Here is a 56,435-nt window from a genome sequence, read left to right as displayed (position 1 = left end):
GCATCACCTACGAGGAGCACTACCGGCGGGCGGCGACGCTGGCGCGCAGGCTCGTCGAGGACTACGGCGTCGCCAAGGGCGACCGGGTCGCGATCGCCATGCGCAACTACCCCGAGTGGGTCGTCTCCTTCTCCGCCGTGCTGGCGGCGGGGGCGATAGCCGTACCGCTGAATGCCTGGTGGAGCGCGCAGGAGCTCGCCTACGGGGTCTCCGACTCCGGCGCCAAGGTGCTGATCGCCGACGGCGAGCGGGCCGAACGGCTGGCGGACACGGGCGTGGCGATGATCGTCACCAGGGGCACGGGCCCAGGCCGGTCGTGGGACGACGTCATGGGCGAGGTCAGGGCGGATGTGACGCTGCCGAAGGTGGACCTGTCACCGGAGGATCCCGCGACGATCTTCTACACCTCGGGCACGACCGGCTTGCCCAAGGGCGCGCTCGGCAGCCACCGCAACCTCGGCCAGGCGCCGATGACGGTCGCCTACTCGCTGCTCAGAGCGGTCGTCATGGCGGGCAAGGACCCCGCGGGCGCCTCCGGCGAGCGGCGGGTGACGCTGCTGACAGTGCCGCTGTTCCACGTGACGGGCTGCTTCGCGGTCCTCATGGGCACCATGTTCACCGGCGGCGGGCTCGTCCTCATGTACAAGTGGGACCCCGGGCTCGCGCTCCAGCTCATCGAACGCGAGCAGATCACCGGCATGACCGGCGTGCCCACCAACGCCTGGCAGCTGCTGTCGCACCCCGATGTGGGCAAGTACGACCTGTCCTCGCTCAGCGGCATCTCCTACGGCGGCGCCCCCGCCCCGCCCAAGCTCATGGAGCGCATCAACGCCGAACTGCCCGGGCGCGCGCCCAGCAACGGGTACGGCATGACGGAGACCACCGCGCTGGCGATCAACAACTCGGGCGCCGACTACGCCCGCAAGCCGGACAGCATCGGGCTGCCCTCGGCCGTCGTCGACGTGCGCGTCTGCGACCCGGCCGGCACCTCCCTGCCCGCCGGTGAGGTCGGCGAGCTGTGCCTGCGCGGGCCCAACGTCATCCTCGGGTACTGGAACAAGCCGTCGGCCACGGCCGAGACGTTCGTCGACGGGTGGCTGCACACCGGCGACCTGGCGCGGGTGGACGACGAGGGGTTCGTGTACATCGTCGACAGGGCGAAGGACATGGTGATCCGCGGGGGCGAGAACGTGTACTGCGCCGAGGTGGAGGCGGCGCTGTTCGAGCACCCGTCGGTGGACGACGTGGCGGTGATCGGAGTGCCGCACGACGAGCTGGGCGAGGAGGTCGGGGCGGTGATCCGGCTGTCGGGGGCCGCCACGGCCGAGGAGCTGACGGTTTTCCTGAAGGAGCGGATCGCCGGGTTCAAGGTGCCGGCGCACTACTGGTTCAGGGAGGCGGAGCTGCCGCGCAACCCCGGCGGGAAGATCCTCAAGACCCGGCTGCGTCAGGAGGTGCTGGCCCTCTGAGGGCTTGCTGCCCTTCGGCATTACCTCACGCGTAATCGCGCGAGTGATGTCCCGGGTGACACGGTTGCTCCATCGGAAACGACACGATCTCCGAAGGAGCAACCGATGACCACCCTCACCGCCACCGCCAACCGGACCACCTTCCTGCGCCTGGCCCTGGCCGCGGACGCTGTGATCACCGGCGGCAACGGGCTGATCTACCTGACCGCCGCCAGCCCGGTCGGCGACCTGCTCGGCCCCGACGCCGGGCTCCTGCGCGGGATCGGCGTCTTCCTCCTCGTGTACGGCGCGGCCGTCGGTCTCCTGGCCAGCCGGCCGAACATCAACAGGGCCGCCACCCAGGTCGTGATCGGCCTGAACATCGCCTGGACCCTCGGCAGCGTCGCCGCCGTCGTCACCGGCCTCGTGGAGTTCACCACCATCGGCGCGATCTGGGCGATCGCCCAGGCCCTCGTCGTCGGCGCCTTCGCCGAACTGCAGATCATGGGCCTGCGCAAGGCCGCCCGCTGACCGCACTCTCGAAAGGACGAACCATCATGACGATCGTTGAGCGCTACCTGGCCGCGTGGAACGAGACCGACGCCGAGGCCCGTGCCAAGGCCGTCGCCGAACTCTGGACCGAGGACGCCACCTACACCGACCCGCTGGCCGACGTGGCGGGCCACGAGGGCATCGCCGCGGTGATCGCCGGAGCCCAGGAGATGTTCCCCGGCCTGGTCTTCACCCCCGGCGAGCTGCACGACGCCCACCACGACCTGGTCCGCTTCACCTGGCACCTCGGCCCCGCGGGCGGTGAGGCGCTGGTCGTCGGGTTCGACGTGGTGAGGCTGGCCGAGGACGGCAGGATCCGCCAGGTGCTCGGCTTCCTGGACAATGTGCCCGGCTGAAAGCGCTTCATCGAAGGCCCCCGGACCTCCCGGGGGCCTTCGGCATGTTCGGGGGAAAACCGTTTGCGCTGGCCAGCGGCCCAAAACAGAATGAATTCTCGTGTCCGACCGACTCAAGCGCCTGCTCGCCCACTTCACGATCGACCTGGGCCCGCTGCGCGATTCCCGCGACTACCGGCTGCTGATGGCCTCAGGCGTCATCACCATGTTCGGCACGTTCATCACGATGGTCGCGGTGCCGTACCAGATGAAGGAGCTGACCGGCTCCTACGTCGCGGTCGGTCTGGTGAGCTTGGCAGAGTTCGTCCCGATGGTGATCTGCGGGCTGTGGGGCGGCGCGATCGCCGACGCGATCGACCGGCGCAAGGTCATCCTGCTGGGCGAGGTCGGGCTGATGGTCACCTCGGCGCTGCTGACGCTCAACGCGATGCTGCCCTCGCCGCAGGTCTGGGTGCTGTACGTGGTCGGCGCGCTGTCCGCCGGCCTGGCCAGCCTGCAGCGGCCGAGCCTGGAGGCGCTGATCCCGCAGGTCGTCAGGCACGATCAGCTCGGGTCGGCGGCGGTGCTGGCCAGCCTGCGCTGGAACGTCGGAGCGATCACCGCGCCCGCTCTTGGCGGTCTGCTGGTGACCACGTTCAGCGTGGCCACCGCCTACGCGCTCGACACGGTCAGCTTCGTGCTCTCGCTGCTGCTGCTGTGGCGGATCAGGGCCGTGCCGCCGAAGGAGGACGCCGCTCCCGCATCCTTGCGGTCGCTGGTCGAGGGCGTCCGCTACGCCGTCAGCAGGCGCGACCTGGTGGGCACCTACCTGGTCGACATCGCCGCGATGGTGTTCGCCATGTCGACGGCGCTGTTCCCGTTCATCGTCGACCACTACGGCGCGCCGCAGGCGCTCGGCCTGCTGTATTCGGCCGGCGCCGTCGGCTCGCTCGTCGCCTCGCTCACGGGGGCCTGGGCGGCGCGCGTGCAACGGCAGGGTCTCGGGGTGATCCTGGCAGCCGCGCTGTGGGGGGTGGCGATCGCGCTCGCGGCGGTGATCCCCAACATTTGGGCGATCTTCTTCTGTCTCGCGATGGCGGGCGCCGCCGACATGGTCAGCGGCATCTTCCGGATGACCATGTGGAACCAGACCATTCCTGAGGAACTACGCGGTCGGCTGGCGGGCATCGAGCTGCTCTCCTACGCCAGCGGCCCGATGCTCGGCAACGCGCGGGCCGGGCTGATGGCGCAGATGGGCGGTGCCAGGTTCTCGCTGGGTGTGGGCGGGCTGCTGTGCGTGGGCTCGGTGGCGCTGCTGGCGTGGCTACTGCCGTCCTTCCGCACCTACGACGCCAGGACCAGCGAACACGCGCTGGCGGAGAAGGCCCGCAGGGAGGCCGCCCCAGCGTGAGCCGATGCCGGGTTCACGGGGCATCCCCACGGGAGGCGCCCACACCACGCCGAGCCCGAACCGCGGAGGCGTATCGCTAGGCGGGTCTGCCCTCGACCTTGCCGAACGCGCGCAACGCCTCCACGTCGGAGTGGATCGCGGTGATGTAGTCGGCCACCCACTGGGCGGCGCCGTCGAAACCGCTCTCCGCGACGATCCGCTCGGCCACCGCTGGCGCGTCGAACGGGGTGCGGCGCAGCGTGACCGCGCCGCTTTCCGCGTCGAGCAGCGCCCAGTGGGCGCCCGCCGTGCCGTACGGCATGCCGATCGAGCCCGGGTTGACCACCAGTCTGCGGTCGACGAGCCTGACGAACGGCATGTGCGTGTTGCCCACCACGACCGTGTCGGCGCCGACGCCGTCGAGCACCTCGGACCACCGCTCGATGGTGCTGTCGACCAGGATCATCTCGTCGTCGCGCCGCGGCGTGGCATGCACGAACAGCGTGGTGCCGAGCGCGCCGAGCTCCAGCTCCCCGCGAGAGCGGCAGGCCCGCCAGCAGCTTCACCTGGTCATCGCGCAGCCGCTCGCCCGCCCACTGCGAGATCGGGTACGCGCTCGGCTTGCCGTGGGCGACCTCCACCAGCTCGCGGTCGGCGTTGCCGTTCACCCACAGCGCCCGCTTCCCCAGCGAGACCAGCAGGTCGAGCGTCTCGACCGGCTGCGGACCCGCCGCCATGTCACCGGTGAGCACGAGCAGGTCGGCCGCAGCCACATCGGGCTCGGCCAGCACGGCCTCCAGTGCGGGAAGGACGCCATGGATGTCGGAGAGTACGGCGACACGCATGCCCTTCACGCTGCTGGATCGACCGCGCGCCACTCAAGGGCTTTCACCGGCGGCGGAACGATCGACCGCATGCCCCTCCCCGCTCCGCCACCGCGGACGGTCAGCCGTTTTCGCGCCAGCCCTCCCGCTCCTCCACCAGCGCGTCGACCTGGGGCAGCTGCGCCTCGTCGAGCCCTTCGACCACGACGAGCCACTGCGCGTCCTCAGCGTCGTCCTCGCCCGCGAGCGTCTCTTTGACAACGGCGGGCACGCCGAGCCTGGGAAACCATTCGGCCAGCGTCTCGGCCACCTCTTCGGCGTCGTCGCGCTCGGCGAACACCAGCAACTGCCTCATGGACGCAAAGCCTAGAGCCCGGCCCTGCTTCCCCGTTCGCCAGGCGGGTACGGCGTAGATTGCTTACCGTAGACATATGACGGCCGAAGCGGTGATCCCGGTGACGAAGCCTCCCTCGCTGCCCGACTGGGTCTTTCCCCCGCCCGAGGGGTTCGTCGCGGAGGATCTCGATCACATTCCGGATTTGCCTGCGCACACCGAGTTGATTGACGGAAGCTTGGTGTTCGTGAGCCCGCAGCGCGACTTCCACACGTCGATCATGTACGTCCTCCAGAAGGGTCTGCTCGACAGCGTCCCCACAGGACACAGGGTGCGCAGGGAGATGGGCGTCAAACTCGGCCCCCGTCAGCGACCGGAGCCTGACATGCTGGTGCTCAGGCCTGAGACGCGGATCGAGCGAGACACCACCTTCTTCGAGGCCGAGGATGTCCTGCTGGTCGTCGAAGTCGAGTCACCCGACTCAGAGGAGCGCGACCGTAAGCGCAAGCCACTGCTCTACGCGGAAGCCGGCATCAAGCATTTCTGGCGCGTAGAAAACGATGCGAATCGAACCGTTGTCTACGTCTACCAGCTCGACCCCGCCACCTCCGTCTATGCGCTCACCGGCATCCACCACGACAGGTTGAAGCTCACCGTGCCGTTCGACCTCGACATCGACCTCACCGAGATCGACCAGCTCTGAAGTCCGGGCGACACGAAAAGGGGCCCCGAAAGGCCCCCTTTCGCATGTTCTCCTACACCCCGCGCAGCTGCGCGCCGACGCGGTCGGCGGCCATCGCGACGGCGGCGTCGCGGGCGGCGGTGGTCTCCTCCACCGTCAGCGTGCGGTCGGCCGCGCGGAAGCGCAGCGTGTAGGCCAGCGACTTGTTGCCCTCGCCCACCTGCGCCCCGGTGTAGACGTCGAACAGCCGCACCGACTCCAGCAGCTCGCCCGCGCCCTCGCGCAGCGCCGCCTCCACGTCCGCGACAGGAGTCCAGTCGGGGACGATCAGCGCGACGTCCTGCGTGGCGATCGGGTAGGAGGAGACAGGAGGAGTATCGACCGGGCCGGGCATGGCCGCCTCCAGGCGGGACAGCTCCAGCTCCATGGCGCAGGTGCGCGGCGGCAGGCCGTACGCCTCGATCGCCCTGGGGTGGAGCTCACCCGCATGGCCGACGAGCACGTCGCCCACGTAGAGGGCGGCGCACCTGCCGGGGTGCCACGGCTCGTGCTGGTCGGCGACCACGGCCAGCTCCACGCGCGCCTCGCCCGCCACCAGCCTGGCGGCCTGGACTGCGTCGGCCCACGTGGCCTGGCGGCCCTGGCCCCACCAGCCGGAGCGCTCGAACTCGCCCGCCAGCACGACGGCGACCCGCTGCGGCTGCCTGGGCAGCGCCGCCTCGATCGACTGGAGCTCCTCGGGCGAGGGCCGGTGGTCGACGCCGAGCACGGGCGCCTTGGCGGCCACGCCTTGGCCCGGCCGGTAGACCAGGCCAGTCTCGAACAGCGCCACGTCGCCGAAGCCGCGGCCCACGTTGCGCACCAGCGTCTTGAGCAGGCCGGGCAGCAGCGTGGTGCGCAGCAGCGGCTCGTCCTCCGACAGCGGGTTGGCCAGCCGTACGGCATTGCGGCGGTCGTCGCCGTCAGGCAGCTGCAGGTGGTCGAGGTCGCGCTCGCCGACGAACGGGTAGGCGAGCACCTCGACATAGCCGGCGGCGGCCAGCGCCCGGCCGACCCGCCGGTGCAGGCGCTGCGCCTCGGTCAGGCCCGCGCCCGCGGGCGCCTTGGGCAGGATCGACGGCAGGTTGGCGTAGCCCTCGAGCCGGATGACCTCTTCGGCCAGGTCATTGGGGTCGGTGATGTCGGGACGCCACGACGGCGGCGTCACCGTGATCATGTCGTCGCCGGTGACCGCCAGCAGCCCGTCGGTGTCGCCGCCCGAGACCACGCCGGTGGCGTCGACGCCGCCGCGCTGCGGCGCCGGGTCGGAGCCCGGCACGACCGTGCAGCCCACCTGCTCCAGGCGGGTGACGACGGTCTCGCGGGAGTACGGCACGCCGGCCACGGCACCGGGGTGGGAGGTCGGGATCGCGATCCGCACGGGCGAGACCTCGGTCTGGGCGTGTGTGACGCCGGGAACCGCGGTGGCCCCGCCGAGCGAGGTCAGCAGCTGCACCGCCCGCCACGAGGCGACCAGCGGCAGCTCGCGGTCGACGCCCCGCTCGAACCGCTTGGACGCCTCGGACACCAGGTTGTGCCTGCGGGACATGCGGGCGATGCCGGTGGCCGAGAAGTGGGCCGCCTCGATCACGATGTCGGTCGAGTCGTCGGAGATCTCGGTGTGCAGGCCGCCCATGGTGCCGGCCATCGAGATCGCGCCCGAGCCGTCGGTGATCAGGATGTCGTCGTGGTCGAGCTTGCGGACGACGTGGTCGAGCGCCTCCAGCGTCTCGCCCTGGGCCGCCCGCCGTACGACGATCTCGCCGGTCAGCTTCGAGCGGTCGAAGGCGTGCAGCGGCTGGCCGAGCTCCAGCATCACGTAGTTGGTGACGTCGACGGCCAGCGACACCGGCCGCATGCCGGCCCTGGTGAGCCTGGTCCGCATCCACAGCGGGCTGGGCGCCGACGGGTCGAAGTCGCGCACCTCGCGCAGCACGAACCTGTCACACGTGGACGGGTCGCCGATCGAGGCCGGGTAGGACGGCTCGGTGTCGGCGGGCAGCTCGACGGCCGCCGGGTCGCGGAAGGCGACGCCGAAGGCGGTGGCCGCCTCGCGCGCCACGCCCCTGATCGACAGGGAGTAGCCGATGTCGGGGGTGATCTCCAGCTCCAGCACGTCATCGCGCAGGCCGAGCAGCTCCACCACGTCGGTGCCGATCGGGGTGTCCTTGGGCAGGACCATGATGCCGTGGTGGTCGTCGCCCAGGCCCAGCTCACGCTCGGAGCAGATCATGCCCTCGGACAGGCGGCCGTAGGTCTTGCGCGCGCCGACCTCGAAGCCGCCGGGCAGCACGCCGCCCGGCAGCACGACGGGCACTCGGTCGCCCGCCTCGAAGTTGGCGGCGCCGCAGACGATCTGGCGCGGCTCGGCCTCGCCGACCTCGACCAGGCAGTGGCGGATCGGCTTCTTGAAACCGGTCAGCTCCTCGACCGTGAGCACCTCGCCGACCACCACGTTCTTCACGTCGTGGCCGTGGGCGGCGATGCTCTCGAGCTTGAGGCCGGCGGCGGTGAGCTTGTCCGCCACCTCGTGCGCGGTGACGGCGGGGAGGTCGACGTGCTCCCGCAGCCAGGAAAGCGGGACCTTCATCAGATCTCCATTCCGAACGGGAGGGTGAAGCGGACATCGCCCTCGACCATGTCACGCATGTCTTCGGCGTTGTGGCGGAACATCAGCGTCCGCTCGATGCCCATGCCGAAGGCGAAGCCGGAGTATTTGCGCGGATCGACGCCGCAGGCGACGAGCACGCGCGGGTTGACCATGCCGCAGCCGCCCCACTCGATCCAGCCCTCCGACTTGCAGGTGCGGCACGGCGGGTTGCCGGGGACGGCCGAGGCGCCCCTGCAGACGAAGCACTTCAGGTCCATCTCGGCCGAAGGCTCGGTGAAGGGGAAGTAGTTGGGCCGGAACCTGGTCGAGATGCCCTCGCCGAACATGACCTCGGCGAACCTGTCGAGGGTGCCCTTCAGGTGGGCCATCGTCAGGCCCTCGTCGATCGCCAGGCCCTCGACCTGGTGGAAGACGGGGGTGTGGGTGGCGTCGAGCTCGTCGGTGCGGAACACCTTGCCAGGCGAGACGACGTAGACCGGCACACCCCGCTGCAGCAGCGCCCTGATCTGCACCGGCGAGGTCTGGGTGCGCATCACCTTGCCCGAGTCGGTGGACTCCACGAAGAACGTGTCGTGGTCGGAGCGGGCGGGGTGGTCGGTCGCGATGTTGAGGGCGTCGAAGTTGAACCACTCGCCTTCGAGCTCGGGACCCTCGGCCACCTCGTAGCCCATCGCGACGAAGGTGTCGGCGATGCGCTCCTGCATGGTGGTCAGCGGGTGGCGGGCGCCCAGGGGCGCCCGGTCCCACGGCAGCGTGACGTCGACGGTCTCCTCGACGAGGACGCGGGCGTCGCGCTCGGCCTCCAGCTCGGCCTGGCGCGCCGCGAGCGCCTCGTTGATCGCCTTGCGGGCGCCGCCGATGCGCTTGCCGGCCTCGGCGCGGGCAGCGGGCGGCAGGGCGCCGATCTCGCGGTTGGCCAGCGCGATCGGCGAGCGGTCTCCGGCGTGCGCGAGGCGCACCTGCTTGAGTGCGTCGAGGTCGCCCGCGTCCTTGATCGCGGCGACGGCCTCGGCCTCCATGCGCGCCAGCTCGTCGGCGTGCAGCGGGGTGACCTCGACGGGGTCGTAGTCAGACAAGAGAGAGCTCCGTATCCAGGGCTTGAGCGGACCCGAGTCTAGTCGGATCGGCAGGAAGGGTCGTGCGGGGCGAGGCGTGCCTGTGGAAAACCGGTAGGACATGCGCCGCACCTGTGGAAAAGCCCGTCGGGTCCTTGCTCGCCGTACGTCAGGCGAAGTCGGGGGCCCCGGCGGGCATGGTAAATCGGAACTCGGCCCCGCCCTCGGGCGCGCGCTGCACGGTGATCGTGCCGCCGTGGGCCTCGACCAGGCCCTTCACGATGAACAGGCCCAGGCCCGTGCCACCGCGCCTGCGGCTGTTGCCCCGCCAGAACTGCCTGAACACGCGCGGAGCCAGCTCGGGCGCGATGCCCTCACCCTGGTCACGCACGGACACGGCGACTCCCCAGCCAACGGATTCGATGTCGATCGAGACGGTGCCCCTGCCGTGGCGCACCGCGTTCTCCACCAGGTTACCGAGAATCTGGTCGATCTTGTCGCCGTCGAGCCACATCTCCGGCAGCTCGCCCGCCACCGAGAGCCTGAAGCGGTCCTCGGGCTCGCCCGCCGCGATCCGGCCTGCGATGATCTTGCGGGTGCGGGCGGGCACGTCGACGACCGCCCGGTGGATCTCCAGGCGCCCCGACTCGATCCGCGAGACGTCGAGCAGCTCGGTGATCAGCCTGGTGACCCTGTCGGCGTCGTTGTTGACCGTCTCCAGCATCACGAGCTTCTGCTCTTCGGTGAAACGCGACCACTTGGCCAGCAGCGTCGCGGTGAACCCCTTGACGCTGGTCAGCGGCGAGCGCAGCTCGTGGGCGACCGTGGAGACCAGGTCGGCTCGGCTGCGCTCCAGCCTGGCCCTGGCGCCGCCGTCCCGCAGCGTGATCGTGACGCGCGTGACCTCGCCGCCGCGCTCGGGCTCGCGCACCAGCCTGGCCGCCACGTGCAGCTCCTGGCCTCCGGGCAGGTGCAGCGGCCGCTCGGGCACCCTGGTCCTGGTGCGCAGCCCGCCTTCGGGATCGAGGCACTTCCACCACTCGCGGCCGTCGTGGTCGCGGAACGGGAACACCTCGCTGATGTCACCGCCGAGCGCGCGCTCAGGGCTGACGCCGGTGAGCCGGGCCGCGGCCCTGTTGACGGCGAGGACCACGCCGAAGCGGTCGGTCACGATGAGACCGTCGGGAAGGTCGTCGATCGGCACCGTGCACGCCGGATCGGCCGCCCGCCAACCGGTATCTTCGCCCCGCACGAACCCCGCCTCCTCGACCTACATGGCCGACAATAGCGGGTTTCCCACACCCGAGGGCACCCGCGACCCCCTGCGCCGCGCGCCTTTCCGCACCCACGCCCAGCGATCATGGCGCGGCTCACCACCGCCACTCTCACCGCCAACAGCGAGGGTCTCCGCCGCTGCTCCTGTGCCCATCCTGTACGGCTGCCGCCGGGCCGAGCCCACCCGATGCGCGGATGCCCGCCCGTCCAGGGAGACGGCAGGCGAGCTCACCGGCGCGCCGCCGTTACGCGGCACGGTCACGCGCGTCGGGGGTCAACCCCATGAGTCGGCCCTCGGACCAGGTCAGCCGTTTCGCTGGGCTCTGGCCGAGGCGTACAGGCACACCGCGGCCGCTGTCGCCAGGTTGAGGCTCTCGGCCTGGCCGTAGATCGGCACCCGCACCACGTCGTCGGTGAGCGCCAGGATCTCCTCCGGCAGCCCCCACGCCTCGTTGCCGAACACCCAGGCCGTCGGGCCCGACAGGTCGACGTCGTCCAGTGTGTGCTTGCCCGCCCCGTCGGCCGCCAGCACCCGCAGCCCGTTGTCCTTCAACCGCCGCACGGCCTGCGCGACCGGCGAGCCGATCACCACGGGCAGGTGGAACAGGCTGCCCGCGCTCGCCCTGACGCACTTGCCGTTGTAGGGGTCGACCGAGGCGTCGGTGAAGACCACGGAGTCGGCGCCCGCCGCGTCGGCCGTACGCATGACGGTTCCCGCGTTCCCCGGATCGCGCACGTGCGCGAGCATCGCCACCAGCCGACTGCTCTCGGTGACGGCCTCCTCCAGCGGGGTGTGCACGAACCTGCAGATCGCCACCAGGCCCTGCGGCGTGACCGTCTGGGCCAGCTCGGCCATCACCTCACCGCTGGCCCGCTGGACCGGGATGCCCTTGAGCGTGGCCTCGCTGATGAGATCGCCGTGGCGGAGTTCGGCCTCGACGGTGGTGAACAGGTCGACGACGACGTCGTCCAGCTTGAGCGCCTCGCGCACCGCCTGGGGCCCTTCGGCGAGGAACTTGCGGTCCTGCTCCCTGAAGGCGCGCTTGGTCAGCCGGCGCGCGGCCTTCACCCGCGGCGACTTCACGTTGGTCAGCTCGGATCCCGCCATGCTCCAGTCCCCCACTCGTCGAACGCTCATGCCCCGCACGAGCCATTGTCCAGCCCTCGCAGCCCGTTCCCGACCGCATGAGGCGCGCTGAGGGAACTTCTGCCGACGATCATCCGGCAGTCAGCCCCTCGCAGGGGGTGACACGGTCTCTCCAGGCAAGCGTCACCTCACCGACCGGTGACATGAGCCTTCCGGAAGAACCCCCATGCACCCGGCGAGCCGGTGGCGCCGGACTCCCCCGCTCGCCGCAGTCTCCCCGCCAACCAGACAACCGCTAGCCGATCAGACGAGAGCCGTGGCCGGGCAAACAAAACGGGCCCACCGACGGGGCGGTGGGCCCGTGAAAAGACCGTGTGGAACGATCAGCCAGCAGCCGGAGCGTTCACGTTCGCCGGCAGGGCCTTCTTGGCCGCCTCTACCAGCGTCGCGAAGGTCTGGCTGTCGTTGACCGCCAGGTCGGCGAGGATCTTGCGGTCGACCTCGATGTTGGCCAGACGCAGACCCTGGATCAGACGGTTGTAGGTGATGCCGTTCTGACGGGCCGCCGCGTTGATCCGCTGGATCCACAGGCGACGGAAGGCGCCCTTGCGGTCCTTGCGGTCACGGTAGGCGTAGGTCATCGAGTGGAGCATCTGCTCCTTGGCCTTGCGGTACAGCCTCGACCGCTGGCCACGGTAACCACTCGCCCGCTCGAGGACGACCCTGCGCTTCTTCTTGGCGTTGAGCGCCCGCTTCACGCGTGCCATGTTCTATCTCCCCGGGGACTTGCGCTACTTAGCGAGCAGCTTCTTGATCTTCTTGGAGTCGGCGTCGGAAACGACGACATCACTCTTGAGACGGCGCGTCAGCGTGGACGACTTCCACTCGTTGTAGTGCGCGCGGCTGGCGCGGCGGCGCTTCAGCTTGCCGGTACCGGTAAGCCGGAACCGCTTCTTCGCACCGCTGTGCGTCTTCATCTTCGGCATCTCGCCGTCTCTCCTCAATTCGTCCGTGCCGACATCCCGGGCCGGCGCGGACCGGCCCGGTTGCGGCTTGTTCCTCTGGCGCTGGCTGGGTTGCCTGTAAGGCTAACCCGAACTGCGGGTCACTCTTCCGGTGCGGAAGGCTCCTCGTCGCCACGCTGTGCCTTGGCCGCTGCCTTTTCGGCCTTGGCCTCGGCCTTCTTCTTGTGCGGACCGATCACCATGATCATGTTACGGCCGTCCTGCTTCGGCTGGGACTCGACGAAGCCGAGCTCCGTGACGTCCTCCGCCAGCCGCTGCAGGAGCCGGAAACCCAGCTCGGGACGCGACTGCTCACGCCCGCGGAACATGATCGTGACTTTGACCTTGTCTCCCGCCTTGAGGAACCGCACCACGTGACCCTTCTTGGTCTCGTAGTCGTGCGGGTCGATCTTCGGCCGGAGCTTGATCTCCTTGATGATCGTGTGCGCCTGATTCTTGCGCGCCTCGCGCGCCTTCATCGCGGACTCGTACTTGAACTTGCCGTAGTCCATGAGCTTGCACACGGGCGGACGAGCCGTGGCCGCGACCTCGACCAGATCGAGGTCGGCCTCCTGGGCGAGCTTCAGCGCGTCGTGAATCGAGACGATGCCGACCTGCTCACCGTTGGGGCCGACGAGGCGAACCTCGGGCACACGGATGCGCTCGTTGATGCGGGGCTCAGTGCTGATGGGGCCTCCTAGGTATGCGATCCCTACGCGCTCGATCATGCCGGGCATCCGCGCGTCCGTAAACGCGAAAACGCCCCGCACGTCGCGCATGCGGGGCCACTGAGCTTGGCGGCTCAAATGGCCGTAAGCTCCCCGGAGTAAGTCCGGCGTGATCCTTTACCTGGACGCCTCCTGGCGACTCAGGTGGGAGGGAGACCTCCGCTTGCGCGTCCAGCAGGCATGCCGGACCGATCAGGGAGCTACGTTACCACAACCACGAGAGTTCTTCTAATCATCCCGCTGGAGGGTGGCACGCCGCAGAATTTCGGCCTCGCCCGCCGCGCGCATGGCTTCGACCGGCACGTCCGAACGCCCGGTCATCAGCTCCACCTGCCGCACCGCCTGGTGGAGCAGCATCGGGAACCCGCCGACCACCGTCCCGCCCGCCGCCTCGGCCGCGGCGGCCAGGCGCGTCGGCCACGGCGCGTAGACCACGTCGAACAGCGCGGGCACCCGCGCCACCTGCCCGGCGAAGGCGTCGGCCGCGCCACCCGGCAGCGTGGAGATCACCAGGTCGACGTCGAGCAGCGCGTCGAGCTTGTCGAACGTCTCGACGGCCAGCGCCACCCCAAGCCGCTCGGCCACCCCGGCCGTCTCCCCCGCCCTCGCGGGGTCGCGCACGACGAGCGTGGCCGCGTTGACGCCGAGCCCGCGAAGCGCGGCCAGCGCGGAGGCGGCCGTGGCGCCTCCGCCGAGCACCAGCGCAGAACGCGGCGCGGCGATGCCCGCCTCCGCGAGCGCCTGCTCGATCCCGTAGACGTCGGTGTTGTGGCCGTGTCTGGCGTTGCCGTCGAACACCACCGTGTTCGCGCCGCCGACCGCGACGGCCAGGTCGGAGACGGTGTCGAGCAGGGGGAGCACGGCGCGCTTGAGCGGCATCGTCAGCGACAGCCCCGACCAGTCGGCGGCCTCGAGCATGGCGGGCAGGCCGGCCTCGTCGCACTCACGCACCTCGTAGGTCCACCCGGTCAACCCCATGGCCGCGTAGGCCGCCCTGTGCAGGAAAGGCGAGAGCGAGTGCGTGATCGGCGAGCCCAGCACCGCCGCCCGTCCGGTGGTCCGCACACCTGCTCCTTCCGTGTCCCTGGGGTCCAGGAGACCATCTTCCCGTACGGCAGGCCCACCCGAGCGCCACCCCCGGCACGGGGCCGGGCCCCGTCCAGGGATACGCGTCACCGAGCGCACGTGGCCGGCCGCCCCAACGGAAGGCCCCGGCGAGCGCGGTGACGCCGCCCAGAAGGTCACCCGCCGCCGTTGCGCTCGAACTCCTGCTTCAGCTTCCAGAACTCGGCCTCGCTGGCGGTGAACTTCGTGACCCTGTTCTTGGGGTCGGTCGTCACGAAGAATCGGTAGCCGTCGTCGCTGGGGTTGAGCGCCGCCTCGATCGCGTGCTCGCCCGGGTTGCTGATCGGCCCCGGCGGCAGCCCGTGGTGCATGTACGTGTTGTACGGCGACTTGGTCTCCAGCTCGGCGTGCGTGGCGGCGATGCCGTACTTCTTGAGCGCGTACATGACGGTGCTGTCCATCTGCAGCTTCATCGGCGGCTTGAGGGAGAGCCTGTTGTAGATCACCTCGGCGATCTTCGGCATGTCCTCGTGCTTGCCCGCCTCCGCCTGCACGATGCTGGCGACCGTCATGATCTCGGCAGGGCTGTGGCCGAGCTGCTTGGCCGCCGCCTCCAGGTTCGTGGCGCCCGCCGCCTGCGTGTAGCGGTCGACCATCTGGGTGAGCATCTGGGTGGGGGTGGCGTTCGGCTCGAACTCGTAGGTCGCGGGGAAGGCGTAGCCCTCCAGCCCCTTGGCGTAGGACGGCAGGCCGATGGCCTCCTTGTCCTTGGCCGCCTCGACGAACTCCTTGCGCGGCTTCTTGGTCTGCTTGGCCAGGATGTCGAAGACCTCGGTGAGCCGCTTGCCTTCCTTGATCAGGATGGTGTTCTGCAGCTTCTTGCCCGACACGAGAGCCTCGACGGCGGCGGCGGCCGGCATGCCCTTCTTGAGGGTGAACTGGCCGGGCCGCAGCGCCGAGCTCTTGCCCGCGGCGTCGATGGCGTTGGTGAAGGCGCGCTCGCTGGCCACCACGCCCTGCGCCTGCAGGGTCTTGGCGACGTCGGCGGCGGTCTGGCCGTCCTTGACCTGGATCACCACTTCGGTGGTGCCTGGCCCCTTGAAGTCGTCGGGCACCAGCGCGTCGCTGAGCCACAGGTAGCCGTAGTAGCCGCCACCGCCGATGATGCCCACCAGGACGATCACGGCCAGCAGCGGGGCGAGGAAGCCGCCGCGGTTGCGGCGCCTGCGCCTGCGTCGGCCACGACCGTTCTTGCCGGAACCGCGAGAGCGGCCCCTGGCTCGACCTTCGTCGTCCTCGGCGCCTAGCAAAAAGTCCATATCGAGATCGTTCATAGATGCGGTGGCCAATCTCCCGGTACGGACGGCCTGGCGTCAAGGGGGTACGCCAAACCGGTGGGGGTTACCGAGCCGAACGAGGGGATCCGCCGGCCTTTAGCCGGTGACCAGCGGTTATCACTATGGGTAGCCATGCTAGGGGATGCGGCAAGCGCGAACGCCCCCACCCCGGCCCTGGGCCTCGGCGGGACTAAGAAGGTCCCGATCAGCATCAATGTGTCCCGAGGTAGTCGTTCAACTCTTCCCGGTATCTCACGAACTCACTCTCTTTGTCGGTGAATTTCGTGATTCTATGCTCCGGGTTGGTCGTGACAAACCAGTGCCAGCGCCCCTTGGCCGGGTTGACCGCCGCCAGGAGCGCCTTCTCCCCCGGATTGGCGATCGGCCCCGGGGGCAGCCCCTTGTGCCGGTAGGTGTTGTACCGGGAGCGCACCTTGGTGTCGTCGTGCGTCACCTTCAGCGTCCGCCTGTTCAGCGCGTACGTGACGGTGGCGTCGAGCTGGAGCGGGATGCCGCTCCGCAGCCTGTTGTAGATCACTCTAGCGATCTTCGGATAGTCGCCGTCCCTGCCGCCCTCGGCCTGGACGAGGCTGGCCACGGTGACGGCCTCCAGCGGCGAGAGCTTGACCCGCGCGGCGCGCGACTCCATCTCGATACTCGCCGCGGCCTGCTTGAACCGGGTGATCATCTGGCGCAGCAGGTCGGTCGCCGTCATGCCCGGCTCCACCTCGTAGGTCGCCGGATACAGGAAGCCTTCGAGGCCACGGGCGTAGCCCGGCAGGCCGAGGGTCGGCACCCTGGCGGTCTGGAAGTCCTTGAGCGGGATGCCCGACTGCCTGGCCACGTGCGCCAGCGCCTCCGCCAGCCGCATGCCGTCCGGCAGCGTGACCCGCTTGACCACCCGCGAGCCTGGAGCCAGCAGCAGGTCGAGCGCCGCGGCCGCGGCCATCCCCTTGCGCAGCAGGTAGGACCCCGGATGGAGGTTGGCCGCTTTGGAACGTTCCTCCGCGATGTTAGCGAACGACCTGGCGCTGGCGACCACGCCCGCGTCGGCCAGCAGCGCGCCGATGTCGCCGGCGCTGGCTCCCGGGTCGATCCGGACGGTGACCGTGCCCGCGCCCGACCCGTCGAAGTCGTCGGGCATGAGGTACGGCTTCAGCACCACGAATGCGGCGGCGCCGAGGGCCAGCATCGAGGCGGCGGCACCGCCCGCCAGCAACCCGGCCCTGCGCAGGGCGTCCCTGCCACGGGCGGCCCGCTCGTCGTCGGCCGCCCCGAGCGGGATCACTGCGCCAGCGGCGGGCATGTCGGGCCCGTCACCGCCGCCCTGGTCCTCGTCCTCGGTGGGCCTGGCGAACGGGATCACCTCGGCCAGCGAGTCGCCGTCGTCGCCGCCGGGCTCTTGCGCCGAAGGCAGTTCGGCGGCCGGCAGCGGAGCGGTGTCGTCAAGGGAGTAGCCTCGCGGTGGGCGGGGCCCCTCGTCCTGCGGCCCGCTCACCGGGCAGCCCCGCCGTCCGCCCCGGTGGGGGGCGGATCGACGGGTCTGCCCGGTGGCCGCTGAGTGGCCCGTTCGGCGTCGAGGGCGTCCTGCAGCAGCACGACGGCCGCCGCCTGGTCCACGACGGAGCGCTGCTTCTTGGCCTTGACCCCGCTGGCGCGCAGCCCCTGCTGGGCGGCGACCGTGGTGAGCCGCTCGTCGAACAGCCGCACCGGCACCGGCGCCAGCCGTACGGCGAGGTCGGCGGCGAAGGAGCGGACCAGGGCGGCGGCCTGGCCCTCACGGCCCGACAGCGACGTGGGCAGCCCCACGATCACCTCGATGGCCTCGTGCTCGGCGGCCAGGGCCGCGATGCGGTCGAGGTCTCCCGCGCCGCGCCGGACGGTCTCCACCGGAGTGGCCAGCGTCCCCGAGGGGTCGCTGCGAGCCACTCCGATGCGTACCGACCCGACATCGACGCCGAGTCGCGCGCCGAACCTCATGTCAGGCGAGCTGCCCCGCGATGGTCTCAGCGACCACGCGCAACGCCTCGTCGATCGCCTCAGGACGGGTGCCCCCGCCCTGAGCGACATCGTCCTTGCCGCCACCGCCACCCCCAAGCGCCTTGGCGGCGACGCCGACCAGTCTCCCGGCCTTGAGCCCCCGCTCGCGCCCCGCCTCGTTGACCGCGGCAACCACCACAGGCCGGTCAGAGGGGACCCCGGCGAGCACGACGACCGCCGGACGGTCGCCAGGGAACCTGCCGCGCACGTCAAGCGCGAGCTTACGCAGATCATCGGGGCCAGTGCCATCAGGCGCGCGGTGCGTCACGACGGAGACTCCGTGCAGGTCATGGGCCTGCGCGGCCAGCTCGCCGGCGATCTGGAGCACCTGGGCCGAGCGCAGCTTCTCCAGGTCCTTCTCCGCGGTGCGCAGCCGGGAGACGATGCCCTCGATGCGCTCGGGCAGCTCCTCCCTGCGGACCTTGAGCTGCTCGGTCACCTGGGCGACCAGCAGTGACTCACGGGCCAGGAAGCGGAAGGCGTCGATGCCGACCAGCGCCTCGACGCGGCGCACGCCCGCGCCGACCGACTGCTCGCCCAGCACCTTGACCAGGCCTAGTTGGCCGGAGGAGTGGACGTGGGTGCCGCCGCACAGCTCGCGGGAGTAGTCGCCGATCTCCACGACGCGGACCTCGTCGCCGTACTTCTCGCCGAACATGGCCAGCGCGCCCATCGCCCTGGCCTCGGCCTGGGAGGTGTAGAAGGCGTTGACCTTGAGGTCGTTGATGAGGACCGCGTTGACCTCGTCCTCGACGTCGCGCAGCACGCTGGGCGGGACCGCGCCGGAGGAGGTGAAGTCGAAGCGGAAGCGGCCGGGAGAGTTCTCCGAGCCCGCCTGGGCCGCCGTCTCCCCGAGAGCGTTCTTGAAGCCGCGGTGCACCAGGTGGGTGGCGCTGTGGCTGCGCGAGATCGCCTTGCGCCGCTCGACGTCGACCTCGGCCTGCACCTCGTCGCCCACGCGCAGCTCGCCCGAGCGGATCGTGCCCCTGTGCACGACCAGGCCCTTGATCGGCGACTGCACGTCGAGCACGTCGACCTGCGCGCCCGAGGTGCGCAGCACGCCCTGGTCGGCGAGCTGGCCGCCGCCCTCGGCGTAGAACGGGGTACGGCCCAGCACGACCTCGACGTTCGTGCCGGCGCCGGCCACGGGCACCGAGGCGCCGTCGACGAGGATGCCGACCACGCTGGACTCGGCGGTGGTCAGGTCGTAGCCGAGGAACTCGACCTTGCCCGCGTTCTCGAGCAGTTGGCCGAAGACGGAGATGTCGGCGTTGCCGGTCTTCTTGGCCGCCGCGTCGGCCTTGGCGCGCTCGCGCTGCTCCTTCATCAGGCGGCGGAAGCCATCCTCGTCGACCTTGAGCCCCTGCTCGGAGGCCATCTCCAGGGTGAGGTCGATGGGGAAGCCGTAGGTGTCGTGGAGCTGGAATGCCTGGTCGCCGGACAGAGTGGTGCCCGACTTGCGCTTGGTCTCCTCGACCGCGACGTCGAAGATCGCCGTGCCGGTGCGCAGCGTGCCGAGGAAGGAGGCCTCCTCGGCGTCGATGACGGCGTGGATCTGCGGCGCGTCGACCTTGAGCTCGGGGTAGGTCTCGCCCATCGCGTTGATGGTGACCTCGGTGAGCTCGTGCATGTAGCGCTCGTCGCCCGAGCCGAGCAGGCGCAGGTTGCGGATGGAGCGGCGCAGGATGCGGCGCAGGACGTAGCCGCGGCCCTCGTTGCTGGGCATGACGCCGTCGGCGACCAGCATGGTGCCGGTGCGCACGTGGTCGGCGATGACGCGCAGGCTGACATCGGCGCGCGGGTCTCGGCCGTAGCGGGTCTTGGTGAGCTCGGCGGCGCTGTCGAGGATCTTGTAGGTGGTGTCGATCTCGTAGAGGTTGTCGACGCCCTGCAGGATCGTCGCCATGCGCTCGAGGCCCATGCCGGTGTCGATGTTCTTGGCCGGCAGCTCGCCCGCCACGTCGAAGTCGATCTTGCTGCGTACCGCGCTGAGCTGGTACTGCATGAAGACGTTGTTCCAGACCTCGAGGTAGCGGTCCTCGTCGGCGACGGGGCCGCCGTCCCTGCCGTACTCGGGGCCGCGGTCGTAGTAGATCTCCGAGCAGGGGCCGCCGGGACCTGGCACGCCCATGTGCCAGTAGTTGTCCTCGAGGCCGCGGCGCTGGATGCGCTCCATCGGAACGCCGACCTTGTTGTGCCAGATGTCGATCGCCTCGTCGTCGTCGAGGTAGACCGTCACCCAGAGCTTCTCCTCGGGGAAGCCGAAGCCGCCGTCGGACTCCGACCTCGTCAGGAGCTCCCAGGCGAAGGGGATCGCCTGCTCCTTGAAGTAGTCGCCGAAGGAGAAGTTGCCGAGCATCTGGAAGAAGGTGGCGTGCCGGGTGGTCTTGCCCACCTCCTCGATGTCAGGAGTGCGCACGCACTTCTGGACACTGGCCAGCCGGGCCGCCGGAGGCTTGCGCTGCCCCAGGAAGTACGGCTTGAAGGGCACCATGCCCGCGGGCACCAGGAGCAGCGTCGGGTCCTCAGCGATCAGGCTGGCCGAGGGCACGACCTTGTGCCCACGCTCCTCGAAGAAGCGCAGGAAGCGGCGGGCGATCTCTGCCGACTCCATATCAGCGGCCATCCTTTGCGTTAGTGGTTGTGTCAGAGTTGTCGAGCCCGAAGCGGGATCGCAACTCGATTTCGCGGTCGGCGGCCTCGCCGAGCGCGTCCGAGGTAAAGTCTCTCACCTGCAGCAGCAGCCCGCTGGCGCTGTCGGCGGCTCTGCGGGCCACGTGGTCGGGCTTGAGCGACTGCAGCTTGCGCATCACCCAGAGGGCGCCGAACGCCCCGAGCGCCATGTAGAACAGTCGCCTGATCATCGACGCCGCCTGCTGCGCGGGTGCTTGCGGGCCTCGATGGCCCTGCGCACGCCGTGGCTGAGCGCGGAGACCCTGATCAGCGGCCCGGTGAAGATGGTCTGGGTGACGGCGCTGAGCTTGGCGGCGTGGCCGCTGACCTGCTTGACGTCTCTGGTGATGGCCTCGACGGCGACGAGCTGCCTGTTGGCCTCGTTGACCGTCATGCTCATGTCTTCAAGCAGCGGCACCACCCGCTCGTTGAGGTCGGCGACCAGCTTGGTGGTCTCCCTGAGCAGCCGCGCGAGCTTGACGAGCACCATGGCCAGAAAGCAGACGAGGATCGCCCAGGCCATGGCGACGATCAGCCCGGCCAGTTCTCCTGCGGTCAGCATCAGCGGATCCGTCCCCGTTGGCGTCGTGGAATGGAGAAGACCCTATCGTGCCTGATACCACGCGACGGCCTGTCGGCGGCATGTCGCGCCGAGCGGCTCACCTCGCCCGCGACCACGCGGAGTCGACCAGCTCGACCTCGAAGCCCTGCTCGTTCTCCAGGTAGGCCGCGTAGTGGTCGGGACCGCCCGCGTGCGGATGCCGGTCGGCGAACATCAGCTTCCAGCCGTGCGCTCCGGCCTCCGCCACGATCGCGTCGACGTCGTCGGCGTGGAAGGCCAGGTGGTTGAGGCCTGGCCGCATCCTGTCGTACGGTTCGCGCACCCGCGCGGGCGACTCCTCCACGACGATGTAGGTCGCCCCGTGCCGCCACGACCTGCCGCCCTCCCACTCCTGGAAGGGCTCGTAGCCCAGCCTGCCGAACAGCCAGGTGAAGCCGGGCAGCACCGCTTCCAGCGAGTCGACCCACAGCTCGACGTGGTGCAGGCTCATGCGGAGCCGCGCAGGAAGTCGCGGATGCGGGCCCAGCGCTCGGCGACGCCCGCCTCGGCGCCGTGTCTGGTCGGCTCGTAGTAGCGGCGCTCGCGCACCTCCTCGGGCGCGTAGTCCTGGCGGACCAGGCCGTGCTCGAAGTCGTGGGGGTACTTGTAGCCCTTGCCGTGGCCGAGCTTGGCCGCGCCGGGGTAGTGGGCGTCGCGCAGATGACCGGGCACCTGGCCGATCAGGCCGCGCCGCACGTCGTCGCCCGCGGCGCCGATGGCCTTGACGACGGCGTTGGACTTGGGCGCCAGCGCGCAGTGGATGACGGCGTGGGCCAGGTTGATGCCCGCCTCCGGCAGGCCGATGAGCTGCACGGCCTGGGCGGCGGCGACCGCGGTCTGCAGGCAGGTGTGGTCGGCCAGGCCGACGTCCTCGGAGGCGAAGATGACGATCCGGCGGGCGATGAAGCGCGGGTCCTCGCCCGCCTCGATCATCCGGGCCAGGTAGTGGAGGGCGGCGTCGGCGTCGGAGCCGCGCATCGACTTGATGAAGGCGCTGATGACGTCGTAGTGCTGGTCGCCCTGGCGGTCGTAGCGGACGGCCGCCTTGTCGACCGCCTTCTCCACGACCTCGACGGTGATGTCGTCGGCCAGCAGGGCGGCGGCCTCCAGGTAGGTCAGCGAGCGGCGCGCGTCGCCGCCGGCCAGCCGTACCAGATGCTCCAGCGCCTCGGGGGCCAGCGTGTTGCGGCCCGACAGGCCGCGCTCGTCGGTGACGGCCCGCTCCAGCACGGCGCGGATGTCGTCGTCGGACAGCGACTCGAGCGTCAGCAGCAGGGAGCGCGACAGCAGCGGCGAGATCACCGAGAAGAAGGGGTTCTCGGTGGTGGCGCCGATGAAGGTGACCCAGCGGTTCTCCACGGCGGGCAGTAGGGCGTCCTGCTGGGCCTTGTTGAAGCGGTGCACCTCGTCGACGAACAGCACGGTCTGCCGCCCCGTCATGCCGAGCTCGCGGCGGGCGTTGTCGATGGCCGCCCGCACGTCCTTGACGCCCGCCGACACGGCGGAGATCTCGACGAAACGGCGCTTGGTGACCCCGGCGACCACGTAGGCGAGCGTGGTCTTGCCGGTGCCAGGAGGCCCCCACAGGAACAGCGACATCGGCGCTTCGCTCTCGACGAGTCTGCGCAGCGGCGTGCCCTGGCCGAGCAGGTGGCGCTGGCCGAGCACCTCGTCGAGGGTGCGAGGGCGCATCCGCACCGCGAGGGGCTGGGGAGTGGCCTCCTCAGCGGCCGAATCGAACAGACTCTCCACAAACCGAGCCTACAGGCCCCACACCGCCCTGGCGCCCGAATCCCCTGCTCGGAACACGTAGTAGCCGGCCGCCACGGCCAGCACCACGCTCACCGCCGACAGCGCCAGCGCGGGCACGCGCAGCTTGGCGCGCGTCAGGTAGACCATCAGCAGGGAGGCGACGCCCAGACCGACCGTGGTCAGCAGCAACGGCAGGGCGAAGCTCTGGTGCTCGGCGATGCGCTGGCCGAGGTCGCCCTCCACCTGGGCGAAGCGCGCCTCCTTCAGGGCCGCGCCGCTCTGGCGGGCGGCGAACACCGCGAGGGGCGAGGCGACCGCCAGAGCGACCACCGCCCATCCGAGGTACGGCCGGAAGCGGGCCACGAGGGCGTAGACGACGGACGCGCCGACCAGCAGCGGGGTGAGCACCACGGCGAAGTGGATGATCAGCGGGTGGGCGGGTAGCCCCAGGATCTCGTTGAACATTTCATGACTCCGTTCTCATATGACTACGGATCCCACCACGCCGAGGTTCGCTGAGACCGGTTTCTCATCTACTTCTCAGGACATAAGCCCCATCTCTCCCTCCAGCTCCTTACGTCCAGCACATTCCCAAGCCCGATAGCATGCGCGGAGCAGTTTGGTCATGTGTCGGCAAACGTGGAGGAAATACCGGTGAGCGGCGAAGACCGCCAGAGCCAGCTGGCGCGGGAGCACAAGGAGCGGCAGGCGCAGCGTGCGGCCGAGCAGGCCGCCAAGGCCAAGCGGAACACCTTCATCGGCGCGGGAGTGGCGGTGGCGCTCGTGGCGGGCGGCATCATCGCGGCGACCACGATGCTCGGCACGAGCGACGCCAAGCCGATGGCCGCCGAGTCGCCCTCCGCCTCCCCCAAGGCCAGCACCTCGGTGCCCGCGGTGCCCTCGGCCGCCCCCTCGGCCTCTACGGGGCCGATCTCGTGCACCTACAAGAAGCAGGACGACCCCGCCATCCCGACGAAGTTCGTCGGGATGCCAGGCAAGAAGCCGAACAAGAAGCTCAAGCAGATGACGATCGACACCAACCGCGGTCAGATCGTCATCGACCTGATGACCGAGCAGGCCCCGTGCGCGGCCAACGCGATGGCCTTCCTCGCCAAGAAGAACTTCTTCGACGGCACCAAGTGCCAGCGCCTGGTCACGCCCGACGTGTCCGGCCTGCACCTGCTGCAGTGCGGCGACCCGCTGGCCAAGGCCGACGGCGTCAACCCCACCGACGGTCAGGGCTCGTCCGGCTTCACCTACCCCGACGAGAACATCGGCATGCCGTACACCCAGGGCGTGGTCTTCATCACCCAGCCGAGCGGCGCGGCGGGGCAGAACGGCAGCCAGTTCGCCATCTCGCTGTCGAACGACAACACCCAGATCCAGGGCGAGTACGGCGTGCTGGGCGTGGTCAGCAAGGGCATGGACATGATGCTGGGCCTGGCCAAGGGCGAGAAGGACCTCATCGTCAACCCCAACGACGTCACCGGCGACGGCGGCACGACCGTGCCGAAGAACCCGGTCGTCATCAAGGATGTCCGCGTCTCCTAGTGGTGATTCAGGTCACACCCGCGCCGCCGCCCGGCCCACCCGGGGCACGCTGGAGCTGTGACCGACAAACTGCCGTTCGAGTTCTTCTTCTCCCCGGAGTTCAGCGCGGACCCGTACGCGGTCTACGCCGGACTCCGGGCGAAGGGGCCAGTCCACCCGATCGACTTCCCGCCCGGCGCCAGCTCGTTCGTGATCGTCGACTACGAGTACGCCAGGCCCGCGCTGAACGATCCGCGCCTGTCCAAGAGCCTGACGAACGGCCCCGAGTGGTTCCGCGACGCGGTGTCGCAGCAGAACCCGGTGCTGGCCGACAACATGCTGATGTCCGACCCGCCCGACCACACGCGGCTGCGGCGCCTGGTGCAGAAGGCGTTCACCCCGCGCAGGATCGAGCAGCTGCGCCCGCGCGTCCAGCACATCACCGACGAGCTGATCGACTCGTTCGACGGCGACCGGATCGAGCTGATCGACGCCTTCGCCTTCCCGCTGCCGATCATCGTCATCTGCGAGCTGCTGGGCGTCCCCGACGCCGACAGGGCCGACTTCCGCGCCTGGTCGGGCACGCTGGTCAACCCCGTCCTCACCGAGGAACAGGCCAGGGACAACGAGGCGGCCAGCACGGCGCTGCGCGGCTACTTCGAGGCGCTGATCGCCGAACGGCGCGCCAAGCCCACCGACGACCTGGTCGGCGCGCTGGTCACCAGCACCGAGCTGAGCGAGCAGGAGCTGGTCTCGACGCTGGCGCTGCTGCTGATCGCCGGCCACGAGACGACGGTCAACCTCATCGGCAACGGCATGCTGGCCCTACTGCGCAACCGCGACCAGCTCGACCTGCTGCGGGCCGAGCCCGACCTGCTGCCGAACGCGGTCGAGGAGTTCCTGCGCTACGACGCGCCGGTGGAGCGCGGCACCTTCCGCATCGCGCTGGAGGACCTCGAGATCGCCGGGACGCCCATCCCGAAAGGCAGCTTCGTGCACGTCTCGATCGGCGCGGCAGGCCGCGACCCCAGCGTGTTCGAGCAGGCCGACGACCTGGACGTCACCCGCTCCGACAACCGCCACGTCGCCTTCGGCCACGGCATCCACTTCTGCCTGGGCGCTCCCCTGGCCCGGATGGAGGGCCAGATCGCCTTCGGCTCGCTGCTGCGCCGGTTGCCTGACATCGAGCTCGGCTGCGAGGAGCGGGAGCTGAGCTGGCGTTTCAGCGGCTCCATCCTGCGTTCCCTGGCCGCCCTTCCGGTGACGATCCGGCGCGGCTGACGGCTGAGGCGCGATGAGCCGGTACGGCAGGCCGTACCGGCTCATCCAAAGCGCTAGGCGTCGTCCTTCGGCTTGGCGTCGACGCCCGCCTCCTTGCGCTGCTCGGCCGTGATCGGCGTGGGCGCGCTCGTCAGCGGGTCGAAGCCCGAGGCGGTCTTCGGGAAGGCGATCACGTCGCGGATCGACTCGCCGCCCGACAGCAGCATGCAGATCCGGTCCCAGCCGTAGGCGATGCCGCCGTGCGGGGGCGGGCCGTACTTGAACGCCTCGAGCAGGAAGCCGAACTTCGACTCGGCCTCCTCCTTGGAGATGCCGAGGACGTCGAAGACGCGCTGCTGCATCTCGGCGCGGTGGATACGGATCGAACCGCCACCGATCTCCATGCCGTTGCAGACCATGTCGTAGGCGTAGGCCAGCGCCTCGCCGGGGTGGTCCTGGAAGTTGTCGGCCCACTCGGGCTTCGGCCCGGTGAACGGGTGGTGGACCGCGGTCCAGCCGATCTCGCGGCCGACCTCGTCGTGCACCGGCTCGAACATGGGCGCGTCGACCACCCACAGGAACGACCACTGCGACTCGTCGATCAGACCGCAGCGGCGGCCGATCTCCAGGCGGGCCGCGCCGAGCAGGTCGCGCGAGGAGTGCCGGGCGCCGGCCGCGAAGAAGATCGCGTCGCCCGGCTTCGCGCCGACCTTGCCGGGCAGGTCGGCCACCTCGACCTCGGACAGGTTCTTGGCGACCGGGCCGCCGAGCGTGCCGTCGGCCTGCACCAGCACGTAGGCCAGGCCGCGGGCGCCGCGGGACTTGGCCCACTCCTGCCAGCCGTCGAGCTCCTTGCGGGTCTGCGAGGCCCCGCCCGGCATGACGACCGCGCCGACGTACTCGTCCTGGAAGACGCGGAAGGTGGTGTCCTTGAAGAACTCCGTCAGGTCGACGAGCTCCTGGCCGAAGCGCAGGTCGGGCTTGTCGGAGCCGTAGCGGGCCATCGCGTCGGCGTAGGTCATGCGCGGCAGCGGCGTGGGCAGCTCGTAGCCGAGGATCTCCTTCCAGATCCGGCTGATGAGCGCCTCGCCGACGGCGATCACGTCCTCCTGGTCGACGAAGGACATCTCGACGTCGATCTGGGTGAACTCGGGCTGCCGGTCGGCGCGCAGGTCCTCGTCGCGGTAGCACTTGGCCAGCTGGTAGTAGCGCTCGAGACCGGCCACCTGCAGCAGCTGCTTGAACAGCTGGGGCGACTGCGGCAGCGCGTACCAGTTGCCCGGCTGCAGGCGCACCGGCACCAGGAAGTCGCGGGCGCCCTCGGGGGTGGAGCGGGTCAGCGTCGGCGTCTCGACGTAGACGAAGCCGTGCTCGTTCATCACCTCGTTGGCCAGGTAGGTGGCCTTGGAGCGGATCCGCATCGCGTTGGCGACCTGCTGGCGGCGGATGTCGAGGTAGCGGTAGCGCAGGCGCGCCTCCTCCGACACCCCCGTGCTGCCCTCGATCGGGAACGGCAGCGGCGCGGACTCGCTCAGCACCTCGACGGTGGAGGCGACGACCTCGATCTCGCCGGTGGGCAGCTCGGGGTTGGCGTTGCCCTCGGGGCGGATCCTGACCTCGCCGATCACCTTCACGCAGTATTCGCTGCGCAGGCCGTGGGCGTCGTCCTCCTCGCGGAAGACCACCTGGGCGGAGCCGGAGGCGTCGCGCAGGTCGATGAAGACGACCCCGCCGTGGTCACGGCGGCGGGCCACCCAGCCCGCCAGCGTCACCTGCTGCCCGGCGTTCTCCTTGCGGAGCTCCCCGGCCTTGTGCGTGCGAATCACTGCAGCTTTCCCTTCAAGACGTCAGCGACCTGGGCCAGCGGCACCTCGGTCTGCTCTGCGGTGGTCAGGTCCTTCACTTGTACGGCTTGCGCCGCCAGGTCACGATCGCCGAGGATCAGCGCGAACCGGGCGCCCGAACGGTCGGCCCCCTTCATCGCGCCCTTCAGCCCCTTGCCGCCGAAGGCCATGTCGGCCGCCAGGCCCGCCGTGCGCAGCTCCTCGACGAGCAGGAACATCCGGCGGCGCGCCTCGTCACCCAGCGGGACACCGTACACCTGGACGCGGCCGGCGGCCTCGTCGTCGAGCAGGCCCTCGGCCTCCATCGCCAGGATCGTGCGGTCGACGCCGAGCGCCCAGCCGACGCTGGGCAGCGCGGGCCCGCCGATGACCTCGCTGAGCCCGTCGTAGCGCCCGCCGCCGCCGACGGCCGACTGTGAGCCGAGCCCGTCGTGGACGAACTCGAAGGTGGTGCGGGTGTAGTAGTCGAGGCCGCGCACCAGGCGCGGGTCGTCGGTGAAGGGCACCTGGCAGGCGGTCAGCAGGGCGCGGACCTCCTCGTGGTAGGCCTTGCACGCCGCGCACAGGTGGTCGACGACCAGCGGCGCGCCCTTGAGCTGCTCCTGCACCTCGGGGCGCTTGTCGTCGAGCACGCGCAGCGGGTTGATCTCGATCCTGGCCCTGGTGTCCTCGTCGAGGTCGAGGGCGCGCAGGAAGTCCTGCAGCGCGGCCCGGTAACCGGGCCTGCACGCCCTGTCGCCGAGGGAGTTGAGCAGCAGCCTGACGTTGCGCAGGCCGAGGTCGCGGAAGCCGCGCCAGGCCAGCACGACCAGCTCGGTGTCGAGGGCCGGGTCTTCGGCGCCGAGCGCCTCGGCGCCCACCTGCCAGAAGTGGCGGTAACGGCCCTTCTGCGCCCGCTCGTAGCGGAACTGGCTGCCGGAGTACCAGAGCTTCACCGGCAGCTGCCCGGTGTGCAGGTTGTGCTGCAGGACGGCGCGCACGACGGGAGCGGTGCCCTCGGGGCGCAGGGTCAGCGACCTGCCCGCCTTGTCGGGGAAGGTGTACATCTCCTTCGCCACGACGTCGGTGGATTCGCCGACGCCGCGCTTGAACAGCTCGGTGTCCTCGAAGACGGGCGTCTCGACGTAGCCGTAGCCCGCCTGCCGTACCGGGGCGACGAGAGTCTCGCGCACGGCGAGGACCCGCTCGGAGCGGGGCGGCAGCCAGTCGAAGGTGCCCTTGGGTGCTTGGAAAGTCATCAGATCCCTCGTGTGGGACCGGCGTGCGGCGCGGCTTCCTTGAGGTAAGGGTTGGTGGCGCGCTCGCGGCCGATCGTGGTCTGCGGTCCGTGGCCCGGCAGGACGACCGTCTCGTCCGGCAGCGGCAGGCACTTGGTGGCCAGGCTGCGCAGGATCGTCGGGTAGTCGCCACCCGGCAGGTCAGAGCGGCCGATGGAGCCGGCGAACAGCAGGTCTCCCGAGAACATGATCTCCTCTGGAGGCAGCCTGAAACTCACCGACCCCCTGGTATGGCCGGGGGTGTGGTCGACCACGAACTCCATGCCCGCCAGCTCCATGACCGCGCCGTCGGACAGCTCGCGCACGTCGTCGGGCTCGCTCAGCGTGATGCCCCCGAACAGCTGGTTGGAGGTCGGGGACCAGCCCGCGGCGGGATCGCTCAGCAGGTGGCGGTCTTCAGGGTGGATCCACGCGGGGACGTCGCGGGCGCCGCACACGGGGGCGACCGACCAGACGTGGTCGAGGTGACCGTGGGTGAGAAGGACCGCGACGGGCTTCAGCCGGTGCTCGCGAAGCAGGTCGTCGACGCCGTCGACGGCGTCCTGACCAGGATCGACGATCACACATTCCTCGCCGGCGGCTGGCGCCACGAGGTAGCAGTTGGTCTGGAACGCCCCTGCGGGGAAGCCTGCGATGAGCATCTGCCTCGGCTGAGTCTCGTCAAGAATGCGGATGAGAATGTAACCGAAGCGTACCGGTGCTGGCCGCTGGGCTGCGAACCATTACCGGTTGGCCGATACGATTCGCCCACCTCAGTTGATTCGATAGGGAGGCAAAGCGGTGTCCACGGGCAAGGACCGCCAGCGCCAGCTGGCACGCGAGCACTACGAGCGGCAGATGCAGCGTCGTGTCGAACGCGAGACCAAGACCAAGCGCACCGCCGTCATCGGGTCGACCGTGGGCGTCGTCGTGGTCGTGGGCGGCATCATCGCCGCGGTCGCCCTGCTCGGCGGCGGCGGCGACACCGCGGCCTCCGAGCCGCCGTCGGCCGCCCCCACCGCCTCGGCGTCGGCCGTGGCCGGCCCCAAGCCCTTCGACCCCGCGACGGGCGAGTGCGGCTACCTCCCCGACACCAGCGGCACGGTCAAGGACGTCGGGCTGCCGCCGGCCAAGGCCGAGGCCAAGGACGCGACCATGACGCTGAAGACCAGCCAGGGCGACATCGTCGTCGAGCTCAACGGCGTCAAGGCCCCCTGCACCGTCAACTCGCTCAAGCACCTGGCCGCCAAGAAGTACTACAACGGCAGCAAGTGCCACCGCCTGGGCAGCGCGCAGTTCCCGATGCTGCAGTGCGGCGACCCGACGGCCAAGGCCGACGGCAAGGCGCAGACCGACGGCCAGGGCGGTCCCGGCTACCGGCTGACCGAGGAGAACCTGGAGGGCGCCACCTACAAGCGCGGCGTCATGGCGATGGCCAAGACCAGCGAGCCCGGCACCACGGGCAGCCAGTTCTTCCTGGTCTTCGGCGACATCGGGCTGAGCCCCGACTACACGCCTGTCGGTACCATCACCAAGGGTCTCGACATCCTCGACAAGGTCAACAAGGCGGGCGTCCTCACTCCTGGTCCGGACGGCACCGGGGCACCCAAGGAGACGGTCGAAATCAAAGACGTGACAATCTCTGCCAAGAGCTGACGTAATACAACTAGGGGCAGTAGTCCCCGAAGGGTCTGATGAGAGTGCGGGAGGACACGGTGAGCACCGACCCGTGGGGCCGGGTAGACGACGACGGCACCGTCTACGTGCGTACGGCCGAGGGAGAGCGGGCCGTCGGGTCCTGGCAGGCCGGTGAGCCCGAAGAGGCGCTGGCCTACTTCCACCGCAAGTACGACGAGCTGGCGGGCCAGGTGCAGCTGCTCGAACAGCGCGTCAAGGGCACCGACCTGGCTCCTGCGCAGGCCGAGGCCACCATCGTCAAGCTGCGCGAGGCCGTGGCCGACGCGCACGCCATCGGCGATCTCGGCGCGCTCGTCAAGCGCCTCGACGCGCTGACGGAGCTGGTCGCCAAGCGCCGCGAGGAGGTCAAGGCGGCGCGCGATGTGGCCAGGGCCGAGGCCAAGGCGGTCAAGGAGCGCATCGTCGCCGAGGCCGAGCGCATCGCCGACGAGACCACCCACTGGAAGTCGGGTGGTGAGCGGCTGCGCCAGCTGGTGGAGGAGTGGAAGGCCGCCGAGCGCATCGACCGGGTGACCGAGGCCACGCTGTGGAAGCGGCTGTCGGCCGCCCGTACGGCTTTCGCCAAGCGGCGCAAGGCCTACTTCGCCGGGCTCGACGAGCAGCGCGAGGGCATCCGGGCCTTCAAGGAGCGGATCGTGGTGGAGGCCGAGGCGCTGGCCGACTCCACCGACTGGGGCCAGACGGCCGCCGTCTACCGCGAGCTCATGCACCAGTGGAAGTCGGCGGGCAGGGCCTCGCGCGAGGCCGAGGACGAGCTGTGGGGCCGTTTCAAGGCCGCGCAGGACCAGTTCTTCCAGGCCCGGTCGGCGGTCTTCGCCGAGCGTGATGCCTCGCTGGCCGCCAACGCCGAGGCCAAGGAGGTGCTGCTGGCCGAGGCGGAGAAGATCCTGCCGGTGACCGACCCGCGCGCCGCCCGCGCCGCGCTGCGCTCGATGCTGGAGCGCTGGGAGGCTGTCGGCGCGGTGCCGCGCGAGCAGCGCGACCGGCTGGAGGGCGGCCTGCGCCGCGTCGACGAGGCGGTGCGCAAGGCCGAGGAGGCGGAGTGGAAGCGCTCCAACCCCGAGGCGAGGGCCCGCGCCCAGAGCGCGGTCGACCAGCTGCGCACCTCGATCGAGCAGCTGGAGAAGAAGCTCGCCAAGGCCCAGGCCGCCGGGCGGGCCAAGGACGTCAAGGACGCCGAGGAGGCGCTGGCGGCCCGCCGTTCGTGGCTGGAGGAGGCCGAGCGCACGCTCGCCGAGTTCAGCTGATCGTTCAGCTGATCCCAAAGGCTCCGGGCCGGCCGTGCCGCCCGGAGCCTTTTCGGCGAAATCCGGTCTGAGATTCAATCTTTCCCGATTCCCGGGCAAATCGGCGCACAAATGTGATCACAGAGGGTCATTGGGCCTCCCCCTTTTTCCTCTTTTCTTCTTACGATCACAGGGCTCTCGGATATCGGCGAAAGGGTCAAGATGACGATCGAGATCAAGCCCGTCGAAGAGGTGGAGACGACCGGAAACAGCAACAGCTGCTGAACCGTTCGTGCGGGGCCTCGACAGAGGCCCCGCACCGCCTCTCACGGAGCCCCGCCCATGCGCGAACGGATTCAGGTGAATCCGGCGTTCCCCCTGTTCATTGACGATTCCCGTGAACAGGTCAGGCTCGGCGATTTTCCGCCGACCGGCCGCGTGCTCTCCTCCGCGGAAAAGCCGCTGCGCGAGCTGTTCAGGCTCTGCGCCGGGCGTCCGCGTTCGCGACAGGAGCTTTACCGGCTGCTTGACGGTGTCACCGCCGACGAGATAGACGCGGCGATCGGACAGCTGCTCGCCGCCCGTCTCCTGGTCACCGAGAGCGATCTTTCCGCGCTGGCCGCCGACGACCGGTTGTCGCGACAGGCGCTGTTCCTGTCGATGTTCCATCCCGCGGGCCGGGCGGTCGCCGCCATGCGCGATCTGGCCGACATGCGGATCACGGTGCTCGGCGCCGGTGCCATCGGCGGCGCGGTCGCCGTCCAGCTCGTCACCGCGGGCGTGCGGCGGCTGACGCTCGTCGACGACGACCTGGTCGAACCGTCCAACCTGCACCGCCAGCACCTCTACACCACCGCCGACCTCGGCAGGCCCAAGGTCGGCGCGGCCGCGGACAGGCTGCGCGCGCACGCGCCCGACGCGGAGATCGTCGAGGTCGAGCGCCGTATCGAGGGGCCGGACGACGTCCCCGTCCAGGGCGCGGACTTCGTGGTCAACACCGTCGACACCCCGCAGCCGCACATCGTCCGCTGGGTCAACAGGGCCTGCGTCCGGGCGGGCGTGCCGTTCGTGACCGGCGGCTTCAACCAGCACGTGGGCCTGATCGGCCCGCTCGTGGTGCCCGGCAGGACCGGATGCCTCGCCTGCAGGGAGCGCGCGCTAGCCGAGCGGTACGGCTCGGCCGAACTGCCCACCGCCGACAACGCCGGTCGCACGATCCCCGCCTTCGGCCCCCTCTGCGCCGCCGTCTCGGGCCTGCTGTCCGCCGAGATCGTCCGCCACCTGACCGGCACGGGACCGCCCGCCATCGAGGACAGGACGGTGCACCTGAACCTGCTCGACCTGACCACCACCGCCCACCCGTTCGAGCGGCTGCGCGACTGCGAGGTCTGCGGGTGAGGCCCGACCTGAGCTTCCTCAGCGTGGTCGAGGACGGCCCCGACGACTACGTGGTGGGCAACGGCTCGACGTTCGTCAACGTGCCGGGCATCGCCGCGAAGGTCCTGGCGCTGCTGGACGGCACCAGGACGGTCGAGGAGGTCAGGAAGGAGGTCATGGAGCGTCACGGCGCCGACGTGGACGTGGCGGCCTTCGTCGGCGGCCTGGACGGCGCGGGGCTGCTCAAGGAGCCCGACCTCCCGCCGAGCCCCTGGGACCGCGTCAGGCCGCAACACGTGCGCTGGCTCTTCTCCCCCGCGGCCAACGCCGTCGTCGCGCTGACGGCCCTGTGCGCCCTCGCGGCCGTCGTCGCCAGGCCGCGGATCGTGTCCGGCATGTCGGGCCTGGTGTGGTCGAACAGCCTGGCCTTCACCCTGTCGTTCGCGATCGGCTCGTGGGTGCTGGTCTTCGTCCACGAGCTCAGCCACATCCTGGCCGCCCGATCGCTCGGCGTGCGGGCTGAGCTGTCGCTCGGCACCCGCCTGCAGTTCCTCGTCGTGCAGACCAACGTCACCGGCGTCTGGCGGCTGCCCCGCCGCGCCCGCTACCGCGCCCACCTGGCCGGCATGCGCACCGACCTGTTCCTGGCCGCCGCCGGCCTCTGCCTGCTGTACGTCACGGAGAACGCCGTCGCCCGCCTGGTGGTGGTCATCTGCGCCTCGCAGATCGTCTGGCAGTTCCTGTTCTTCATGCGCACCGACGTCTACTACGCCTTCGCCAACGCCACCGGCAACAAGAACCTCATGGCCGACGCCCAGGCCCACCTGCGCCGCAGCGGCGAGGACGCGCCGCGCGCCGTGCGGACCTACGCCTGGTTCCTGGTCGCGGGACGCGTGCTCGGGCTGGCCTACCTGCTCGGCTACACCGTGCCGATCACGGTCGCGGTGTGCAGGCAGGCGCTCGCCGAACTCGGCTCCTCGGTGCTGCCGCTGCTCACGCTGGCGATCGTCGCCTTCGGCTGGGGCCTGTACCTGTGGGTGTTCATCCGCCCGAGGCTCCGCTGACCCGGTAGACGTCGTAGACGCCCTGGATGCTGCGCACGGCCTTCAGCACGTGGCCCAGGTGCTTGGGGTCGCCCATCTCGAAGGTGAACTTGCTGACGGCCACCCTGTCACGCGAGGTGGTCACCGACGCCGACAGGATGTTGACGTGCTGGTCCGACAGCGTGCGCGTGACGTCGGACAGCAGGCGCGGCCGGTCGAGCGCCTCCACCTGGATCGCCACCAGGAACACCGAGTCCTCGTTGGGCGCCCATGTCACCTCGACGAGGCGGTCGGGCTGCTCCTTGAGCTGCTCCACGTTGGAGCAGTCGGAACGGTGGACCGAGACGCCGTGGCCGCGGGTGACGAAGCCGACGATGTCGTCGCCGGGCACCGGGGTGCAGCAGCGCGACAGCCGTACCCACACGTCGGAGTCGCCCGCCACCACCACGCCCGCGCCGCCACCGCCCCTGGGACGGCGGCTGAGCCTGGTCGGCAGCGAGACCTCGGCGATGTCCTCCTCGGCGCTGTCGACGCCGCCGATGGAGGCCACGAGCTTCTGCACGACCGCCTGCGCGGCGATGTGGCCCTCGCCGACGGCCGCGTAGAGGGCCGAGACGTCCGGGTAGCGCAGGTCGCGGGCCAGCGCGAGCAACGCCTCGCCCGACATGAGCCGCTGCAGCGGCAGGCCCTGCTTGCGCATGGCCCTGCCGATGGCCTCCTTGCCCGCCTCGATCGCGGTCTCGCGGCGCTCCTTGGAGAACCACTGCCTGATCTTGTTACGGGCCCGGCCCGACTTGACGAACTTCAGCCAGTCACGCGAAGGACCGGCGTCGGGCGACTTGGAGGTGAAGATCTCGACGGTGTCGCCGTTGCCCAGGCGGGACTCCAGCGGCACCAGGCGGCCGTTGACGCGGGCGCCGATGCAGCGGTGGCCCACCTCGGTGTGGACGGCGTAGGCGAAGTCGACGGGCGTGGCGCCCTCGGGCAGCGCCACCACCTGGCCGCGCGGGGTGAAGACGTAGACCTCCGACACCGACAGGTCGAAGCGCAGCGACTCGAGGAACTCGCCCGGGTCGGAGGTCTCCTTCTGCCAGTCGAGGAGCTGGCGCAGCCACGCCATGTCGCCGCCCGGCTTGACCTTGCCCGAAGGGCCGGGAGCGCCCGCCTCCTCCTTGTACTTCCAGTGGGCGGCCACGCCGTACTCGGCCCTGTGGTGCATCGCGTGCGTGCGGATCTGCAGCTCGACCGGTTTGCCCTCGGGACCGATCACCGTGGTGTGCAGCGACTGGTACATGTTGAACTTGGGCATCGCGATGTAGTCCTTGAACCGGCCGGGCACCGGGTTCCACCGCGCGTGGATCGTTCCGAGCGCCGCGTAGCAGTCGCGGACCGAGTCGACGAGGACCCTGATGCCCACCAGGTCGTAGATGTCGTCGAAGGCCACGTCGCGGGCGATCATCTTCTGGTAGACCGAGTAGTAGTGCTTCGGCCTGCCCTTGACCACCGCGCGGATCTTGGCGTCGCGCAGGTCGGCCGAGACCTTCTCGATGACCTCCTGCAGGAACAGGTCTCTGCGCGGGGCCCGCTCGGAGACCATCCGGGCGATCTCGTCGTAACGCTTCGGATACAGCATCGCGAACGCGAGATCCTCGAGCTCCCACTTGATCGTGTTCATGCCCAGGCGGTGGGCCAGCGGGGCGAAGATCTCCAGCGTCTCGCGGGACTTCTGGTGTCGCTTGTGCTCCGGCAGGTAGCGCATCGTGCGCATGTTGTGGAGGCGGTCGGCGAGCTTGATGACCAGCACCCGGATGTCGCGCGACATCGCCACGACCATCTTGCGCACGGTCTCGGCCTGCGCGGCGTCACCGAACTTGACCTTGTCGAGCTTGGTGACGCCGTCGACGAGCAGCCCGATCTTGTCGCCGAAGTCGCCGCGCAACTCTTCCAGGCTGTAGGCGGTGTCCTCGACCGTGTCGTGCAGGAGGGCCGCGCACAGGGTCTCGTCATCGGTGCCGAGCTCGGCCAGGATCGTCGCCACGGCCAGCGGGTGGGTGATGTACGGGTCGCCGCTCTTCCGCTTCTGGTCGCGGTGATGGTAGGCGGCCACGTCGTAGGCACGCTCGATGAGGCGAAGATCCGCCTTGGGATGGGTGGCGCGGACCGTCCTGAAAAGCGGTTCCAGCACCGGATTCATGGCCCCACCCCCAAACCGTCGTCGACGCACCGAAGGAACGCCGGACCCTCCATCGGAATTTCCGGCTTCGGTTGCGTCGGGCACGACTACCTCACGGGGCACACAGACTCCTCACGTTCGAGTCCAGATCCCTCAGTGTATCCAGGTGCGTCGACCACGTGTCGGCCGGTCGGCAATCACACGATCACGAGCGCCCGCAGGTCGACGTCCGGCAGCCGCTCGCGACCCTTCAGAAAGGCCAGCTCCATGAGTACGGCGACGCCGACGACCTCGGCGCCCGTCCGCCTGACCAGCTCCACCGTCGCCTCGGCCGTGCCGCCCGTGGCCAGCACGTCGTCGACGATGAGCACGCGGTCACCGGGGACGAACGCGTCCTGGTGCACCTCGATGGTGGCCGAGCCGTACTCCAGGTCGTAGGAGGCCTCCAGGGTCGCGGCGGGCAGCTTGCCCTTCTTGCGGACCGGCACGAACCCCGCCTGGGCGCGGCAGGCGGCGGGGGCGGCCAGGATGAAGCCGCGCGCCTCGATGCCGACGATCTTGTCGACGTCCGGGAAAAGCCCCGCGAGCTCGTCGACGACCGCGCCGAAGGCCTGCGGGTCGGCCAGGAGCGGGGTGATGTCCTTGAACACGACGCCCGGCTTCGGGTAGTCGTTGACGTCCCTGATCCGGTCGAGGATCAGCTGGCTCAGCTCGCTCACGTCGGGCTCTCTCCCTCTTCGTCCATCGTCTGCACGTCTCGTCGGCCGCGTCTCTTCGGCCGCGCGTTGCCTGCCGGACGCATCACCTTCCCACAAACCGGCCCCGCCGACGACACCGGACCCACCCGCCTGACGGCAGACCGACGCCCCGGCACTGAAACCCTCTGGGTGGCGGCAGAGCGACGCCCTCGTCCCCTGGTGCGGGGGCGAGGGCGTCAGGCCGTGGTGGTCAGTTCTTGGCGGTAGCGGGCCGCTTGGCGCCGCCCTTGCCCCCGCCGGTGGCCGCCAGACGCTTGGCGATCGCCTGGTACTTCGGCTCGCGCTCCTTCAGCGTCACCAGCAGCGGCGTCGCCACGCACAGCGAGGAGTACGTGCCGACGAGCATGCCGACGAACAGGGCGAGCGAGAGGTCCTTCAGCGTGCCCGCGCCCAGCACCGTGGTGCCGATGAACAGGATCGCCGCGACCGGGAGGATGGCGACGAGCGAGGTGTTCAGCGACCTGATCAGTGTGTGGTTGAGCGCGTCGTTGGCGGCCATCGTGTACGTCTTCTTGGAGGTCGTGCCGAGCTTGGCGGTGACCTCCTTGATCATGTCGAACACGACGACCGCGTCGTACAGCGAGTAGCCGAGGATGGTGAGGAAGCCCAGCAGGGTGGCGGGGGTGACCTCGAAGCCCGACCACGCGTAGATGCCCGCGGTGATGACCAGGTCGTGGATCAGCGCGACGATCGCCGCCAGCGCCATCTTCGGCTCGAAGGCCATGCTCAGGTACAGGATGATCGCGAGCATGAACACGCCGAGGCCGATCCAGGCCTTGGTCGCCACCTCGCCGCCCCACGAGGCGCCGATCGAGGTGATGGAGATCTGCTTGGCGTCGACGCCGAGGTCCTTGGAGACCGCCTGCTGCACCTTGGTGAGGTTGGCCTCGTCCAGGGTCTCGGTGGTCACCCGCCAGCCGCCGGTGCCGGCCTGCTGGACGATCGGCTGGTGGACGCCCGCGTCGGTCATGGTCTCGCGGACCTGCTCGATGCCGGCCTTCGGCGCGGTGAAGGAGAACACCGAGCCGCCCTTGAACTCCACGCCCAGGTTGAGCGGGCTGCCGTTGGTGACGGCGCTGAAGACAAGCCCCGCGAGGGAGAAGACGATGAGGAAGGCCGACAGGCCGTACCAGAGCTTGCGGCGGCCGACGAAGTCGACATCGATCTCGCCACGGTAGAGGCGACGCCCGAGTCCCATGTCAGGCCTCCTGCGGGGTGGTCGTACGGACGGGCTCGGGCCCCATGCGTTCGGCATCGAGACCGGAGAGCTTGTGCCCCTTGGCGAAGAACTTCAGCCTCGCCAGCAGCGCGATGAACGGCTTGGTGAACATGAACACCACCAGCACGTCGATGAGCGTGGTCAGGCCCATCGCGAACGCGAAGCCGGCCACACCGCCGACGGCCAGGAAGTAGAGCACGATGGCGGCGATGAACATGACCGCGTCGGCGATCAGGATCGTGCGCCGCGCGCGCACCCAGGCGATCTCGACGGCGGCGCGCAGCGTGCGCCTGCCTTCCTTCATCTCGTCTCTTATTCGTTCGAAGTAGACGATGAAGGAGTCGGCCGTGATGCCGATCGAGACCACCAGGCCGATGATGTGCGGCAGCGACAGGCCGAAGCCGGCGTAGGTGCCGAGCAGCACGACCGCCTCGTAGGTGATGATCGAGGCGACCGCGAGGCTGAGCACCGCGACCAAACCGAGGCCCCGGTAGTAGAGCAGCGAGTAGATGACCACCAGGCCGAGGCCGATGGCGCCGGCGATGAGGCCGCCCATCAGCTGGTCCGCGCCGAGGGTCGAGGAGATCGTGTCGATGGAGCTGCGCACGAACTTCAGCGGCAGCGCGCCGTACTTCAGCTGGTCGGCCAGCTGGGTCGCGGTGTCCTGGGTGAAGCTACCGGAGATCTCGGCACGCCCGCCGGGGATCGGCTCGTTGATGTTCGGCGCGGTGATGACCACACCGTCGAGGACCACGGCGACCATGTTGCGCGGCGCCTGGGCCTGGTAGGCCTCGGTGGTCAGCTGCGACCAGGCCGTGGCGCCGCTGGCCTTGAAGTTGAGCTGGACGACCCACTGGCCGGTGGTCTGCTGCACCCCGGCGCTGGCGGTGTCGATGTCGGTGCCGACGACCCTGGCCTTGTCCAGGATGTACTTGGCGGTGCCGTCCTGGTCACAGGTGACGTACGGCTTGCTCGGGTCGTCCTGGACGCCCAGGTTCTTGTTCTTGGCGCAGTCGAGCTCGTTGAACTGCTTGACGAGCGCGGGGTCGATGCCCTGGAGCGCGGGGTCCTGCGCCGGCTGCGCGCTCGGCTGGGCGCTGGGCGCCGCGGACGGCGTCGCCTTGGCGTTCTGACCCTTGTTGTCCTGGGCCTTGTTGTCCTGGGCCTTGTTCTGGTTGTTCTGGCCCTTGTCCTGCGACCTGTCCTCGCCCTGCTGCTCGGCGCCCGCCGAGGCGGAGGGAGACGGGTTGGGCGAGGTCAGCGCGGACGACAGGGCCTTGCCCGTCGGCGAGGCGCTGGGCGCGGGGGCGTTGGCCGACGGCTGGACGCTCGGCTGGGTGGAGGCCTGCCCGCTCGGCTGCGTGGAAGGCTGGCCGCTGCCCGCGGGCGTCGGCGCCTGGGTGGGCATGGTGCTCGGCTGCGGCTGGGCCGCCTCGGCGGCCAGGACCTGGCGGAAGCGCAGCTCCGCCGTGGTGCCGACCAGCTTGATGACCTCGTCCTTGCCCGCGCCGGGAACCGAGATGACGATGTTGTCGCCCGACTTGGCGACCTCCGCGTCGGAGATTCCGGTGCCGTTCACCCGGTCACGGATGATGTTGACGGCGAGGTTGAGACTCTCTTCAGAGGGGGGAGAGCCGTTCGGAGTGATCGGCGACAGCGTCGCCGTCGTGCCGCCCGCGAGGTCGAGTCCGAGCTTCGGCGTGAACGCCGGCTGCAGGAACATCGCCCCGCCCATGGCGAGGATGAGCGCCAGGAGCAACAGGAGCGTGCGCCCCGGCTTGCTCTGGCCGCTGGTCGGTCGGGCCACTGGTCGTCTGTTCTTTCAGTTAGAGGTTTGCCGCAAGCCTAGTCAGGACTTCTTGCTATTCGTGTCCTCGTCGTTGTTGCGATCGACCGGCTCGTCGGAGCCCTTGGTCTCCCCCGCCTCGGACGCCGTCGTGTCGGAGACCGCCGTGCCGGCGACCTTGTCATCGACGGTCGGGGTGAGGACGCGGCCGATGGCCGCCTTCACCCAGCGCGTCTCGATGCCGGGCGCGACCTCGAGGATGACGTCCTCGTTGTCGACCGCGACCACGGTGGCGAACAGACCGGTGGTGGTCATGACCCGGGCGCCGGGCGCAAGGGAGTTCTGCATCTGAGCGGCTTCCTGCTGCCGCTTGCGCTGCGGCCTGATGAGCAGGAAGTAGAACACCACCACCAGCAGGACAAGCGGCAGGATGTTCATGAGCGTTGCTGAGTCCACGAGGGCGACCTTCCATCGTCTATCAAGATGATGACACCGGCTTCGAGCCGGAAATTCCATGCGTTGCGTCGAGGGCCGCGCCGCTCAGCCCATCAGCTTACACAGCCAGCCAAGCCACGGAGTGTAGGCGGTTGTTGCGAAACCCGGCAACGAGGCAGCGATTCGGCGCGCGGGGAAGTTCCCAATTCGCAATGCTTGCAACCGTTCTGTGACCGCTTGCGCCACCCCTGAGGACGGCCGACCCGTCAGAATTCCATCCTGACAGATTCGCCGACAAACCGAGCCCGGTCAGAAGGGCGCGTCCGGCGGCGGGGTGAGCCCCAGGTGCAGCCAGGCGGCGCTCGTGGCGACCCGCCCACGCGGCGTGCGGGCCAGCAGCCCCTGGCGTACGAGGAACGGCTCGGCCACCACCTCGACCGTCTCCGGCTCCTCCCCCACGGCCACCGCCAGCGTCGAGAGCCCGACCGGTCCGCCGCCGAACTTGCGCAGCAGCACGCCGAGCACCGCCCGGTCGAGCCGGTCGAGGCCCTCGGCGTCGACCTCGTAGAGGTTGAGGGCGGCCGAGGCGATGTCGCGGGTGATGACGCCGTCGGAGCGCACGTCGGAGAAGTCGCGCACCCTGCGCAGCAGCCGGTTGGCGATGCGCGGCGTGCCGCGTGAGCGCCTGGCGATCTCGTGGGCGCCCTCCTCCGGCAGCGACACTCCGAGCAGCCTGGAGGAGCGGCGCAGCACCTGTTCGAGCTCGGCGACCTCGTAGAAGTCCATGTGGGCGGTGAAGCCGAACCGGTCGCGCAGCGGGGCGGGCAGCAGGCCTGCCCTGGTCGTCGCGCCCACGAGGGTGAAGGGCGCGATCTCCAGCGGGATCGCGGTCGCACCCGGGCCCTTGCCGACGATGATGTCGACCCTGAAGTCCTCCATCGCGAGGTAGAGCATCTCCTCGGCGGGGCGGGCCATCCGGTGGATCTCGTCGATGAACAGCACCTCGCCCTCGGTCAGCGTCGACAGGATCGCCGCCAGGTCGCCCGCCCGCTCCAGCGCGGGGCCCGAGGTGATGCGCAGCGGGGCGCCGAGCTCGACGGCGATGATCATGGCGAGGGTGGTCTTGCCCAGCCCCGGCGAGCCGCTCATCAGCACGTGGTCGGGTGGCCTGTTGCGCTTGAGCGCGCTCTCCAGCACCAGGGAGAGCTGCTCGCGCACCCGCGCCTGACCGATGAAGTCGGCCAGGCGTTTCGGCCGCAGGGCCGCCTCGATCTGCAGTTCGTCGCCCTCGGCGTCGGGCGACACCAGGTCGCGCTCGATGCTCACCGCTCCTCCCTATCGCCGTTCGCGCGGCCGCGCCAGGCGCCCGCCCGCCTCATCGGATGCTCAGCACTCTGAGCGCCGCCTTGAGCAGCATCGCCACCTGCGGCTGCCTGCCCGCCGCGACCTCGGTGTCGGCCTGCGGCTCCACCAGGGCGATCGCCTCGTCGGCGTCCTTGGTGGAGTAGCCGAGCCCGACCAGGCCCGAGTGGACCTGCTCGCGCCACAGCGGGATGGCGGCGGCGCCGTTGAGCGCGGCGTTGACCGCCTCCTCCGGCGTGCCGAGCTTGTCCTTCAGCTCCAGCACGATGCGCTGGGCGCCCTTCTGGCCGATGCCGGGGATCCTGGTCAGCGCCTTGAGGTCGGCGGAGGCGACGGCGACGCGCAGGGAGTTGGGGGTGTGGACGGCCAGCATGGCCAGCGCCAGCTTCGGGCCCACGCCGCTGGCCGTCTGGACCAGCTCGAAGACGGTGCGCTCGTCGTCGGTGGCGAAGCCGTACAGGGTGAGTGACTCCTCCCTGACGACGAGGCACGTGGCCAGCCTGCCGTGCTCGCCGATCCGCAGGGTGGCCAGCGTGCCTGGCGTGCAGTGCACGAGCACGCCCACCCCGCCGACCTCGAGCACGGCCGAGTCGGGCGCGACGGCGGCCACGACCCCGGAAACCGACGCGATCACAGCGCACGTCCTCTCGATGCCTTGGCCAGCGCCTCGGCCAGCCTGCTCTGGGTGCCGCCCCGCCAGGTGTGGCAGATGGCCAGGGCGAGCGCGTCGGCCGCGTCGGCGGGCTTGGGCATCTCGGTCAGCCGCAGCAGCCTGGTGACCATGGCGCCGATCTGCTTCTTGTCGGCGGTGCCGCTGCCGGTGATGGCGGCCTTGACCTCCGAGGGCGTGTGGAGCGCCACGGGCAGGCCGCGCCTGGCCGCGCAGAGCACGGCGATGCCGGCCGCCTGGGCGGTGCCCATCACGGTGCGGACGTTGTGCTGGGCGAAGACGCGCTCGACGGCGACCGCGTCGGGTCGCACCTCGTCGAGCCACTGCTCGATGCCGCGCTCGATGCCGACCAGCCTGGCGCCGAGCTCGTCGGAGGCCGCGGTGCGCACCACGCCGACCGCGATGAGCTTGAGCTGCGCGCCAGGGCGGCCCTCGACGGCTCCGAGGCCGCATCTGGTCAGCCCTGGGTCGACGCCCATCACCCGCACGGCCCGCCCTCCGTTCGCTGCCGAACATCTGTTCGGCAGCGAACTCTACCCTGGTTGGGCCGGTCGCGCACGGCGAACACGCGCCGTGCAGGCGGCTGCCCGGCAGGGATCAGAAGTAGTCGATCATGTACGGCGTGCCGGCGAACGCCGCGTCCAGCGCCTCGTCGAACTCCTCGGAGCCGGAGAGCATGCCGCCGACCCGCAGCGTCGAGGTGGGAATCCCCGCATACAGCGCCGACAGGCCGTTGACGGACAGGCGCGGCCCCTCCCCCTCGGCCGCGCTCGCCGTACCCGAGCCGCCGGAGATCTCCAGCCGCCAGGTGCCGGTATTGGCCGGGCGCTCGGGGTCGTCGACCGTGATGACGGCGTCAGCCGTGACCACCGAGGGGAAGCCGCGCCTGGCGATCGCGGCGACAACGTCCACGACGCGGAACATCCACCTCGTCTGCTTGATCTCCTCCTTCGCCCGTTCGCGCAGCAGCCACAGCACGGGGTCGTCGGGCGCGAGCACCGCCGTGACCTTGCCTGCGACCGAGGAGGAGGTGCCGACCAGCGACCACAGCGCGCGGGCGGTCGCCTCCGAACCGGCCAGCAGGTAGTCGAGGGAGATGTCGCCGTCCTCCCAGGAGTAGCCGACGAAGCCGTCGTCGGCCAGGTAGAGGAAGTCGGCCTCGTTGTCGAGGTAGCGCCGCCAGGCGGCCTCGTCCCAGCCGATGGGGCCGCTGGCCCGGTTGGCGGCGTGGACGCGGCCGACGATCGCGATCACCTCGGCGGCGTCGTCAGGGCCCATCCTGCGCAGTTTGACCGGCTCGGTGGGGCGGATGGCGCGCAGCGCCTCGGGCGACAGCGTGAGGATGCTCTCCGCGCCCGCGTGCTCCCAGCCGAGCGAGCGGTAGATCGGCGTGGTGGCGGGGTAGAGCGCGGAGACCGCGTCGCCGAGGTCGGCGGCCCTGGTGAGGATGGCGCGCATGAGCTGCCTGCCCACGCCGCGCCCGCGGTCTTCAGGGTTGACGACCACGCCCGCGACCCCCGCCATCGGCTGCGGCCTGCCGTACCACCACTGGGTGAAGCCGGTGAGCCGGCCGGCGCCGGCCAGTCTGGAGCCGTCGAAGACGCCGAGATAGCGCCCCCGCTCCATGGTGGCCAGCGCCGTCGCGCGCCAGGCGTCGACGGAGTCGTCGGGCAGCGGACCGAAGGACCGCATGCGGGTGTCGAGGACGGCGTCGAGGTCGTCCGGGGTCAGGTCTCGAATCTCCACAGCAGGTCAACCTACGCACCCCGGGACACGCCTGGCGAACCGTTTCAGGCGTCGAGCTTCTCCATGATGTCGTCGCTGACATCGAAGTTGGCCCAGACGTTCTGCACATCGTCGCTGTCTTCGAGCGCGTCGATCAGGCGGAAGACCTTGCGCGCGCCGTCCTCGTCGAGCGGGACGTTCAGCGTCGGCAGGAAGCTCGACTCGGCCGAGTCGTAGTCGATGCCCGCCTCCTGCAGCGCCTTGCGCACCGGCACCAGGTCACCGGCCTCGGAGACGACCTCGAACGACTCGCCCAGGTCGTTGACCTCCTCGGCGCCGGCCTCCAGCACGGCGACGAGCACGTCGTCCTCCGACAGCCCGTCCTTGGGCACGATCACGACGCCCTTGCGGTTGAACATGTACGACACCGAGCCGGGGTCGGCCAGCGAGCCGCCGTTGCGGGTCAGCGCGACGCGGACCTCGGAGGCGGCGCGGTTGCGGTTGTCGGTGAGGCATTCGATGAGCACCGCGACGCCGCCGGGCGCGTAGCCCTCGTACATGATGGTCTGCCAGTCGGCGCCGCCGGCCTCGAGGCCGCCGCCGCGCTTGCGGGCCCGCTCGATGTTGTCGTTGGGCACCGAGTTCTTCTTCGCCTTGAAGATGGCGTCGAAGAGGGTGGGGTTGGCATCCGGGTCAGGGCCACCGGTCCTGGCCGCCACCTCGATGTTCTTGATGAGCTTCGCGAACAGCTTGCCGCGCTTGGCGTCGAGCGCGGCCTTCTTGTGCTTCGTCGTCGCCCATTTGGAGTGGCCGGACATTACCTAGAGCTCCCTCACCATGTTGACGAAATATTCGTGCACGCGAGTGTCCCCGGTCAGCTCGGGGTGGAACGATGTCGCGAGCAACGGCCCTTGGCGGACCGCGACGATCCTATCCCCAGGGGGCGCGGTCGCCAGCACCTCGACCGCAGAACCCACCGATTCCACCCATGGCGCACGAATGAAGACGGCGTGCACAGGAGCACCGGCGAACGACAGATCGGATTCGAAGGAGTCGACCTGGCGGCCGAAGGCGTTGCGCCTGACGACCATGTCGATGCCGCCGATGGTCTGCTGCCCCTCGATCCCGTCCTGGATCCGGTCGGCCAGCATGATCATGCCGGCGCACGAGCCGTAGGCGGGCATGCCCTCCTTGACGCACAGCCGCAGCGGCTCCAGCATCTCGAAGATCTCGGCGAGCTTCCACATGGTGGTGGACTCCCCGCCGGGGATGACCAGCCCGTCGACGGCCTCGAGCTCGGCGGGCCTGCGTACGGCCATCGCCTTGGCACCCGCCTCCTCCAGCATGTGGACGTGCTCGCGCACGTCTCCCTGGAGTGCGAGTACACCGATCTTGGGCACGGTCGTCCTTCCGTCGTGGTCCGGGTTTCCCCTGATTCAACACCAGAGCGGCCTGTGCTCTTCCTACAGGGCTCCTACAGCGCCACCCTGACCGCCATCGGCAGATGGTCGGAGCCCCTGGCCTTCCCGTCGACCCAGCACCGCAGCACCCGGCCTTTCGGCGCGAAGAGATAGTCGATCTTGCGCTTCTTCACGTAGGTCCACCGCATGCGCGGATCGCACTCGTCGTAGGAGCCGTAGGCGGCGACCCTGCCGGGCGTGAGGTTCAGGTCACCGCCGAAGACGCTGGTGTGGCCCGCCTTCGGCGCGGCCGCCATGAGCTGCCTGACCTGCCTGTGCCGGTACGGCGCGCCGCGCTGCGCGTCGTCGTTGGCCATGCCGGACGACAGGTGGGTGCCGCAGGCCCGCACTTTGACGGCGGGGATCGTCGCGCACAGCGCGGAGCGCCTGGCGAACCAGGGCGGGGAGGTCAGCGGCACGGTCTCGAAGTCAGCCGCGTGGTCGGCGACCGCCACCGTGACGCTCTGCGCGCCGCGCGGGCGGCCGTTCCTGTCGGGATGGCAGTCGTACGGCCTGCCGTCCGCCGTCGTCAGGCCCCATGACCTGACGGTCCAGCTCCGTCCTGTCCGCCATTCGAGCCACTGCTCGAGTGTGCCGGTCGCGCCGGTGCAGAACTCCTGCAGGAAGATCACGTCGGGGTCGCCGAGGAGGTGGTCGCCGATGTGCCAGGCCAGTTCCTGCGGGCTCCTGCGGTACAGCTCGCAGGCCGCGTTGGTGCCCGTGCACACGTTCCAGGTCATCACCGTGATGATGGCTTGATCCAGCATGAACCGCTATGCAACCACTTCCTGGAAGGTGTGGTCCACATCCACGCGGGCGAGGGAGCGCAGGTGGTGCCGCCTGCCGCACAGGGTGGGGCACGAAAAAGCGGCACCCCCTCAGGGATGCCGCTCAGTCGTGAAAGACCTACCAGCCGCGCTCGGCCAGGCGGTGGGGCTGCGGGATCTCGTCGACGTTGATGCCGACCATCGCCTCGCCCAGCCCGCGCGAGACCTTCGCGACCACGTCGGGGTCGTCGTGGAAGGTCGTCGCCTTCACGATCGCCGCCGCCCGCTTGGCCGGGTCGCCCGACTTGAAGATGCCGGAGCCGACGAACACGCCCTCGGCGCCGAGCTGCATCATCATCGCCGCGTCCGCGGGGGTCGCGATGCCGCCGGCGGTGAACAGCACCACGGGCAGCTTGCCGGTCTTGGCGACCTCGGCGACCAGCTCGTACGGCGCCTGCAGCTCCTTGGCCGCGACGTACAGCTCGTCCTCGGGCAGCGAGGTGAGGCGCTTGAGCTCGCCCCTGATGGTCCGCATGTGGGTGACGGCGTTGGAGACGTCGCCGGTGCCCGCCTCGCCCTTGGAGCGGATCATGGCGGCGCCCTCGGTGATGCGGCGCAGCGCCTCGCCCAGGTTCGTCGCGCCGCACACGAACGGCACGGTGAACTGGAACTTGTCGATGTGGTTGGCGTAGTCGGCCGGGGTCAGCACCTCGGACTCGTCGATGTAGTCGACGCCCATCGACTGCAGGATCTGCGCCTCGACGAAGTGGCCGATGCGGGCCTTGGCCATGACGGGGATGGAGACGGCGTTGATGATGCCGTCGATCATGTCGGGGTCGCTCATCCTGGACACGCCGCCCTGCGCGCGGATGTCGGCGGGCACGCGCTCCAGGGCCATGACGGCGACCGCCCCGGCGTCCTCGGCGATCTTCGCCTGCTCGGGGGTGACGACGTCCATGATGACGCCGCCCTTGAGCATCTCGGCCATGCCGCGCTTGACGCGCGCGGTTCCGGTGACGGGGCTGGTAGACACGGTCTTCCTCACAACGGCAGGTCGGTAAGTTCTCAAGCCCATCGTAGGTCCTTAACGCCCCGCGCCCGGACACACCACCCTGTCAGGGTCGTAGGCGGATTTTGTACGTTAAGGAATGACGGGCTTCCGGCTGGCGAGCGCGACCCACACCTGACCAGGTGCGAAGTTCATCGGCTCGCCGCTCGCTGTGGTGAACGTCGTGCCTTCCTCCTCCGATTCCCTCGACCACTTGGCCTTGTAGGCCTTGCCGTCGCGCAGCACGATGGCCGTGCCCTTGCCGACGGAGTGGACCAGCGGCGTGTAGCTCTGGTTCTTGTCGTGGAACTGGGAGCGCTCGGTCTTGGTGTACTGCACGACGATCGTGGGTGCGCCGAGCTGGCCGCCCTCAGCCGCCATGTCCTTCTTGCCGTCCTGCCAGATCAGCCACTGCTTCTTGGTCTCCGACCAGGCGAAGGTGAAGCGGGCGGCGGGCCACCTGACGGTGTAGGACTTCTTCGGCACGCCGCCCTCGGGGGCCTCGCCGAAGGTGAACCCGATGTCCTTGGCCTCGCTCGCCTTGGGCGCCTTGGACAGCAGTCGTCTGGAGTTGGCGAACAGGTTGTAGGGCGCGTAGCGGCCGGGCTGGCGGAAGAACGCGCCGGGGTTGCGGGTGTCGCCGACGTCGAACAGCGACGCCTCGGCCACGAACGGCAGCATCTTGGTCTGCACGCCGGAGTAGGCGAAGGCGGGCTTGCCGAACTGCGGGGTGATGTGCAGGTCGGAGATGCGCGCGCTGCGGACGGGACCCACCTTGGGCGGCAGCTTGGAGGAGAAGACGGCCATGAGGCGGGTCAGCCCGGCCTCGACCTGCTCGATGTAGACGATGTCGGCGCTCTTGAGCCCGAGCTGCGGTTTGCCGGCCGCGGTGTTCTCGATCTTCACGGCGAGGACGGGCTTCAGCTCCTCGTACGGCAGGCCCGTGAACGGGTGCCCCTTCACCTCGGGCGTCGGGGAGGCGCTCACCGGGGCCGCCTGCGGCTCCTTCGACGGCGAAGCGGCGCCGCCCCCGCTGGAGCAGGCCGCGACCGGAGCGAGCACCGCCAGCGTCACCGCGATCATTCGAGGTACCCGCACCTGCTCAACTCCTCCGCTTGGCCATGAAAACGGAACGAAGCCTACCGGGATCCCTCAATGAGGTCATTCGGGTGCCATCGTCTCGGGTGGATTGTCATCAATCTCAAAGAATTCCGGGAATTCGGTGCGTCCCGCCAGGCGGAGGGTGCGGGCGAGCCAGCGGCGCTGGGCCGTGCGGGTGACGCCGACGGCGTCGTTGAAGAAGCGGCGGGCGTAGACGACCTTGGCGACGGCGGTGTCGAGCTCCTCCAGCAGCGCCCTGCCACCGGGCGACTCGCTGAGGCGTTCCCTGAACCTGTCCTGGTCGATGGCCGCGCGCAGCGCCCTGGACAGGTCGCTCTCGGCGTGCTCGCGCTCGTCGGGGCCGGCCGTACGGGCCTCGTGGGCGGCCGCGGCGAGCACCAGGGAGGTGGCGGGGTCGAGCAGGCGGGATCCGGCCAGCTCCAGGACGACGGCGGCCCGCCGTACCAGGGCGACGTCGAGGGCCTCACGGGCCAGCTCCAGCCGGATGTGCAGCCGGTCGAGACGACCGGCCCGCCAGGAGACGTAGACGGCCGCGAGCACCATGACGATGCCCACGACCAGGACGATGATGGTGGTGCTCACGCGAGCGTGTCCTCCTCGACCTGCCCGGCGGCGGCCGTGACGGTCTCGTAGACGCGCACGACGTCACGGGCGACCGTGGACCAGTCGTACTTGCGCACGGCGTGGAGCGCCTCGTCGGCGAGCTTGGCCCTGCGCTCGGGGTCGGCGAGCAGGGCGCGCGCCTCGCGGGCCAGGGCGGCGGCGTCGCCGTTGGGGAACAGGGCGCCCGCCTGCCCGTCGCCGAGCACCCTGCGGAAGGCGGGGATGTCGCTGGCCAGGACGGTGGCTCCGGCCGACATGGCCTCGGCCAGCACGATGCCGAAGCTCTCGCCGCCGGTGTTGGGCGCGACGAAGACGTCGACGGAGTGGTAGGCGCGGATCTTGTCCTGCTCGCTGACCATGCCGAGCAGCGTCACGCGGTCACGGATCGACTTGGGGATCTTCACCTCGCCCGGCCCGGCGACCAGCAGCCTGGTGTCGGGGATCTGCTCCAGCGCCTCCAGCAGGACCGGCAGGCCCTTGCGCGGCTCGTCCATCCTGCCGAGGAAGCCGAGCGTGCGCCCGTCGGGGCCCCAGCCGGGCAGCGGTTCGGCCTCGGTGTAGCGGCTGACGGTCACGCCGTTGGGGATCAGCACGCTGTCGCCGCCGAACTGCTCGACCAGGCTCTTGCGGGCGGCGTCGGAGACGGCGATGCGGCCGCTGAGCTTCTCCAGCGCGCTGCGCAGCATCGGCTCGGCGATCGCGATCGCGCGCGAGCGGGTGAAGGAGGCGTGGAAGGTGGCCACGATCGGGCCCTTGGCCGCCCAGCAGGCCAGCACGCCGAGGCTCGGTACCAGCGGCTCGTGGATGTGGAGCACGTCGAAGCCGCCCTCGCGGATCCAGCGCCGCACCCTGGCCGCCGACAGGAAGCCGAACGACATCCGGGCCACCGACCCGTTGTACGGCACGGGCACCGCCCTGCCGGTCCCGGTCACGTACGGCGGCAGCTCGGCGTCCTCCTCGGCGGGGGCGATCACCGACACCCTGTGACCCTGCGCCATCAGCGCCTGGGCCAGGTCGTCGATGTGCTGTTTGACGCCGCCGGGCACGTCCCAGGAGTAGGGGCAGACGATGCCGACGTTCACGGCAGGTCCTCCAGCCACAGGCGCTGCAGCATGTGCCAGTCTTCGGGGTGCTCGCTGATGCCCTTCTCGAAGACCGTCACCAGGCTCTGCGCCGTGGCGGCCGTGCGCTCCTGGAGGGTGCCCTGGGCGGGCACCTCGACCTCCTCGTGGATGCGCAGCCCCCAGTCGGCGCCCTCGAACCACATGGTGGCCGGCAGCAGCGCGGCGCCGGTCTTGACGGCCAGCAGCGCGGGCCCGACGGGCACCTTGGTGGTGGCGCCGAAGAACTCGACCTCGACGCCGCTCCTGCTCAGGTCGCGCTCGGCGGGCAGGCAGACGATGCCGCCCTTGCGCACCCGCTGGGCCAGCGTGCCGAAGACGTGGCCGTCGCCGCCGGTGTGCGGCAGCACCTCCATGCCGAGGCCCTCGCGGAAGGCGGCGTAGCGGCGGAACAGCGACTCGGGCTTGAGCCGCTCGGCCACGGTGGTGAAGGTGTGGCCGCAGCCGATCAGCCAGGCGCCCGACTGGTCCCAGTTGCCCATGTGCGGCAGCGCGAGAACGACGCCGCGACCCGCGGCGACGGTGTCGAAGATGTGCTCGGCGCCCGTCACATGGGTGCGCCGCACGACCTCCTGGCGGTCCATCTTCGGCAGCCTGAAGATCTCGTGGAAGTAGCGCAGGTAGGAACGCATGCCAGCGCGGCTGAGCGCGCGCAGCTCGGCGCTGTCCTCGGCCAGCCCGGTCACCCTGGCCAGGTTGTGCTCCAGGCGGCGCACGCTCTTGCCCCTCCCGCGCCAGGCCCGGTCGGCCACGAGGGTGAAGGCGGCCGCGGTCAGCCGCTCGGGCAGGTACGGCAGCAGCGTCCAGCCCGCCGCGAACCCCGCGGCCACGGCGCGTTCCTGAAGGGAGGTCATCGCGCTCCAATCTGGCGATGGACATGGACGATGCGCTGCACGACGGTGATCGCGCTGGCCGCCGCCAGCAGCCACAGCCCGAAGGGCAGGATGTACGGCACGCCGAGCCCGGAGAACCCGGCGGCCACCAGCCCGACGACCAGCCGCTCGGGCCGCTCGGCCAGGCCGACGTCGCAGCTGACCCCCAAGCCCTCTGCCCTGGCCTTGACGTAGGACACCAGGGCGCCTGCCACCAGGCAGAACAGCGTGACCGCCGCCATGAGCAGGTCTCGTTCGACGATGAAGTGGATGATCAGGCCGGAGAAGATGGCCGCGTCGGCCACCCGGTCGAGCGTGGAGTCGAGGAAGGCGCCCCAGGTGCTGCCGCCGCCCCCGCCCATCCTGGCCACGACGCCGTCGAGCAGGTCGAACAGGACGAAGACGGTGATCGCCACCGAGCCCCACCACAGCTGGCCCATGGGGAAGAACACCAGGGCGCACACGACGGTGCCGGCCGTGCCGATCGCGGTGACGGCGTTCGGGCCTATCCCGCGGCGGACGAGTGCCCTGCCCAGCGGGGTGAGTATCCGGGTAATGGCCGGGCGCAGGAGTTTGAGCATCGCGCTCTGATCGTAGGCCATCGAGGCCGCCACCACTTCTTTGCCTCGCCCCCCTTGTGATATTCGCCACACGGGTATTTGGTGAACTAACCGCGTCCTTGCGGTGATTCCGCTGGGCGCGGCGCTTGAACCGAACGACGAATTGGGCGGCGCGCGCCGTACCCCTGCGAGCTCCGTCCCACGGAAGCGGAGGCGATGTGGCTGAAAAGCACCACGGCGCGGCCATAGGAGCCGCGGGCAGGGCACCAGCGGCCGACAGGGCGGACGCGATACGCAACGTCGTACTGGTCGGCCATTCGGGAGCGGGCAAGACCACTCTGGTCGAGCAGCTGCTCGCGGCCACGGGCACCATCCAGCGCACGGGCCGGGTCGAGGACGGCACCACGGTCAGCGACTTCGACGAGGTGGAGGTGCGCCAGCAGCGCTCGGTGAACCTGTCGGTCGCGCCCATGGTCCACAACGGGATCAAGATCAATCTTCTGGACACGCCCGGCTACGCCGATTTCGTCGGCGACCTGCGAGCGGGGCTGCGCGCGGCCGACGCGGCGCTGTTCGTGGTCTCGGCGACGGACGGCATCGACGGGCTGACCCAGATGCTGTGGGAGGAGTGCACGCAGGTCGGCATGCCGCGGGCGGTGGTGATCACCAAGATCGACCACCAGCGGGCCGACTTCGACCAGGTCCTGGCCACCTGTCAGGAGATCTTCGGTGACGGGGTCGCGCCGCTTTACCTTCCGGTCGTGACCAACGGTCACGTGGCCGGGCTGATCGGGCTGCTGTCGCAGAAGTTCTACAACTACGCCACGGGCGAGCGTACGGAGAAGGAACCCGGCGCGGAGTACGAGTCGCGCATCGAGGAATACCGGGGCAGCCTCATCGAGGGCATCATCCAGGAGAGCGAAGACGAGTCGCTCATGGACAGGTACCTGTCGGGCGAGGCGATCGACGCCAAGGTGCTCATCGACGACCTGGAGAAGGCGGTCGCGCGCGGCAACTTCTACCCCGTGCTCGCCAGCGGCGTCGGCGTGGGCGCGCAGGAACTGCTGGAGGTCATCACCCAGGGCTTCCCCTCGCCGCTTGAGCACCCGCTGCCCGAGATCACCACCCCGGACGGCAAGCCGGTGCAGGTCAAGGCGTGCGACCCGGACGGGCCGCTGGTGGCCGAGGTGGTCAAGACGACCAGCGACCCCTACGTGGGCCGCATCAGCCTGGTGCGCGTGTTCGCCGGGACGCTGCGCCCCGACATGACCGTGCACGTCTCGGGACACGGCCTGGCCGACCGCGGGCACGAGGACCACGACGTCGACGAGCGCATCGGCACCCTGACCAGCCCGCTGGGCAAGCAGCAGCGCACCATCGGCAAGGGCATGGCGGGCGACATCGTCGCGGTGGCCAAGCTGTCGAGGGCCGAGACCGGCGACACGCTGTCGGACCCCGAACGGCCGCTGCTCATGACCGCGTGGAGCATGCCGGACCCGCTGCTTCCGGTGGCGATCAAGGCCAGGTCGAAGGCCGACGAGGACAAGCTGTCGCAGGGCCTGGCCCGGCTGGTGGCCGAGGACCCGACGCTGCGCCTGGAGAACAACGCCGAGACGCGGCAGCTGGTGCTGTGGTGCATGGGCGAGGCGCACACCGACGTCCTGCTCGACCGCCTGGCCAAGCGCCACGGCGTGGAGGTCGAACGGGTCGCCCTAAGGGTGCCACTCCGCGAGACCTTCGGCGGCAAGTGCCAGGCGATGGGCCGCAACGTCAAGCAGACCGGCGGCCACGGGCAGTACGCCATCTGCCACCTCGAGGTCGAGCCCCTGCCTTCGGGTGGGGGTTTCGAGTTCGTGGACAAGATCGTCGGTGGCGTGGTGCCGAGGCAGTTCATCCCGTCGGTGGAGAAGGGCGTGCGCACCCAGATGGAGCGGGGCGTGCTGGCCGGATACCCGATGGTGGACGTGCGGGTCACGCTCTACGACGGCAAGGCGCACTCGGTCGACTCCTCCGACATGGCCTTCCAGATCGCCGGCTCGCTGGCGCTGAAGGAGGCCGCGGCGAAGGTGGCGACGCTGCTGCTCGAACCGGTCGACGAGATCGCGGTGCTGGTGGCCGACGAGCACGTCGGCTCGGTCATGTCCGATCTGTCCTCGCGCAGGGGCCGCGTGCTGGGCACCGAGCCCGTGGGCACGGGGCGGACGCTGGTCAAGGCCGAGGTGCCGCAGCTGGAGATCACTCGTTACGCGATCGACCTGCGGTCGATGTCGCACGGGACGGGGACGTTCCAGCGCACGTTCCTGCGCTACGAACCTCTCCCCTCACATCTGACCGACAAGGTGACAGCAGAGGACTGACGCCCCTCGTTGGGGGGAGGGTAACGCCCTCCCCCCGAGTCACTATAGGATCACAAATTCATTTCGATTTTTGGCCGAAGCATCCCAGTGGCGATGCCACACTGGGGGACTATGCGCACAGGACGACCTCTTCTTGCCGCCGCCGCTGTCGCGATCGCCGCCACCACCGCCGCCTACACCTTCGGCGGACCAGGCGCACAAGCCGCGGCCCCCACGACGAAGGCCAAGCCCGCCGCCAAGCCGGCGGAGAAGTGCGTCGCCGACGCCAGGTACCCCAAGCGCCAGCTTCGCGGCGTCTGGATCGCCACGGTCAAGAACATCGACTGGCCCTCGGCGACGGGCCTCAGCCCCGCCAAGCAGCGGGCCGAGTACGTCAAGATCCTCGACAACGCCGTCAGGCGCAACCTCAACGCGGTGTTCGTGCAGGTGCGTCCGGCCTCCGACGCGCTGTACAAGTCGCCGTACGAGCCGTGGTCGCAGTACCTCACCGGCACGCCAGGCAAGGACCCCGGCTGGGACCCGCTGCCGTTCCTGACCGCCGAGGCGCACAAGCGCGGGCTGGAGTTCCACGCCTGGTTCAACCCGTACCGGGCCGCCTACGACGCCAACCTGCGCAGGCTGCCGGCCGCCCACCCCGCCAGGCAGCACCCCGACTGGCTGGTCAAGTACGGCGAGCAGTACTACTACAACCCCGGTCTGCCCCAGGTGCGCGACCACGTCGTGAAGGTCGTCACCGACGTCGTCAAGCGCTACGACGTCGACGGCATCCACTTCGACGACTACTTCTACCCCTACCCGGGCGGCGGAAGCACCTTCAACGACCGCGCCGCGTTCAGGAAGTACGGCGACGGCGCCAAGCTCGCCGACTGGCGCCGCGCCAACGTCAACACGCTCGTCGGCCAGGTGCACAAGGCCGTCCACGACACCAAGAAGGACGTGAAGTTCGGCATCAGCCCGTTCGGCATCTGGCGCAACAAGGCGCAGGACCCGACGGGCTCGGCGACCGCCGGCATGTCGGCCTACGACTCCATCTACGCCGACGCCAGGGCGTGGATCAAGTCGGGCACCGTCGACTACGTGATGCCGCAGCTCTACTGGCCGCGCGGCTTCAAGGCGGCCGACTACAAGGTGCTGGCGCCGTGGTGGGCCAACGAGGTCAAGGGCACCGACGTGCGCCTGTACATCGGGCAGGGCCTCTACCGCGTGGGCGCCACGGACGTGCCCACCTGGACCAAGCCGGGTGAGCTGCCCGCGCACCTGACGCTCAACAGCAAGTACGCCGACATCGACGGCGACGTCTACTTCAGCGCCAAGCAGCTGGCCACCAACCCGCTGAAGGTCTGGGACCGCCTGGTCAAGCAGCACTACTCGCGGCCCGCGCTGCTGCCGCTGCCCGAGGGCGGCGCCGCACCCGCCAAGCCGGCCAAGCTGAAGGCCTCGGGCTCGGCGCTGACCTGGACCGCGGTCCCCGGCGCCCGCTCCTACGCCGTCTACAAGGTGCCGGGCTCGGGTAAGAGCTGCCAGGCGACCGACGCGCGCAACCTGATCGCGATCGTCACCGGCTCCTCCTACACCGCCCAGGCTCCCGGCACGTACCAGGTCACTGCTCTGGACGCGCTCACGCGGGAGAGCAAGCCCGCCGAGGCGACCGTCTCCGCCACCTGATCCCGTACGGCAAGCCCGCGCCACGCGCCTTCCTGGTCACCGGGGAGTCCGCGTGGCGGGCCGCCGTGACGGACGTGTGACAGGGCCGTGTGATAAGGGTGGGTGCATGCCTGCCGTGCCGCAGCGACTGTCATGGGCCGTCGACACCCTCGGCGTCGCGGGCGACGATCGCCTGCTGGAGATCGGCTGCGGCCCCGGCGTGGCCATATCGATGGTGTGCGACCGGCTGACCACGGGCAGGATCACCGCCATCGACCGCTCGGCGGTCGCAGTGGAGCGGGCCCGCGCCCGCAACACCGCCCACGTGGCGTCGGGCAGGGCCGCCGTCCTCCAGACGTCGCTGGAGGCGGCCCGCTTCGACGGCGAGCGCTTCGACAAGGTCTTCGCCGTCAACGTCAACCTCTTCTGGACCCGCGACCCCGCCGCGGAGCTGGCCCTCATCGCCAGGCTCCTCGACCGGGACGGCGAGCTCCTGCTGTTCTACGAGCCGCCCAGCGCCGACCGGGCCGCCGCGCTGACCGGCGATCTCACCCGCTACCTGTCCGCGAACGGCTTCGCGCCCACGGTCGTGCGCGGGGGCGACACCCTGGTGTGCGTGCGCGCCCGCATAGGCTGAGCACGTCACCCGACAGCCGCGACCCGGTGTAGCGTGCCTCCGACGATGTC

Annotated in this window: 54 protein-coding genes and 1 pseudogene (1 of these 55 running past the window's edge); 14 read left to right on the top strand and 41 right to left on the bottom strand. The window is 70.0% G+C overall.

All coding sequences use genetic code 11. The features are described 5' to 3' along the window. From ACFXJ8_RS19470 to ACFXJ8_RS19455, 4 genes are all read left to right on the top strand, one after another. Positions 1–1,469, top strand: the 3' portion of a protein-coding gene (locus ACFXJ8_RS19470; RefSeq protein WP_379645294.1) for a class I adenylate-forming enzyme family protein. 178 nt of this gene lie to the left of the window's left edge; 1,469 of the gene's 1,647 nt are visible here — the last part of the coding sequence; its start codon lies beyond the left edge, outside the window; it ends in the stop codon at positions 1,467–1,469. A gap of 105 nt (positions 1,470–1,574) precedes the next feature. Next, positions 1,575–1,979 carry a hypothetical protein gene (locus ACFXJ8_RS19465; RefSeq protein ID WP_379645293.1) on the top strand — a complete coding sequence of 135 codons (405 nt, stop codon included), beginning with the start codon at positions 1,575–1,577 and terminating at the stop codon, positions 1,977–1,979. Positions 1,980–2,005: 26 nt separating this feature from the next. Further along, a complete protein-coding gene (locus ACFXJ8_RS19460; protein WP_379645292.1) occupies positions 2,006–2,356 on the top strand; it encodes a nuclear transport factor 2 family protein in 351 nt (116 codons plus the stop codon). A gap of 100 nt (positions 2,357–2,456) precedes the next feature. Further along, positions 2,457–3,746, top strand: coding sequence for an MFS transporter (locus tag ACFXJ8_RS19455; RefSeq protein ID WP_379645291.1), 1,290 nt, complete (start codon positions 2,457–2,459; stop codon positions 3,744–3,746). A 76-nt stretch (positions 3,747–3,822) separates the two neighbouring features. Here the strand turns inward: ACFXJ8_RS19455 and ACFXJ8_RS19450 are convergent, their stop codons facing one another. The 3 genes and pseudogenes from ACFXJ8_RS19450 to ACFXJ8_RS19440 form a co-directional block, all read right to left on the bottom strand. Then, entirely contained in the window at positions 3,823–4,221 is a 399-nt protein-coding gene (locus ACFXJ8_RS19450) for a metallophosphoesterase family protein (RefSeq protein ID WP_379645290.1), read from the bottom strand. Positions 4,222–4,402: 181 nt separating this feature from the next. Next, positions 4,403–4,570 (bottom strand): annotated as a pseudogene (locus tag ACFXJ8_RS19445) (metallophosphoesterase family protein); the annotation flags it as partial. Positions 4,571–4,670: 100 nt separating this feature from the next. Next, on the bottom strand, positions 4,671–4,904 hold the full coding sequence (locus tag ACFXJ8_RS19440; RefSeq protein ID WP_379645289.1) for a hypothetical protein: 234 nt from the start codon (positions 4,902–4,904) through the stop codon (positions 4,671–4,673). A gap of 76 nt (positions 4,905–4,980) precedes the next feature. Between ACFXJ8_RS19440 and ACFXJ8_RS19435 the strand changes: the two genes are divergently transcribed. Next, entirely contained in the window at positions 4,981–5,586 is a 606-nt protein-coding gene (locus tag ACFXJ8_RS19435) for a Uma2 family endonuclease (protein WP_379645288.1), read from the top strand. 52 nt (positions 5,587–5,638) lie between these two features. Here the strand turns inward: ACFXJ8_RS19435 and ACFXJ8_RS19430 are convergent, their stop codons facing one another. The 17 genes from ACFXJ8_RS19430 to ACFXJ8_RS19350 form a co-directional block, all read right to left on the bottom strand. Next, the gene (locus ACFXJ8_RS19430; RefSeq protein WP_379645287.1) at positions 5,639–8,194 is read right to left on the bottom strand and encodes a phenylalanine--tRNA ligase subunit beta; all 2,556 of its coding nucleotides are present in this window, start codon (positions 8,192–8,194) and stop codon (positions 5,639–5,641) included. After that, positions 8,194–9,234 (bottom strand): phenylalanine--tRNA ligase subunit alpha, encoded by a 1,041-nt coding sequence (gene pheS, locus ACFXJ8_RS19425; RefSeq protein ID WP_379645313.1) that lies wholly within the window; start codon positions 9,232–9,234, stop codon positions 8,194–8,196. The genes ACFXJ8_RS19430 and pheS overlap by 1 nt, the downstream gene beginning before the upstream one ends. Before the next feature lie 205 nt (positions 9,235–9,439). Next, complete coding sequence (locus ACFXJ8_RS19420; RefSeq protein ID WP_379645286.1) at positions 9,440–10,522, bottom strand: ATP-binding protein; 1,083 nt, start codon at positions 10,520–10,522, stop codon at positions 9,440–9,442. A gap of 327 nt (positions 10,523–10,849) precedes the next feature. Next, positions 10,850–11,653 carry a TrmH family RNA methyltransferase gene (locus ACFXJ8_RS19415; protein ID WP_379645312.1) on the bottom strand — a complete coding sequence of 268 codons (804 nt, stop codon included), beginning with the start codon at positions 11,651–11,653 and terminating at the stop codon, positions 10,850–10,852. A 362-nt stretch (positions 11,654–12,015) separates the two neighbouring features. Next, entirely contained in the window at positions 12,016–12,399 is a 384-nt protein-coding gene (rplT, locus tag ACFXJ8_RS19410) for a 50S ribosomal protein L20 (RefSeq protein ID WP_354912075.1), read from the bottom strand. 24 nt (positions 12,400–12,423) lie between these two features. After that, positions 12,424–12,618, bottom strand: coding sequence for a 50S ribosomal protein L35 (rpmI, locus tag ACFXJ8_RS19405; protein WP_379645285.1), 195 nt, complete (start codon positions 12,616–12,618; stop codon positions 12,424–12,426). A gap of 119 nt (positions 12,619–12,737) precedes the next feature. Beyond that, on the bottom strand, positions 12,738–13,364 hold the full coding sequence (infC, locus tag ACFXJ8_RS19400; protein WP_379645311.1) for a translation initiation factor IF-3: 627 nt from the start codon (positions 13,362–13,364) through the stop codon (positions 12,738–12,740). A gap of 228 nt (positions 13,365–13,592) precedes the next feature. After that, positions 13,593–14,429 carry a shikimate dehydrogenase gene (locus tag ACFXJ8_RS19395; RefSeq protein ID WP_379645284.1) on the bottom strand — a complete coding sequence of 279 codons (837 nt, stop codon included), beginning with the start codon at positions 14,427–14,429 and terminating at the stop codon, positions 13,593–13,595. 176 nt (positions 14,430–14,605) lie between these two features. After that, a complete protein-coding gene (gene mltG / locus ACFXJ8_RS19390; RefSeq protein ID WP_379645283.1) occupies positions 14,606–15,748 on the bottom strand; it encodes an endolytic transglycosylase MltG in 1,143 nt (380 codons plus the stop codon). Positions 15,749–15,977: 229 nt separating this feature from the next. Next, positions 15,978–17,264, bottom strand: coding sequence for an endolytic transglycosylase MltG (gene mltG, locus ACFXJ8_RS19385; RefSeq protein ID WP_379645282.1), 1,287 nt, complete (start codon positions 17,262–17,264; stop codon positions 15,978–15,980). Beyond that, positions 17,261–17,746 carry a Holliday junction resolvase RuvX gene (ruvX, locus tag ACFXJ8_RS19380; RefSeq protein ID WP_379645281.1) on the bottom strand — a complete coding sequence of 162 codons (486 nt, stop codon included), beginning with the start codon at positions 17,744–17,746 and terminating at the stop codon, positions 17,261–17,263. Before ruvX ends, mltG (ACFXJ8_RS19385) begins: the two co-directional genes overlap by 4 nt. A gap of 1 nt (position 17,747) precedes the next feature. Next, complete coding sequence (gene alaS, locus ACFXJ8_RS19375) at positions 17,748–20,420, bottom strand: alanine--tRNA ligase (RefSeq protein ID WP_379645280.1); 2,673 nt, start codon at positions 20,418–20,420, stop codon at positions 17,748–17,750. Position 20,421: 1 nt separating this feature from the next. After that, positions 20,422–20,670: a hypothetical protein gene (locus ACFXJ8_RS19370; protein ID WP_379645279.1), complete on the bottom strand. Its 249-nt coding sequence runs from the start codon at positions 20,668–20,670 to the stop codon at positions 20,422–20,424. Next, entirely contained in the window at positions 20,667–21,041 is a 375-nt protein-coding gene (locus ACFXJ8_RS19365) for a DUF948 domain-containing protein (RefSeq protein ID WP_379571603.1), read from the bottom strand. Before ACFXJ8_RS19365 ends, ACFXJ8_RS19370 begins: the two co-directional genes overlap by 4 nt. Before the next feature lie 97 nt (positions 21,042–21,138). Then, entirely contained in the window at positions 21,139–21,531 is a 393-nt protein-coding gene (locus ACFXJ8_RS19360; protein WP_379645278.1) for a VOC family protein, read from the bottom strand. Continuing rightward, complete coding sequence (locus ACFXJ8_RS19355) at positions 21,528–22,772, bottom strand: replication-associated recombination protein A (protein WP_379645310.1); 1,245 nt, start codon at positions 22,770–22,772, stop codon at positions 21,528–21,530. Before ACFXJ8_RS19355 ends, ACFXJ8_RS19360 begins: the two co-directional genes overlap by 4 nt. Before the next feature lie 69 nt (positions 22,773–22,841). Next, entirely contained in the window at positions 22,842–23,297 is a 456-nt protein-coding gene (locus tag ACFXJ8_RS19350) for a DUF2231 domain-containing protein (RefSeq protein WP_379645277.1), read from the bottom strand. Between the two features lie 189 nt (positions 23,298–23,486). Between ACFXJ8_RS19350 and ACFXJ8_RS19345 the strand changes: the two genes are divergently transcribed. Then, a complete protein-coding gene (locus ACFXJ8_RS19345; RefSeq protein WP_379645276.1) occupies positions 23,487–24,383 on the top strand; it encodes a peptidylprolyl isomerase in 897 nt (298 codons plus the stop codon). Positions 24,384–24,440: 57 nt separating this feature from the next. Beyond that, complete coding sequence (locus ACFXJ8_RS19340; protein WP_379645275.1) at positions 24,441–25,643, top strand: cytochrome P450; 1,203 nt, start codon at positions 24,441–24,443, stop codon at positions 25,641–25,643. Positions 25,644–25,696: 53 nt separating this feature from the next. Here the strand turns inward: ACFXJ8_RS19340 and aspS are convergent, their stop codons facing one another. From aspS to ACFXJ8_RS19325, 3 genes are read right to left on the bottom strand one after another with little or no spacing between them, the layout of a single operon-like run. Next, complete coding sequence (gene aspS / locus ACFXJ8_RS19335; protein WP_379645274.1) at positions 25,697–27,448, bottom strand: aspartate--tRNA ligase; 1,752 nt, start codon at positions 27,446–27,448, stop codon at positions 25,697–25,699. After that, positions 27,445–28,704: a histidine--tRNA ligase gene (gene hisS, locus ACFXJ8_RS19330; RefSeq protein WP_379645273.1), complete on the bottom strand. Its 1,260-nt coding sequence runs from the start codon at positions 28,702–28,704 to the stop codon at positions 27,445–27,447. The genes aspS and hisS overlap by 4 nt, the downstream gene beginning before the upstream one ends. Next, entirely contained in the window at positions 28,704–29,384 is a 681-nt protein-coding gene (locus ACFXJ8_RS19325; RefSeq protein WP_379645272.1) for an MBL fold metallo-hydrolase, read from the bottom strand. Before ACFXJ8_RS19325 ends, hisS begins: the two co-directional genes overlap by 1 nt. Before the next feature lie 139 nt (positions 29,385–29,523). Between ACFXJ8_RS19325 and ACFXJ8_RS19320 the strand changes: the two genes are divergently transcribed. The 4 genes from ACFXJ8_RS19320 to ACFXJ8_RS19305 all read left to right on the top strand — a co-directional run bounded on the left by ACFXJ8_RS19320 (position 29,524) and on the right by ACFXJ8_RS19305 (position 34,087). Then, complete coding sequence (locus ACFXJ8_RS19320) at positions 29,524–30,378, top strand: peptidylprolyl isomerase (RefSeq protein ID WP_379645271.1); 855 nt, start codon at positions 29,524–29,526, stop codon at positions 30,376–30,378. Positions 30,379–30,416: 38 nt separating this feature from the next. Continuing rightward, positions 30,417–31,667, top strand: a complete 1,251-nt coding sequence (locus ACFXJ8_RS19315) for a DUF349 domain-containing protein (protein ID WP_379645270.1) — start codon at positions 30,417–30,419, stop codon at positions 31,665–31,667. Positions 31,668–31,988: 321 nt separating this feature from the next. Beyond that, the gene (locus ACFXJ8_RS19310; RefSeq protein WP_379645269.1) at positions 31,989–33,044 is read left to right on the top strand and encodes a TOMM precursor leader peptide-binding protein; all 1,056 of its coding nucleotides are present in this window, start codon (positions 31,989–31,991) and stop codon (positions 33,042–33,044) included. Continuing rightward, positions 33,041–34,087 carry a hypothetical protein gene (locus ACFXJ8_RS19305; RefSeq protein WP_379645268.1) on the top strand — a complete coding sequence of 349 codons (1,047 nt, stop codon included), beginning with the start codon at positions 33,041–33,043 and terminating at the stop codon, positions 34,085–34,087. Before ACFXJ8_RS19310 ends, ACFXJ8_RS19305 begins: the two co-directional genes overlap by 4 nt. Here the strand turns inward: ACFXJ8_RS19305 and ACFXJ8_RS19300 are convergent. The 18 genes from ACFXJ8_RS19300 to pgsA form a co-directional block, all read right to left on the bottom strand. Continuing rightward, entirely contained in the window at positions 34,065–36,260 is a 2,196-nt protein-coding gene (locus ACFXJ8_RS19300; RefSeq protein WP_379645267.1) for a RelA/SpoT family protein, read from the bottom strand. The two genes, ACFXJ8_RS19305 and ACFXJ8_RS19300, sit on opposite strands and share 23 nt — an antisense overlap. 176 nt (positions 36,261–36,436) lie before the next feature. Next, positions 36,437–36,958 (bottom strand): adenine phosphoribosyltransferase, encoded by a 522-nt coding sequence (locus tag ACFXJ8_RS19295; RefSeq protein WP_379645266.1) that lies wholly within the window; start codon positions 36,956–36,958, stop codon positions 36,437–36,439. 229 nt (positions 36,959–37,187) lie between these two features. Continuing rightward, complete coding sequence (secF, locus tag ACFXJ8_RS19290; RefSeq protein ID WP_379645265.1) at positions 37,188–38,195, bottom strand: protein translocase subunit SecF; 1,008 nt, start codon at positions 38,193–38,195, stop codon at positions 37,188–37,190. A 1-nt stretch (position 38,196) separates the two neighbouring features. Then, complete coding sequence (gene secD, locus ACFXJ8_RS19285; RefSeq protein ID WP_379645264.1) at positions 38,197–40,023, bottom strand: protein translocase subunit SecD; 1,827 nt, start codon at positions 40,021–40,023, stop codon at positions 38,197–38,199. Between the two features lie 42 nt (positions 40,024–40,065). Next, positions 40,066–40,458: a preprotein translocase subunit YajC gene (yajC, locus tag ACFXJ8_RS19280; RefSeq protein WP_379645263.1), complete on the bottom strand. Its 393-nt coding sequence runs from the start codon at positions 40,456–40,458 to the stop codon at positions 40,066–40,068. Between the two features lie 288 nt (positions 40,459–40,746). Beyond that, positions 40,747–41,763, bottom strand: a complete 1,017-nt coding sequence (gene ruvB, locus ACFXJ8_RS19275) for a Holliday junction branch migration DNA helicase RuvB (RefSeq protein ID WP_379645262.1) — start codon at positions 41,761–41,763, stop codon at positions 40,747–40,749. Positions 41,764–41,812: 49 nt separating this feature from the next. Continuing rightward, entirely contained in the window at positions 41,813–42,433 is a 621-nt protein-coding gene (gene ruvA, locus ACFXJ8_RS19270; protein WP_379645261.1) for a Holliday junction branch migration protein RuvA, read from the bottom strand. Further along, positions 42,430–42,957, bottom strand: coding sequence for a crossover junction endodeoxyribonuclease RuvC (gene ruvC, locus ACFXJ8_RS19265; RefSeq protein WP_379645260.1), 528 nt, complete (start codon positions 42,955–42,957; stop codon positions 42,430–42,432). Before ruvC ends, ruvA begins: the two co-directional genes overlap by 4 nt. Before the next feature lie 109 nt (positions 42,958–43,066). Further along, entirely contained in the window at positions 43,067–44,215 is a 1,149-nt protein-coding gene (gene eis / locus ACFXJ8_RS19260) for an enhanced intracellular survival protein Eis (protein WP_379645259.1), read from the bottom strand. A 44-nt stretch (positions 44,216–44,259) separates the two neighbouring features. Continuing rightward, positions 44,260–45,012: a YebC/PmpR family DNA-binding transcriptional regulator gene (locus ACFXJ8_RS19255; protein ID WP_379645258.1), complete on the bottom strand. Its 753-nt coding sequence runs from the start codon at positions 45,010–45,012 to the stop codon at positions 44,260–44,262. Positions 45,013–45,015: 3 nt separating this feature from the next. Beyond that, positions 45,016–45,540: a pyridoxal 5'-phosphate synthase glutaminase subunit PdxT gene (gene pdxT, locus ACFXJ8_RS19250; RefSeq protein ID WP_379645309.1), complete on the bottom strand. Its 525-nt coding sequence runs from the start codon at positions 45,538–45,540 to the stop codon at positions 45,016–45,018. Positions 45,541–45,668: 128 nt separating this feature from the next. After that, positions 45,669–46,421 carry an endonuclease/exonuclease/phosphatase family protein gene (locus ACFXJ8_RS19245; protein WP_379645257.1) on the bottom strand — a complete coding sequence of 251 codons (753 nt, stop codon included), beginning with the start codon at positions 46,419–46,421 and terminating at the stop codon, positions 45,669–45,671. Between the two features lie 139 nt (positions 46,422–46,560). Then, positions 46,561–47,496, bottom strand: a complete 936-nt coding sequence (gene pdxS / locus ACFXJ8_RS19240) for a pyridoxal 5'-phosphate synthase lyase subunit PdxS (RefSeq protein WP_379645256.1) — start codon at positions 47,494–47,496, stop codon at positions 46,561–46,563. Positions 47,497–47,562: 66 nt separating this feature from the next. After that, positions 47,563–48,567 carry a DUF3048 domain-containing protein gene (locus ACFXJ8_RS19235; protein WP_379645255.1) on the bottom strand — a complete coding sequence of 335 codons (1,005 nt, stop codon included), beginning with the start codon at positions 48,565–48,567 and terminating at the stop codon, positions 47,563–47,565. Positions 48,568–48,630: 63 nt separating this feature from the next. Continuing rightward, positions 48,631–49,134: a hypothetical protein gene (locus tag ACFXJ8_RS19230; protein ID WP_379645308.1), complete on the bottom strand. Its 504-nt coding sequence runs from the start codon at positions 49,132–49,134 to the stop codon at positions 48,631–48,633. A gap of 35 nt (positions 49,135–49,169) precedes the next feature. Then, positions 49,170–50,276, bottom strand: coding sequence for a glycosyltransferase family 4 protein (locus tag ACFXJ8_RS19225; RefSeq protein WP_379645254.1), 1,107 nt, complete (start codon positions 50,274–50,276; stop codon positions 49,170–49,172). After that, a complete protein-coding gene (locus tag ACFXJ8_RS19220) occupies positions 50,273–51,169 on the bottom strand; it encodes a phosphatidylinositol mannoside acyltransferase (RefSeq protein ID WP_379645253.1) in 897 nt (298 codons plus the stop codon). The genes ACFXJ8_RS19225 and ACFXJ8_RS19220 overlap by 4 nt, the downstream gene beginning before the upstream one ends. Then, complete coding sequence (gene pgsA / locus ACFXJ8_RS19215) at positions 51,166–51,789, bottom strand: phosphatidylinositol phosphate synthase (RefSeq protein ID WP_379645252.1); 624 nt, start codon at positions 51,787–51,789, stop codon at positions 51,166–51,168. The genes ACFXJ8_RS19220 and pgsA overlap by 4 nt, the downstream gene beginning before the upstream one ends. Positions 51,790–51,965: 176 nt before the next feature. Between pgsA and ACFXJ8_RS19210 the strand changes: the two genes are divergently transcribed. From ACFXJ8_RS19210 to ACFXJ8_RS19200, 3 genes are all read left to right on the top strand, one after another. After that, positions 51,966–54,104, top strand: coding sequence for an elongation factor G-like protein EF-G2 (locus tag ACFXJ8_RS19210; RefSeq protein WP_379645251.1), 2,139 nt, complete (start codon positions 51,966–51,968; stop codon positions 54,102–54,104). A gap of 111 nt (positions 54,105–54,215) precedes the next feature. After that, positions 54,216–55,769: a glycoside hydrolase family 10 protein gene (locus ACFXJ8_RS19205; protein WP_379645250.1), complete on the top strand. Its 1,554-nt coding sequence runs from the start codon at positions 54,216–54,218 to the stop codon at positions 55,767–55,769. 106 nt (positions 55,770–55,875) lie between these two features. Further along, complete coding sequence (locus ACFXJ8_RS19200; protein WP_379645249.1) at positions 55,876–56,385, top strand: class I SAM-dependent methyltransferase; 510 nt, start codon at positions 55,876–55,878, stop codon at positions 56,383–56,385. Positions 56,386–56,435: the final 50 nt, after the last annotated feature.

Origin of the sequence: Nonomuraea sp. NPDC059194, from assembly GCF_042754765.1 — a bacterium.
Lineage (GTDB): Bacteria > Actinomycetota > Actinomycetes > Streptosporangiales > Streptosporangiaceae > Nonomuraea.
The sequence above is the reverse complement of the archived record's forward strand: the minus strand, read 5'-3'. Positions and strand labels throughout refer to the sequence as shown.

Coding starts and splice junctions, on each gene's coding strand:
- alaS (WP_379645280.1), bottom strand. CDS start 20,420: ATGGAGTCGGCAGAGATCGCCCGCCGCTTCCTGCGCTTCTTCGAGGAG.
- pdxS (WP_379645256.1), bottom strand. CDS start 47,496: ATGGGCTTGAGAACTTACCGACCTGCCGTTGTGAGGAAGACCGTGTCT.
- ACFXJ8_RS19245 (WP_379645257.1), bottom strand. CDS start 46,421: ATGCTGGATCAAGCCATCATCACGGTGATGACCTGGAACGTGTGCACG.
- ACFXJ8_RS19310 (WP_379645269.1), top strand. CDS start 31,989: ATGCGCGAACGGATTCAGGTGAATCCGGCGTTCCCCCTGTTCATTGAC.
- hisS (WP_379645273.1), bottom strand. CDS start 28,704: ATGACTTTCCAAGCACCCAAGGGCACCTTCGACTGGCTGCCGCCCCGC.
- ACFXJ8_RS19300 (WP_379645267.1), bottom strand. CDS start 36,260: ATGAATCCGGTGCTGGAACCGCTTTTCAGGACGGTCCGCGCCACCCAT.
- ACFXJ8_RS19315 (WP_379645270.1), top strand. CDS start 30,417: ATGAGAGTGCGGGAGGACACGGTGAGCACCGACCCGTGGGGCCGGGTA.
- ruvX (WP_379645281.1), bottom strand. CDS start 17,746: ATGAGGTTCGGCGCGCGACTCGGCGTCGATGTCGGGTCGGTACGCATC.
- ACFXJ8_RS19220 (WP_379645253.1), bottom strand. CDS start 51,169: ATGACCTCCCTTCAGGAACGCGCCGTGGCCGCGGGGTTCGCGGCGGGC.
- ACFXJ8_RS19230 (WP_379645308.1), bottom strand. CDS start 49,134: ATGGTGCTCGCGGCCGTCTACGTCTCCTGGCGGGCCGGTCGTCTCGAC.
- ACFXJ8_RS19440 (WP_379645289.1), bottom strand. CDS start 4,904: ATGAGGCAGTTGCTGGTGTTCGCCGAGCGCGACGACGCCGAAGAGGTG.
- ACFXJ8_RS19255 (WP_379645258.1), bottom strand. CDS start 45,012: ATGTCCGGCCACTCCAAATGGGCGACGACGAAGCACAAGAAGGCCGCG.
- ACFXJ8_RS19205 (WP_379645250.1), top strand. CDS start 54,216: ATGCGCACAGGACGACCTCTTCTTGCCGCCGCCGCTGTCGCGATCGCC.
- ACFXJ8_RS19415 (WP_379645312.1), bottom strand. CDS start 11,653: ATGGCGGGATCCGAGCTGACCAACGTGAAGTCGCCGCGGGTGAAGGCC.
- pheS (WP_379645313.1), bottom strand. CDS start 9,234: ATGGAGGCCGAGGCCGTCGCCGCGATCAAGGACGCGGGCGACCTCGAC.
- rpmI (WP_379645285.1), bottom strand. CDS start 12,618: ATGCCGAAGATGAAGACGCACAGCGGTGCGAAGAAGCGGTTCCGGCTT.
- pgsA (WP_379645252.1), bottom strand. CDS start 51,789: ATGGCCTACGATCAGAGCGCGATGCTCAAACTCCTGCGCCCGGCCATT.
- ACFXJ8_RS19465 (WP_379645293.1), top strand. CDS start 1,575: ATGACCACCCTCACCGCCACCGCCAACCGGACCACCTTCCTGCGCCTG.
- ACFXJ8_RS19435 (WP_379645288.1), top strand. CDS start 4,981: ATGACGGCCGAAGCGGTGATCCCGGTGACGAAGCCTCCCTCGCTGCCC.
- ACFXJ8_RS19325 (WP_379645272.1), bottom strand. CDS start 29,384: ATGCTCATCGCAGGCTTCCCCGCAGGGGCGTTCCAGACCAACTGCTAC.
- rplT (WP_354912075.1), bottom strand. CDS start 12,399: ATGGCACGCGTGAAGCGGGCGCTCAACGCCAAGAAGAAGCGCAGGGTC.
- ACFXJ8_RS19370 (WP_379645279.1), bottom strand. CDS start 20,670: ATGATCAGGCGACTGTTCTACATGGCGCTCGGGGCGTTCGGCGCCCTC.
- ACFXJ8_RS19365 (WP_379571603.1), bottom strand. CDS start 21,041: ATGCTGACCGCAGGAGAACTGGCCGGGCTGATCGTCGCCATGGCCTGG.
- infC (WP_379645311.1), bottom strand. CDS start 13,364: ATGATCGAGCGCGTAGGGATCGCATACCTAGGAGGCCCCATCAGCACT.
- secF (WP_379645265.1), bottom strand. CDS start 38,195: ATGGGACTCGGGCGTCGCCTCTACCGTGGCGAGATCGATGTCGACTTC.
- ACFXJ8_RS19200 (WP_379645249.1), top strand. CDS start 55,876: ATGCCTGCCGTGCCGCAGCGACTGTCATGGGCCGTCGACACCCTCGGC.
- ACFXJ8_RS19350 (WP_379645277.1), bottom strand. CDS start 23,297: ATGTTCAACGAGATCCTGGGGCTACCCGCCCACCCGCTGATCATCCAC.
- ACFXJ8_RS19430 (WP_379645287.1), bottom strand. CDS start 8,194: ATGAAGGTCCCGCTTTCCTGGCTGCGGGAGCACGTCGACCTCCCCGCC.
- mltG (WP_379645283.1), bottom strand. CDS start 15,748: ATGGACTTTTTGCTAGGCGCCGAGGACGACGAAGGTCGAGCCAGGGGC.
- ACFXJ8_RS19355 (WP_379645310.1), bottom strand. CDS start 22,772: ATGCGCCCTCGCACCCTCGACGAGGTGCTCGGCCAGCGCCACCTGCTC.
- ACFXJ8_RS19360 (WP_379645278.1), bottom strand. CDS start 21,531: ATGAGCCTGCACCACGTCGAGCTGTGGGTCGACTCGCTGGAAGCGGTG.
- pdxT (WP_379645309.1), bottom strand. CDS start 45,540: ATGCTGGAGGAGGCGGGTGCCAAGGCGATGGCCGTACGCAGGCCCGCC.
- ACFXJ8_RS19460 (WP_379645292.1), top strand. CDS start 2,006: ATGACGATCGTTGAGCGCTACCTGGCCGCGTGGAACGAGACCGACGCC.